The sequence below is a fragment of the Naasia sp. genome, assembly GCF_025465545.1.
GTDB lineage: Bacteria > Actinomycetota > Actinomycetes > Actinomycetales > Microbacteriaceae > Naasia.
This window is the reverse complement of the sequence record NZ_JAODMK010000010.1, coordinates 1-55566: the sequence shown is the minus strand read 5'-3', so window position 1 is coordinate 55566 and position 55566 is coordinate 1. Positions and strand designations below refer to the sequence as shown.

The following is a 55566-nucleotide window of genomic DNA, read 5'->3' as shown; positions in this document are numbered from 1 at the left end:
CAGCACGGAGCCGCCTTCTGGAGCGGGGACGAGCGGACGCAGTTCGCCAACGATCAGCTCAACCTGCTGGCGGTCGACGGGCCCACCAACTCCGCCAAGTCCGACTCCGGTCCGGCCGACTGGCTGCCGCCCGACGCGGACTACTCGTGCGAGTACGCGGAGCGGTTCACCGCGGTGCTCGTCACCTACGCCCTCGGCATCGATGACGCGGACCGCTCGGCCCTGTCCGCCGTCGCGGCGCAGTGTGGCTGAACGGGTCCTGACCGGCACCGACCGCATCGTCGGCGTGGATCTCGCCCGCGGGCTCGCCGTCCTGGGCATGTTCGTCGCGCATGTGCTCCCCGACGGAGGTTCGGAGAATATCGCCGACGGGAGATCGTCGGTGCTCTTCGCCACGCTGGCAGGGGTCTCGCTGGGACTTCTGACCGGTGGAGCGGAGCCGGCCCCCCGCGGCCGCCGGGCGGCCCTCGTCCGCGCCGTCGCGCTGCGGGGGATCTTCCTCGCGGTGCTGGGGCTGCTGCTCTGGAGGCTGGACAGCGGCATCGCGGTGGTCCTCGACTACTACGGCATCTTCTTCCTGGTGCTCCTGCCCGTGCTGTTCCTGCCGCGCCCGGCGCTCCTCGCCCTGGCGCTCGGCTTCGCGACCGTCGGAACCCTCGTGCTGGCTGCCGCACCGGACGACCCCCCGCGAGTGTTCGGCGGGCAGCCGCTCCTCTGGCTGCCGAGCGAGTGGTTCGTGACCGGGTACTACCCGGGGCTGCTCTGGCTGGGCTACTTCCTCGTGGGGCTCGCGGCGGGGCGCAGCGACCTGCGCCGACCGGGGACGCAGCTCGTGCTCGTGGTGGTCGGCGTGGCAGCCTCCGTCGCCGGCTACGGAGGGGCCCGCGTGCTCGCCGTCGATGCGTCCGCCCACTCGAGCACGGCGTGGGAGGCCTTAGGGGCGGGCGGCTTCGCGATCGCCGTCCTCGGACTGCTGCTCCTCGCGGGCAGCCGGAGCCCGGTCGCTCGATCGGTGCTGTTCCCGCTGGCCGCCGTCGGCGGCATGCCGCTCACGATCTACACCGCGCAGATCCTCGCCATCACCGCCTTCCGCGCGGCGCAGCCCGTCGGCGGGGCGAGCGACACCGCCCGGTGGGGCCTGCTCGCCGCCCTCGTGCTCGGCAGCCTCCTCGTCGCCGCGCTCTGGCGCAGCCGGCTGGGAAAGGGACCGCTGGAGCGGCTGCTCGCCCGCGTGTCCGGGCTGCGCTGACCGCGCTCGGCGCCAGCGCAGCGCCGGAGCGCATCAGCCCTCGGCCTGCGACGGCTTGCCCTCGATCTCCTGCACCTCGACGTCGGGGGCGTCGTCGGGGTCCGCGCCTTCCGCCTGTGACGGCTTGTTTCCGTTCATGGTTCCCTCCTCCTGATCGTGCACCGGCGCTGCCCGCGTCGATCGCACTCGTCGCTCCCCACGCTAGCCTCGCGACCGCGGAAGCCCCTGGTCGGGTCGGCGAGGTTGTGCCAGGCACCCGGGAGCGGTAGGCCATCCGCCGTTCCACTCGCCGCTTCGATGCGGCACGCTGGACGGGTGAGCAGCACAGAGACGCGGACCACGCACGCCGGCACCGTCGGGAACGCCGAGGGGACCCCGGCGTGGGGCCTGCTGCCGGCGATCGGCGTGGTCGCGTCCGCAGTGCTCCTCTTCGGGTTCGAGGCCCCACTGGCCGGCTACCCGCTGCTCTGGGCGAGCGTCGCCTGCGCCCTCCTCGTGAGTCGTGCGCTCGCGCGGGACCTCCTGCTCATCGCAGTCGGCCTCAGCATCGTGAGCACCATCTCGGTCGCGGCGGACATCAGCTATCCGAACATCATCCGGATGGGCATCGTGCTGTCCCTCACGGTCGCCGTGCCGTGGGCTCTTGAGCGGTTCGTGTTCCGGCGGGACGCCATCCGCTTCCCCGTCCGCACCGGGCGGCGGTGGCTCCCTGTCGAGCGGGCCTACCTCGCCGCGGTGGTGCCCCTCGGGTGGCTGATCCTGCCGGGCTATTTCGTCGGCTCGGGCGCGTACCGGAACTGGCCGGCGGTCGACGAGCCCGACGAGATCTGGCGCCTCTTCCTCGGGGTGAACGGCGTCGGCATCTGGGACGAGCTGTTCTTCATCTGCACGGTGTTCTCGCTGCTGCTGCGCCACTTCCCGATGTGGCAGGCGAACCTGCTGCAGGCGGGGATCTTCGTCTCCTTCCTCTGGGAGCTCGGCTACCGGGAGTGGGGTCCGGCGATGACCGTGCTGTTCGCCCTCGCCCAGGGGTACCTGTTCACCCGCACGCGGAACCTCGTCTACGTGGTGTGCGTGCACCTGCTGTTCGACCTGATGGTCTTCCTGGTGATCGTGCACGCTCACAATCCGGGGCTGCTCCGGATCTTCTGGCTCTAGCCGCGGCCGCCACAGGCGCAACCGAGCGGCCAACCCGCAACGGCGTACCGCTGCGGGTTGGCCACTCCGTTGCGTTTGTCGGACCTGGTCGCGCCTCTCAGCCGCCGGTGGGCGCCTCGGTGCCCCAGCGGAGCAGCCCGGCCACGCCGGAGCGGTCGGGCAGGAGGGTGCCCGGAACCAGCCGAACGGAGGCGTCGGTGAGGATCGCGGCGCGGATCAGCGCCTCCGCGGCCGGCACATCGCCGAGGATCGGGGCCGGGTCGGCCTCCTCGGGCGCCGTGGCCACCCACGGCTCGGCGCCGAGGGCGAGCAGCGTCCGCTCTCCGAGCTGGTCGGGGTCGAGCAGCAGCACGTCCACCTGTGCCTGACGGAGACAGTGCACGGTCCAGCCGACGCCGCGCTCGGCGGCCCCGCCGTCCCGCCCGAGCTCCTGCGCCAGCCGCTCCATGTCCGCGTTCTGGGCAGACCGGGCGATCTCGTCCAGCAGGTTCTCGACGGTGGCATCGAGTGCCTCGCTCGACGCCCCGGCCGCCCGGGTGTTCGCGTCCACCTGGGTCACGAGATCCCTGCTCCGCTGCGGAAGCTGGTCGACGAGGAGCTGGCGCGCGCGGACGTCTCCGGCCACGGCGATGAACCGCGGATTCAGCTCGAGCACGAGCCGATCCACCACCGCCCCGAGTTCCGCCTCGGTCTGGCGCCAGATCTCCTCGGTGTGGTGCTGGAATCGCAGGTGGGCCCAGCCGCCTCCCTTGAACTTCTTGAGGGTGTCCGTGCGCCCCTGCACCGCCTCGGTCTGCTCGGGAGTCTCACCGGTCGACCGGTAGACGGCGACCTCGCCGCCGTCGCGGCCCGCCTCGACCACCAGGTACACGATCTCGTCCTCCTGGTGCCGCAGGAGCGGGACGAGCAGCGGCACCGGTCCGGCCTCGGTGACCTCGGTACCGACGGGTGGGCCGGGCAGGAGCCGGTTCATCACGATCTCCCCGTCGCGGAGCAGCAGGTACCGGGTCGCGGGGCTGGGCACCCCGTCGGTGCCGTCGATGGCGTCCGAGACGACGCTGAGCTGGTCTTCCGGAAGCCCACGCTGCTCGAGCGTGTCGCGCACCGCGCGACGTCGGGCCGCGGCCACCCCCTGTGGATCGCCGGTGTCCATCGAGGCGTCGGCGTAGACGGTGACCCACCAGCCTCCTGCGCGCAGCGCGTCGGAGAAGCTGCGGTCGAGGACCGTGTCAGATCCGAGAGTCATGGCTGTCCTTCCTGTCGTGTCGGCGATATCGGGAGCGGTCAGGACCGCTCTTCCGCCTCGACGACGCCGCCACCTGCCACGTCGTCGGATGCTCCCTTGAGCCGGCCGTCGATGCCGGACGCATCCTGCACCTCCTGGCTGTCGGTGTCGTCCGGATAGCCGACGCTCTGCCGCCACTCCTCGACGTGCGACGGCCCGTGGCCCTGCACGATCGGCTGCGCCTCGTGCTTCATCTCGTCGTCGAGGAGCTCGCTGTGCTTGCTGCTTCCCTGTGAGGACATGTCGTTTCCCTTTCTGGTCGGCTCGACCTCAACGCTAGGTCGGCGGGGGAGGCCCCGCGAGGCATTCCCCCCGACCGCGCAGATTCGTAGAATGCCGCCCCCGGGCGTGCTCCTGCGTCGAGTACGGCAACTCCTCGGCATCGGCCCGGGCACAGAGAAGGCCACCGTCTCCGGTGGCCTTCTCCGAGAGTTCGCCTGCGGCTACTTGAACGCGTCCTTGACGTTCTCGCCCGCCTGCTTGAGGCTGCCGGAGACCTGGTCGCCCTTGCCCTCGGCCTGAAGATCCCGGTCGCCGGTGCGCTCACCGACCTCTTCCTTCGCCTTGCCGCCCGCCTTCTGGGCGGCGTTCTCGATCTTGTCTCCGATGCCCATGATTCCTCCTTGGGGTGGTGCTTCGGTGGTGCCTTTCGTTCGACAGTGGCCCCCATTCCTGAAAGTGCGCTGTAAACGACTCGCGGCGCGCAGGTGGCGCCGGCCGCTACCCGGAGGCGCCCGCGCACCCGAGCTGCTCGCCGAGCTGCGCGGGTCAGCCACGCTCGAGCTGAGTGCCGATGAACCGGCTGCGCTGTCCTCGATCACGGCCCCGTTCCCGCCTGACCCGCGCATGGAGAGGGGCGAGGGGGCAGCCGCCCCCACGCCCCCTCGCTGGGTTCCCGGCGGTCAGGCCTTCGAATACCTTCGGGCGATGGTCGACAGGGCCACGGCGAGCACGAGGATCCCGCCCTTGAAGATGTACTGCCAGAACGTGGGAGTGCCGAGCAGGCTCAGGCCGTTGAAGCCCACGCTCACCACGAGCACGCCGATGAGGGTGCCGAGGATGTGGAACTCGCCGTCCCTGAGGGTGGCCGAGCCGAGGAAGACGGCCGCGAACGAGTCCATCAGGTAGCCGTCCGCGGCGCTCACCGTGCCGCTGCCGAGCAGCGAGGCGAGCAGGATGCCGGTGATGGCGGCACAGACGCCGGCGATCACGAACGCGGTGATCTTCGACCGGTCGGTCCGGATCCCCGCGAGCCTGGCAGCGCTCCTGTTCGCGCCGACCGCCTGGATGCGCTGTCCGGTGGCAGTGCGATTGAGGATCACCCAGAGCAGGGCGACGATGATCGCCATGAACCAGATCGGGTTCTGGATGCCGAGGAAGCGCGCCAGCGTGAGGTAGGTGAACTCCTTCGGCACCTGCACGATCGGGGAGCCGGCGGTGTAGCCGAACGCGAGCCCGGTGAGGATGGTGCCCACGCCGAGGGTGGCGACCACCGCGTTCACCCTGGCCTTGGTGACGAGCACCCCGTTGATCCCGCCGATCCCGCCGCCGATGAGGATGGTGACGACCACCGCGAGGATCAGCGGAAGGCCCTGATTGGCCACGAGGCCGGTGACGAGCACGCCGGCAAGGCTCGCCGCGTAGCCGACGCTGAGGTCGAACTCGCCGACCACGAGCACCATCGTCAGGCCGCAGGCGATGATCGCGGTGAGCGCGGACTGGTTGACGATGCTCAGCAGGTTCGTGCCGCTGAGGAACGCGCCGTTGGGCACCGCGAAGCCGAAGATGACGAGCATGATCGCCATCGCGATCAGCGTCCCGTACTTGGAGACGATCTTGAGGGCGATGTTGCCGCCGCGTGACCTGGCGCGGAGGGCACCGCCGGCCGGGGGAGTCGGATCGGTGCTGACCGGCTCGGGCAGGGTGGTGGTCGTCATGCTGCGTCCTTTTCGTTTCCACGGTCGAAGCTGAGGGAGAGGAGATGGTCCGCGGTGATGTCGGTGCCGGTCAGCTCGCCGGTCACCCGGCCCTCGGCCATCACGACGACCCGGTCGCAGAGTGCCACGAGCTCCTCGTTGTCGGAGGAGATCGCCAGCACCGCCGTCCCTCGGGCGGCGAGCTCACGGATCACGCGGTGCACCTCGGCGCGGGCGCCCACGTCCACGCCGCGGGAGGGCTCGTCGAGGAGGAGCAGCTTGGGGGTGTCCACCAGCCAGCGGGCGATCGCCACCTTCTGCTGGTTGCCGCCGGAGAGGGATCCGACGATCGCGCCGGCGTCCTTCGCCTTCACGGTCACCGCCTTCGCGATGGCCTCGGCACGCCGCCGCCCCTCGCGGAACCGCAGGAGCGGCCAGGCGAGCGAGGGCCGCAGGGACGACAGGGTCGCGATGTTGATGTTGAAGTCGATGGTGCGCTCGAGGAAGAGGCCCTCCGACCGGCGCTCCTCGGGCACCAGCCCGATCCCGGCGCGCACGGCGTCGGCCGGTTCTCGGAAGTCGATCGGCCTGCCCTCGAGCAGCACGGTGCCGCCGGTGCGCCTGCCCGCCCCGTAGACGATCTTCGCCACCTCGGTGCGGCCGGCGCCGACGAGTCCCGCGAGCCCGAGTATCTCGCCGGCGTGCACGGTGAGCGACACGTCACGGACCAGTCGGGCATCGCTCACGCCGCGCACCTCGAGCACCGGCCTGCCGGTGACGGCAGGGGCATCGTGTCCGTGCTCGGGGATCACGAGGTCGCGCCCGACGATCGCCGATACCAGCTCGGCCTTGCTCACGCGGGAGGCGACCGTGCGCTTGGTGACCACGCCGTCCTTGAAGACAGTGATGTCCTCGCAGAGCTCGCTCACCTCGTCGAGGCGGTGCGACACGAAGATCACGGCGGTGCCCGAGGCCGCGAGCTCGCGGATGATCCGGTGCAGCCGGGTCGCCTCTGCGGCGGAGAGCGAAGCGGTGGGCTCGTCCATCGCGATGAGCCGGGCGTCCCGCATGAGCGCGCGAGCGATGAGGACGAGCCACTGGTCCGCCGTGGAGAGGTCGTCCACGTTGGTGGCCAGGGAGAAGCCGATGCCGAGCCGGTCGGCCACGACCTTGGCCCGCTTGCGGGCGGGTCGCCAGTCGATCACGCCGAGGCGGGTCGGCGGCTTCTGCCCGAGCAGCATGTTGCGCAGCACGTTCCAGCCGGGGATGAGACTCATCTCCTGGTGGATGAAGGCCAGGCCGAGGGCGGCCGCGGCGTCCGGGTCCGCGACCGAGACGGAAGCCCCGTCGACGCGGATCACGCCCGAATCGGGCTGCTCGATGCCGGCGAGGACCTTGATGAGGGTGGACTTGCCTGCGCCGTTCGCGCCGATGAGTCCGTGGACGACTCCTGGCCGGATGCTCAGCGACACCCCGCGGAGCGCGTGAGCGCCGCCGAAGGACTTGCTGACATCGGTGACCTCGAGGAGCGGGGCTGCGGCATCGGAGGGTGCCGCTGTCGCCCTGGGGGAGTCGTCCACGGTGCTCATTGTCGTCGTCCTACTGGAGTGCTTCGGGGTGATCGGTCAGGAACTGGTCGATGTTGTCCGCGGTGACGAGCACTCCGGGGACATCGATCGTCTGCTGCTCGCCTGCGCCGTTCTCGATGGCGGCCAGGGTGGTCGAGAACATCGTCTCGCCCTCCTTCACGCCGTCCTCGTACACCGTGGCGGTCAGCGAGCCGTCCTGCACCGCCTTGATCGCGGTGCTGGAGCCGTTGATGCCGTAGGTCAGCACGTCGGTGCGCTGCGCCTGCTTCAGGGCGGAGATGGCGCCGAGGGTCGGGTCCTCCCAGCAGCCCCAGACGGCGAGCTTGCCGCCCTCGGGGTTCGCGGCGAGCCAGGCGGTCGCGTAGTCGGCGCCGTCCTGCAGGAACCCGGGGATGGAGACCTCGTTCTTCGTGACCTTGATGCCCGGGTGGTCCTTGAGCATGGCGTCGAAGATCCCTTCGCGGTCACGGCACACCTGTCCGGTGCGGTAGGTGAGGGCGAGCACGCTGCCCTTGTCGCCCAAGGCGTCGAGCATGGCCTGCGTCGCCGGCTCGGCGAAGGGAGCGCCGGCCCCGGTCGTCATCACCACGCCGGTGCCGAGCCCGCCGCCCCAGGTGGCGACCGGGATGTTCGCCCCCTGCGCGGCGGCCAGACCGGCTCCGAGGGAGCTCGTCGGGAAGACGAGGTCGAAGATCATCCCCGCGCCCTTGTTGACGAAGTTGGTGATGGCGCTGTTGGCCTGGTCGGCGTTGCCTGCTGCGTCGACGACCTCGACGGTCCAGCCCGCCGCCTCGGCGGCATCGGTCGCTCCCTTGATGACGCGGGCGTTGTTCGCGTCGGTCGCGCTGATGGTGACGATGCCGAGCAGGGTGTTCTTGGGCGTGCTGCCGCCGGCTGCTCCTGAGCTTGCCGGCGTGCTGTCCGGCACGCTGCAGCCGGTGAATGTGATGAGGGCGGCGCTGGCGAGTGCCAGTGCGAGAACCACTCTGTTCTTTCGCATTTCTGTTCTCCTTCTGAGAGCTAGAGGGTGGTTGCGAGGGGCTGGGGGATGGTGATGCGGGACGGCTCGCCGGGGGCGAGCAGAAGCTCTGCCACCGAGAGGTTGTCGTCGTACTTGCGTGAGGGGTGCCGGCGGAAGGTGTCGTACTCGTGCACGATCACGAGGCGGTTGGTGTCTCCCGCCGTGCGGGCCATCTCGTCGATGATCTGCAGGCCGCGCCAGCCGCTGCCGCCGCCGAAGCCGATGTTGACCATCTCGCCGGAGCCGCCGATGCCTTCCGCATTCTCGTAGCTGTAGAGGGCATCGCCGGTGACGACCCAGCTCTCGCCGCCGTTCTCGACGACCACGTATTGCCCGCCCATGGTGTGGGTGTCATACGCCGTGCGGATGTGCAGGCCGGGGAAGAGGTCCTCGACGGGACCGTCGAGGAGCCGCAGGCGGCCCGACTCGGCGAGGTCCTCGAGCATCGTGACGTCCTCGGGGTCGAGGGCACCGATGATCGAGCTGTAGAGGTGCTTGTTGTCGAGCGCCCAGCGGGAGCTCTCGAGCTCCACCTTCTGCAGATAGAAGGTCGCGTTCGGGAAGTGCCGGGCGGCACCGGCGTGGTCGTAGTGGGCGTGGGTGAGGATGACCGTGTCGATGTCCTCCGGCGAGACCCCCACCTTGGCGAGCACTGCGGCCGGCGGCTGCCAGTCCTCGATGGCGTTGATGTCGTTGTAGTGCTTGTTCGACGAGTCGTTGTCGTGGCCGATGTCGACGAGGATGCGGTGCCCGCCGCCCTCGAGATAGGCGTAGCCGTACGCGAACATGCGGCTGCCCGCGTTCCACTGGCCGTAGAAGATGCAGCCCATCGGCTGGGCCATGCAGTGCGAGTACTCGAGCATCCAGATGGAGTACGACGTCATCGTTGTCTCTTTCGGTGGGCGGCAGCGCCCGTCGGCATTCGGTTTCTGCAGGCTATTGAGCGGCGTGCCGGCGGCGCAAAGCCGCAAGAGCGGCATCCGCCCTGTACCGATACCAGCGACACGGAGAGGCATGGATGCCCGCAGAACCGTGCGATCAGAGACGGTTAGTATCGGTTAGCCCCACATCCAGAGACGCGTGCAGGGAGATGAGCCATGGCGTCCGAACTCGCCTGGCCCGCCGTCGCCTACGAGCAGCGCACCTGGGAGCCCGCGCTCGACGTGCGCGACTCCTTCTCGCCGCTCAATGCGGAGTCGGGCCCCTACCGCGCCGTGGTGCCCCCGCTGATCGCCGAACTCGACCTGGCGCCCCGACCCGATGCGCTGAGTCACGCATCCCAGGCGACGGCGGAACTGATCCGCTTCGACGCCGAGTTCGGCTACCGGGATGAGGCGATCGCGGCGCTCCTGATGCGGGCCGAGAGCGCCGCCAGCTCGGCCATCGAGCGCGTGACCAGCCCCGCCCTCGCGGTCGCCCTCGCCGAGTTCGGGGAGTCCCACGATCCGACCGCGAATCAGATCGTGAGCCACCTGCGGGCCATCGAGGCGGCGCGGGACCGAGCCGGGTCGATCGACGAGGACATGATCGTGCACCTCCAGCGCACGCTGATGGCCTCCAGCCGGCCGGAGCGACGCGGCCGCTGGCGCGACCAGCAGGTCTGGATCGGCGGAGGCACGCTCGGCCCCGGCCGAGCATCCTTCGTGCCCCCGCACCACAGCCGGGTCCCCGAGCTCATGTCGGACCTGGTGCGCTTCATCCGCCAGCCGCAGCTCCCCGCACTGGCCCAGATCGCGGTCGCGCACGCCCAGTACGAGACGATCCATCCGTTCCTCGAGGTGAACGGCCGCACCGGGCGGGCGCTCATGCAGGCGATGTTCCGCAAGGCGGATCTCACCCGCGCCCTCGTGGTCCCGCTGTCCTCCGGCCTGCTGCAGGACACCGCCGGCTACTTCGACGCCCTCACCAAGTACCGCTCCGGGCGGATCGACCCCATCGTCGAGGTCTTCGCCACGGCGGCGGAGGACGCCGTGGCGAATGCGCGGGAGCTCGTCGACGACCTGACCGCCCTCCGCCGGCGCTGGGCGGAGCGCACCACCGCCCGGCAGGGGTCGGGGGCGCGCCGGCTGCTGCCGCTGCTCGAGAGCCGGCCGGTGATCACCTCCGGCACCGCCACGTCCTTCCTCGACGTGACGCCGCCCAACGCCGGTCTCGCGATAGACCGGCTCGCCTCCGACGGCATCCTCAGCCAGGTCGGGGGAGCCCGCCGCAACCGCACCTGGGCCGCCCTGGACGTGCTGGCCGTGCTCGACGCCTTCTCCGAGCGAACGCGGCGCCAGCGCTGAGCCCTCGCCCTCCGTCGCGTCGGCACGGGTCCTGTCCGGCCCGGTGAGATCCGGCCCCGCGGTGGCGTCTTCCCCGTGCCGTACGCGGTGCGCAACCCCCTCTCGGTGTTCGTGGCCCGCGCCTAGCGTGGGGGCACCGCCGCAAGGAGTACCCGGACATGCTGATCAGCCAGTCGACCACCACCCGAAAGGGTGCGACCTTCACCCGAAACGTGGCACCCGGGGTGCACCGGCTCGCGCACGCCTACGTCAACTGCTACCTGGTGGAGGAGGGCGACGAGGTCACGATCGTCGACGCAGCTCTGCCCGCGACGTGGCCGCTGCTCGAGCAGGCGTTGCGGGCCATCGACGTCCGGCCGGCGCAGGTGCGTGCGATCGTGCTGACGCACGCGCACTTCGACCACCTGGGCTTCGCCCGCAGGGCTCGGCGGGAGTGGGAGATCCCGGTGTGGGGACACCCGTACGAGGCATACATCGCCCGGCACCCGTATCGGTATGCGCACGAGAATCCGCGCGCGCTGTACCCGCTCCGGCATCCCCGGGGAGCCCCGATCCTCGCCGCGATGGCACGAGCAGGGGCGTTCGCGGTGCGCGGGGTCGAGGACCTCGCGTTCTACACGGACGGCGAGACGATCGACGTTCCCGGACATCCTCGCGTGGTCTTCTGCCCCGGTCACACCTTCGGGCACTCGGCGCTGCTCCTGCCCGACCGTGACGCGATCCTGGTCGGCGACGCTCTGGTCACCCTCGACCCGTACACGGGCGCAACGGGCCCGCAGATCGTGTCCGGCGCCGCGACGGCGGACAGCATCCAGGCGCTCGCCTCCCTCGAGGCGCTGGCCCAGACGGGGGCGCAGATCGTGCTGCCCGGGCACGGAGAGCCCTGGAAGGACGGCATCCGCTCCGCCGTCGGCCTCGCCATGCGGGCCGGCGCGTCCTGACGCTGTCCCCGCAGCCGGGGCTCCGGCCGGCGCTCCGGGGAGCGGCTCAGGCCTCCCTGCTGTCGGCCGCGTCCGTCTGTGCCGCCCCGAGTGCCTCGTCGGAGTCCTCGCCGGCGGGCTGCTCGTCGGGAGCGAGGTCCGCGTCGCTCTGCTCCTCGCTGTCGCCGGGGTCGGTGCCGAGGTCGGCCGTGTCCACGTTCACCCCGACCGGGCGGTCCGGGTGGCTGGGCCTCGCGGCCTCGAGGTCGTCGGAGGTGGAGGTGACCGTGGCGAGCGACGCGACGGTGGGACGCCGGCCGCTCCCGTCGGGCTGATCGCGGGTCGAGTCGCTCATGCGCAGATCCTTCCAGGATGGGGACTCCAGCCAAGCCGGGCCCGGGCGGCGGGACAAGGGGTTGCGAAGCGTCCAGCGCCACGCCCTATCGCTGCCGGGGTCCCGAGGTCTAGCCTGTGTGCACCCGGCACCCGCTCCGCAGCCGCCCGACCCGCTCGGCTGAGCACGAGTGCAGTCGTCTGCTGCAAAGGAGCGGCCGATGAGAGTCCTCCGCCTCGCCTCCGCCCTCACGCTCGCCGCCGGGATGGTCGCGGTCATCGCCGTCGCCGCCGCGCCGGTTTCGCGAGCTGCCGGGGATACGCGGTCGGTCCACTTCACGGCGTCCGGCGACTTCACGGCCAACGCCAACGCACGGGCGGTGTTCGCGGACATCGGAGCGATCGGCCCCGACCTCCATCTCGCGCTCGGCGACCTCTCCTACGGCAGCGCGGGCCAGGAGCAGGCATGGTGCGATGCGGTGACGGCCGGGGTCGGGGCGGGCTTCCCGTTCGAGCTCATCTCGGGCAATCACGAGAGCAACGGACTGAACGGCAACATCAACGACTTCGCGTCGTGCCTGCCCAACCAGCTGCCCGGCGTCATCGGCACCTACGGGCGTCAGTATTACGTCGACGTTCCAGCCGTGAATCCGCTCGTCCGGTTCGTCATGATCTCCCCGGCGCTCGCATTTCCCGACAGCACCTGGAGCTATGCGGCGGGCACCCCCCGGTATGCCTGGACCTCGGCCGCGATCGATGGTGCGCGTAGCGCGAACATCCCCTGGGTGGTCGTGGGCATGCACAAGCCGTGCCTCTCGCTCGGTGAGTACAGCTGCGATCCCGGCGTGGACATCATGAACCTGCTGCTCAGCAAGAAGGTGGACCTCGTGCTGAACGGCCACGAGCACCTGTATCAGCGGACCGACCAGCTCACGCTGCGCTCGGGGTGCCCGAGCATGACCCCCGGCACCTTCACGGCGGCCTGCGTGGTCGACACGGACGCGTCGATGGTTCAGGGGGTCGGAACCGTCATCGACACCGTCGGAACCGGCGGGCAGGCGATGCGCCCCATCGACTCCACCGATCCGGAAGCGCCCTACTTCGCGGCGACCGCCGGCTCGACGACCAACCCCACCTGGGGATCTCTCGACGTCACCGTGACGGCCGACGCCCTGAACGCGTCGTTCAACCGGGCGACGGGCGGCACGTTCACCGACAGCTTCACGATCACCCGCGGCACCCCGCCGGCCAACTCTCCGCCGACCGCGACGTTCACCAGCGCGTGCACCGACTTGAGCTGCCGATTCGACGCGTCCTCGTCATCCGACTCGGACGGAACGATCTCGTCCTATGCGTGGACCTTCGGGGACGGCAGCACCGGGACCGGACCCACTCCCAGCCACCCCTACGGCGCCGCCGGCAGCTACCCGGTCACGCTGAAGGTCACCGACAATGGCGGCGCAACCGACACAGCCAGTTCGTCGGTGAGCCCCACTGCGCCGCCGGCGACGTCGGTCCTGGCGGAAGACGCCTTCGGCCGCACCGTCTCCTCCGGCTGGGGCTCGGCGACCACCGGCGGCCCCTGGACTCTGACCGGCACGGCGACTCGATTCGCCGTCGGGGGAGGCGTGGGCACCGTATCGCTGACCGCAGGCAGCACCCTGCGGATGAACCTCCAATCCGTCTCCTCGGCCGACACCGACCTGCGCGTTGACTACGCGGTGGACAAGCTGCCCGCGGGCGGCAGCGTCTACGTTTCCGAGGCGGCACGCCGCATCGGGTCCGTCGGCGCCTACCAGGCGAAGGTGGTCCTCTCCAGCGCAGGCAAGGCGACGGTGGCTCTCGTCCGGCTGGATGGGTCGGCGGAGACGTCGCTTCAGGCAGGCGTCGCTGTGCCCGGCACCTACCCGGCCGGCTCTCAGTTCTCCCTGCGAGTCCGGGCGACCGGGACCAGTCCGACCCTCGTGCAGGCGAAGATGTGGCCGACCGGGTCCGCAGAGCCCGCCGCGTGGCAGCGCAGCGTCACCGACTCGACGGCCGCCCTGCAGACGACGGGAAGCGTCGGCATCACGACCTACCTCTCCGGTGGCGTCACCAACGGGCCCATCCAGCTGCGCGTGGATGACCTCCTGGCCGTACACCCCTGATCCGGCGGGCGAGCGGTCAGCGTTCCGCGTCTGTCTGCGTGAGCCGGATGAACGCGCTGAGCTCGCCGAGCGCCTCCGCGGTGTGCGGCAGATAGTCGCGCAGGGCGGGGGAGTGCACGAGGTAGGCCGCCCACTTGGCCCGCGAGATCGCGACGTTCAGGCGGTTGCGCAGCAGCAGGAAGGCGATGCCCCGCGGAACGTCATCGGCGCTCGATGCGGTCAGCGAGACGATCGCGACCGCAGCCTCCTGCCCCTGGAACTTGTCGACCGTGCCGACCGGGGTGTCCCGGAAGCCCGCCTGGTCGAGTTCGCGCCGGATCAGGTCGACCTGGGCGTTGTACGGCGCGACCACGATCAGGTCGGACGGGCGCAAGGGGTCGGCCACGCGACCGAGCTCCTCGTCGGTCCACGGCAGCCCCACGTGCGCACGCACGAGTTCGACCACCCGGGCCGCCTCCTCCGGCGATGCCATCGAGTTGCCTGCCGCCTCCACCGCTGAGGAGTGCAGCCCCGGGGCCACCCCGTCGAGGAGCCGGTCCGTGGTCTCCGGCACCCGGGAGGTGAGCCGGCCCTCGTAGGAGAGGTCGGAGACGGCCGAGCAGAGCACGGGATGCATGCGCCAGCTCTGGTCGAGGAAGTAGCCGAGCCCGGCGGGCAGCACGTCGTGCCCGGCGGAGAGCCAGCCGAGCGCCGACTGGTCCACCGGCTCGGGATGCAGGCCCTGGCTCACCTGCGGCAGCTGCTGCGGGTCGCCGAGGAGCAGCACATTGCGCGTGCTGGTGGCGACCGCGATCGTGTTGGCGAGCGAGAACTGGCCCGCCTCATCGATCACGAGGAGGTCGAGGGAGTTGCGCGGGACCTTGGTGGCGTTGGCGAAGTCCCAGGCGGTGCCGCCGAGCACGAAGCCGCGGCGGCGCTCGGCGAGGACGAAGTTCATCACCTGCTTGTTGTCGGTGAGGACCGTCCATTCCGGCGGCGTCTCGTACCCCCGGCTCGGGGCCTTCTTGGCGACGCGGGCCGGGTCGACGCCGAGAGCGACCACGCGGCGGAGCACGTTCTCCACCACCTCGTGGGACTGGGCGACCACGCCGATCCGCCGCCCGTCGGCGAGCAGTCGGGCGATGACGCCGGCGCCCACGAAGGTCTTGCCGGAGCCGGGAGGGCCCTGCACGGCGAGGTAGGAGCGGTCGAGCCGGTCGATGCTCCGCACGATGGCGTCGACGGTGCCCGCGTGGCGGACCGGCTCGAGCTCCCCGCCATCCGCGAAGCGAGGGGCTCCACGGCGCAGCAGGTCGAGTGCTGCGCCGGGCACGAGTCGGGGCAGGGCGCCGGCCAGCTCGTCGCCCCACTCGAGGATCGCCGCGCGCTGCGCGGCGGTGGGGATCGGCCGGGCCGGCGTGAGCGCGAACGGCAGCTCCGCCCAGCCGTCGACGCCCTCGCCCGAGGTCTCCTCGAGGAGCACCTCGGCGCCTGCCGGGGTCTCCGAGACGGACAGCACCTCGGTGCTGTCGTGCTCTCCGCGCTGGCCCTCGGGGACGGGCGGGCAGCCCAGAGGGACGGGGGAGCAGTACATCGCGTGCGGCTGCCCGCCGACCTCGATGCGGCTGGCGGGGGCGAGCCGCCCGCGCAGGCGCACGATTCGGCTGTCCGACTTCTTCCGGCCCCGCAGCTCCCAGTCGGATACGACCTCCGCCGAGTCCACCACGAACACGTCGCGGGTGTCGGCCCACTCCTCGAGCGGCGTGATCTCGCGGTTGAAGTGCTCCCACCACCAGGTCTTGTCCTCGCGGCGGTGGTACTCGATGGCCGCGGCAGCGAGGGCCACCGCCTGCTGGTCGGGCGTGCGATCGATGGCCGGGATGCCCGCGATCGTCCCCAGGAGGCGGTCGCGCACCCGGTCCTCCCGGCGTCCGATCCGGGTGTCGCGCGGCTCATCCACCATGGGCACCCGGCGCCGCCCGACGCCGGCCTCGTCGGCGCGATCGAGCAGCCAGTCCCGGAGACGGAGGGTCGAGACGCAGTCGTAGCGGTTGTACTCCTCGATCTCCGCCAGTTGCGCCTCCGCCTCCTCCGTCCGGCCGGAGTCGCGGAGGACCGTGTAGTCGACATAGGCGACGATCGAGTCCGCCGCGTTCGTGACGTCGCTGCGGCGGAGCTCGTCGCCCATGTAGAGCGGCTCCAGCTTCTTCAGGCTGTAGGAGCGCTCCGAGATGCGGACGCTGTGCATCACCACCGGGTAGAGGTCCACGAACACGTGCTCGCGCAGCAGATCGTCGAGCATCACCTCGCCCACCCCGTGCCGGGCGCAGAGCTGCTGCAGGTGACTGCGCTCGTAGTCCGCGTAGTGGTAGATGTGCATGCCGGGAAAGCGGGACCGCCGCTCGGTCACATAGCCGAGGAAGTCGAGCAGGGCCTGCTTCTCCTCCGCCCGGTCGTGGGCCCAGAACGGCCGGAAGTGCTCACGCTCGCCGTCATGATCGATCACCCCGAAGAGGTACTCGAGCCCCCAGAACCGGGTGTCGCCGTCCGTCCAGAGCGGGTCGCCCTCGAAGTCGAAGAAGATGTCTCCGGCGTCGGGCATGGGCAGCGCGGCGAGACCGGCCGTGTCGTGCACCCGGTAGGCGACCTCGGGCCGGCCTCCTGGCCCGTGCGGCGGTGCGGAGAGCTGCATGCGGGCCTGATCCCGCAGCTTCTCGAGCGTCGCCGCGCCGACACCGGGCACGTCGCCGGTGCTCTCCGCCAGCTGCTCGATCGTGGTGATGCCCGCGTCGGCCAGCCGGCGCCGCTGGTTCGCGGTGAGGCGCGCGACGAGCAGCACGTCTCGGCTCGCCTCCACCTGCTCGGTGCAGGCCGCGCAGCGCCCGCACGCGGTGTAGCCGTCGATGCCCCAGGGCAGCGGCTGCGGATCCGCGACGCGCGCATCGATCATCGTGAGGAGGCGGGCGAGCCGGTCCTCGTAGACGGGCAGGATGTCGGCCAGGCGGTGGGTGGAGGTGCTGCCGTCGCCGAGCAGCAGGTGCACCTGCGGGCCGACCGGGATGCCGAGCGCCTTCAGCTGCAGTGCGTACGCCGCGAGCTGCAGGAGGGCGGAGATCTTGGCCCGGCGAGCCAGCTTGGTGTCGTACACCTCGTATTCGCCGGACTCCGCATCGGTGAGCACGAGGAAGTCGGCGAAGCCGACGAACCGGCCGTCGAAGAAGGTGCCCTGGAAGACGACGTCCGCTCGCTCGAGCATCGCCTGCACCGTCGCCGCCATCGCCCCGCGCAGTGCCGCGGCGTCGGTGGACGGCTCGGGCCGCTCGATCTCGGCGACTCCGCCGGGCGCTCCGGGGGAGTGCGGGCCGAACGACTCGCGATAGCGCTCCAGGGTGCGCTCCTCATGGGTGCCGCCGAGCGCGCTGGCGCGCAGCAGCATCGCGTCCTCAGGCTCCTCCACGGCGGCGATGCGGCCGAGCTTGGCGTCGAGGCGGCGCATCAGGGCCCACTCGCAGGTGACGGCGGCGGTCAGGTCGCTGGCGCTGTAGTGCACCGTTCCCTCGCGTACGAACATGGTCCCTCCCTTCCTTCGGGCTCCAGGAACGTATCAAGCGCCGCCGACAGAGGACGCCGGCATGCCCGTCGCGGGCAGGCCGAGACGCCCCGACGCTGAGGAGGGAGCGTCGCCCGAGACGGGCCGGAACGGTCGAGGCGTGCCGATCAGTAGCGCCCGGGGTGGGCGGCGAAGCCGCCCGGCATCCCGCCGTCGTGGCCGCCCTCGGTGCCGCTCTCGCCTCTCCTCCCGCCGAGCAGCGCCCGGGTGAGGTCGTCCCGGGTGGAGAGCAGGTCGTCGAGGGTTGCCGTGAGGAGTTCGTCGGTGACCGGCGCGGCGGCCTCCGCTGCGCCGAGGACCACTCGCCGCATCAGCTCCTTGGCGAAGGACGCCGTGGCTCCCGCCGATCGGTCCGCCGCGGCATCGAGCGCCGCCGGGGAGAGCGCGAGGCCCTCCCCGTAGTGGGCGAAGAGCCGGCGTTGCACGACCGGGTCGGGCAGCGGGATCTCCACGGCGAGGTCGACGCGGCCCGGTCGCTCGACGAGCGCCCGCTCGAGCAGCTCGACCCGATTGGTGGTGAGCAGGAACGTGACATCGGCGTCGCCGTCGAGACCGTCCAGGGCATCGAGCACGGCGAACAGCAGCGGCTGCGGCCCGTACATGTCGCGTTCCATCGCCACGAGGTCGACGTCCTCGAGCACCACGATCGAGGGCTGGAGGACGCGCGCCAGCTCCGTCGCCGCCGAGATGTGGGCGACGGCCGGACCGGTGAGCAGCACGCCCGTGACCCCCGCGGTGCGGCCGAGCAGGTGGCGCACGGTGAGGGTCTTGCCGGTTCCCGGCGGCCCGTAGAGCAGCACTCCCCGCTTGAGGTGCCGCCCGGCGTCCTGCAGCTCGGCTCGATGCTCGCCGATGCCCACGACGTGCCGAGTGATGCGCTCAAGCACCCCCTCGGGCAGGATCAGCGCGTCAGCGGGGACCTCCGGACGCGGGAGGAAGTTGGCGCCCGGCGCCCCCGAGCCGTACATCGTCGACGGCGGGCAGGGTGTACCGGGTCCACGGATGACTGAGCAGCTCGGGCAGGCTCTCCTTGACCCGCTCATGCCGCCCCGTCACGCCGAGGGGCGCGACGCCGCCGCTGAGCTCGGCCATGGCCACGTCCGCGTCGACGAGGCGCAGGGGAGCGAGGTCCTCTGTGACGAGCGGAACCGTCGTGACGTCCACTCCCATGTGCCGCTCGACCACCTCGCCGAGCGGCGTGAGCCGTGGCGGACTGGCCGGCAGCCGGTTGATGCGATCCAGGAACTGCCGAAAGCTCTCGACGAAGGCGCTCTGGTCAGGGTCCATCCCGTGATTCTCGGGGACGGACGCCCCCGTTCGCTCGTCTTTCTGCGACACCACGCCCCCCGTTGCCTGAAAGCCGGCTCGGAACCGGAAGAATGGGTGGCTCGTGAAGGGGGAATCGTGGCAGACGCGCAGGACAAGGCACCCAGGGGGATCGTCGGCACGCTGAAGGCGGCGTTCGGACGCATCGGCGGCCGGGGCGAGAAGAGCGCCGGCGCTCCGGCTCCCGCAGCGCAGAAGCCGCCGGCGGCGCCCGCTGCACCGGCGGCAGGCACGGCGACCGCACCTGCGGCAGCGCCGTCCGGCGTGACCGGGGAGCCGGACGAGCTGGAGACCGCGGTAACCGAGGCACCGGTGCAGCCGGAGGACGTTCCCGTCTTCGGCGCCGAGGCCGTGTCCGCCGCGGACTCCGCTGAGGAGACGCCGTTCCTCGAGCCGGCGGGCGACGACACGCGCGAGTCGGACCCCGACAGCACCTGGACGGTCGCCCAGCTCCGGACGCTGGCCCGGGAGCGCGGCGTGCGGGGCTACTCGTCGATGTCGAAGGCGGCGCTGCTCGCGGCGCTCACCGGGCCGCAGGCCTGACGCGGGAATAGCGGGCGGCCTCGGGGCGCTCCCTCTGCCATGACGAAGCGGATCGGATTCCTCTCCTTCGGCCACTGGCAGCCGGTGCGCGGCTCGGAGGTGCGGACGGCCGCCGACGCCTACCTGCAGGCGGTCGAGCTCGCGGTCGCGGCTGAGGAACTGGGCCTCGACGGGGCGTACGTGCGGGTGCACCACTTCGCGCCGCAGTACGCGTCGCCGTTTCCGCTGCTCGCGGCGATGGGGGCCCGCACCAGCCGGATCGAGCTCGGCACCGGGGTCATCGACATGCGCTACGAGAACCCGCTGCATATGGCCGAGGAGGCGGCGATCGCGGACCTGCTCAGCGGCGGCCGCCTGCAGCTCGGCATCAGCAGGGGATCGCCCGAGACGGCGCTGCGCGGCAGCGAGTCGTTCGGCTACCTCCCCGCGGACGGCGAGACGGACGCGGACCTCGCCCGCCGGCACACCGAACTCTTCCGTGCCGCCATCGCCGGCGCCGGCGTGGCGACCGCGAACCCGCAGATGACGGGACGCTCCGGATCGCTCGCGATCCAGCCCCAGTCGCCGGGGCTCACCGACCGCATCTGGTGGGGTTCTGGCACGCGCGGCACCGCCACATGGACGGCAGAGCAGGGCATGAACCTGATGAGCAGCACCCTGCTCACAGAGGACACCGGGGTGCCGTTCGCCGAGCTGCAGGCCGAGCAGATCCGGATCTTCCGCGACGCCTGGACCGCAGCGGGCTGGGAGCGCGAACCGCGGGTGTCGGTGAGCCGCAGCATCCTGCCGATCGCCAACGACCTCGACCGCATGTACTTCGGTGGCATGGCGGAGCAGAGCGGGGAGGACCAGGTGGGCTGGCTCGACGGCGGTCTCGCCCGGTTCGGCAAGTCCTACGTGGGCGACCCGGCGGTGATCGCTGAGCAGCTCGCGAACGACCAGGCCGTGCGGGCGGCGGACACCCTGCTGGTGACCGTGCCGAACCAGCTGGGCGTGGACTACAACGCGCACCTGCTCGAGACGATCGTCAAGCACATCGCCCCGGCCCTCTCCTGACCACCAGAGACTCCTCGAGTGCCCGTTCCGGCGGGAAGTGCCCGCTATAGCGGGCACTTCCCGCCGGAACGGGCACTTGTCGGGGGTCAGTCGGCGCTGTGGCCCAGGCCGAGCTCGCGGAGGGCCCGGTCGACGTGCGCCCAGGCCTCGGTGCCGCGGACGTCCTCGCCAGCGGCACGGTCGAGGGCGAGCAGCTCCTGGCGCAGGGTGAGCTCGTCAGCGTCGAGGCCGTCCTCGAAGCCTTCCGCGAGCAGGAACGGATGTCGATCCGTCGCGAGCGCCATGACGGCGTCGAGGAATATCTCGATCGCCCGGGATGAGGAGCGCGGCGAGTCCTCCGTGGCGACGGCCGCTCGCACGAAGGTGAGCTCCTCGGACCAGATCGTCATCGCCAGGGGGTCGTCGCGCAGGGTCAGCACCGTGCCGAGGGTCGCCGACTGCCTCGTGGTGCGGCGAACGTCGTGCACGATCTCGTGGAAGTGGTCGTCGGCCAGACCGAAGCCGACGAACAGCAGGTGCCTCGTCATCATCGTGGCGGCGACGAGGGCGCTGTATGCGGCGCGCTCCACGTGGAAGCCGAGGTAGTCGTCGCGGGTGAGCACGATGCTGCCCGGCACGGCGACCGAGCCGTGCAGCTTGAGCAGCCACCGCGACGTGACGCGCTCGTCGCCTGGGATGACGGACCTGGGCTGCCCCGCGTCGCACGCCGCCCGCTCGAAGAGCTCGTCATAGTTGAGGGTGATCGCCTGCTCCGCCCGCAGGGAGGCGAGGAGCGCCGGCGCCAGCCCGTAGCGCGGGACGTCGACGATCGCGATCACCGCGGCCGCGAATCCTCCGTCCGGCTCCTCCTCCGACGCGTTCCGCAGGAACGCGGCGCGGAGGAACGCCGCCTGATCTCGAGCGTCCCGGCCCGTGCGGAGCAGGCTCGCCCTCTCCTCGTCGTCGAGGCCGGCGGCGTCCGCCAGACCCTCGATGAGCCCCGGCCAGTCCGGGGCGCCGCCGGTCACGCTCACGCCGGCTCCCATGAACGGGACGAGGCGATTGGCGCGAGCCTCGATGGCCAGTCGCTCCGCCTCGCCGAGGAGGTCGGCGGAGAGCTCCCGCCACGCGTCGCCGCGCACCCTCCGCAGCTGCTGGGCGAGCGCGTATGCCGGTTCATCCGACAGCACCAGGGCCACGTCGACGCCGAGGCGGGTCCCCGCAATGGCGGCCTCGTCGAGCAGCGTGGTGAGCAGTGACCCCTGGGTGAGCCGCCCGCCGCCGCCTCGCGAGCCGAAGAAGGGGAGGGCGAGGAGCGGCACGGACCGGAAGGCGGCGGTGCCGAGGCCCTGAGCGCGTGTCTCCTCCGCCAGGCGCACGCCGAGCTCCAGGAAGGCGCGGACGGCGGGCCGCAGCTCGTCGGCCGTGCGGAGACCCTGGAGAGGCCCGACCGTGAGCACGGGAACAGGATCGCCGAGCCGGGTCGCGAGGGGCGCCGCGAGCACCTCGCCCCGCGTCAGCCCGTCGAGGGGCGTCCGCGCGAGGCGGTCGGCGAGGTCCGGCACCGCCCGGCGCCAGGCCTCGGTGAGTTCGAGTCGCGCGTCGGTGGGCAGCAGCCACGCGTCGCAGGCGAGGGCCGCGATGTTGGCCCGCACGACGAACAGATGCGACGAGGTCGCGCTCATGGTTCCTATTCTTCCCGCGTGCCCGTCCGCCCGCGCGGGCTTGCGCCTGCCCGCGGACGCGGGTAGCGGGGGCGGAAGCGGGTAGCGGGGGCGGAGGGGAGGCGCCGCCTCTAGGCTGACCGCGCACATCACGGGAGGCGGCTCATGGAGTACACGAAGCTCGGCGGCTCAGGCCTCGAGGTGTCGCGGATCATCCTCGGCTGCATGAGCTACGGCGCGTCGGATAAGGGCAGCCACGCGTGGAGCCTGGGCATCGAGGAGACCCGCGGGTTCCTCCGTGCCGCGGTCGAGTCGGGCATCACCACCTTCGACACCGCCAACGTCTACTCGGCGGGCAGCAGCGAGGACTTTCTCGGGCGGCTGCTTCCCGAGTTCGCCCGACGGGACGAGCTGGTGATCGCGACGAAGGTGCACGGACGGATGGGATCGGGCCCCAACGGCGCAGGCCTGTCGCGCGGCGCGATCCTCACCCAGGTCGACGAGAGCCTCCGGCGCCTCCGGACCGACTACCTCGACCTCTACCAGATCCACCGGTACGACCCCACGGTGCCGATCGAGGAGACCATGGAGGCGCTGCACGACCTGGTCCGAGCCGGGAAGGTGCGCTATCTCGGCGCCTCCTCCATGCCCGCGTGGCGATTCGTGCAGGCGCAGTACGTGGCCCACCTCGGCGGGTGGACCCGCTTCATCTCGATGCAGCCCCAGTACAACCTGGTGATGCGCGAGGAGGAGCGGGAGATGCTGCCGTACTGCCTCGACTCCGGCGTCGGCGTCATCCCCTGGAGCCCGCTCGCGCGCGGCCGGCTCACGCGGGACTGGGACGAGGAGACCGCCCGCACCTCCTCCGACGACTTCGGCCGGACGCTCTACACGCAGGCCGAGGAGTCCGACCGGCGGGTCGCCTCGGCGGTGGCCGCGGTGGCCGCCGAACGCGGCATCCCGCGTGCCCAGGTCGCCCTCGCCTGGCTGCTTTCCCGGCCCGCCGTCACCGCGCCCATCGTGGGGGCCACGAAGCCCGCTCACCTCGCGGACGCCGTGGCGGCGGTCGACGTGCAGCTCACGGAGGACGAGGTGCGGCGACTCGAGGAGAGCTACGTGCCGCACCGTCCCGTCGGCTTCTAGCGGGCGCCGGGCGCGCCGCCGTCCGGCGGAGCTCTGCAGCGCCGCCGTCAACCCCGGCGCCTCCGGTTCGGCTCCCGCCGGCGCCGCGCATAGTGTCGATGGGGGCCGCTCCGGCCTGCACACGACGAGGAGCTCGACATGCAGCAGCGCACCATCGGCCACCGCTCGGTCAGCGCGATCGGGCTCGGCGGGATGCCGATGTCGATCGAGGGTCGTCCCGACTCCTCGCAGTCGCTCGCCACCATCCACGCCGCACTCGAGGCGGGGGTGACGCTCATCGACACCGCCGACGCGTACTGCCTCGGTCCCGAGGAGGTCGGGCACAACGAGCTCCTGATCGCGCGCGCCCTGGCCTCCTCCGGCGGAGACACCTCACGCGTCCTGGTCGCCACCAAGGGTGGGCACCTCCGCCCCGGCGGCGGAGCCTGGACGGTCGACGGGCGTCCCGGCTACCTCAAGGAGGCGGCGCGCGCCTCGCTCGCGCGGCTCGGCGGCGACGCCATCGGCCTCTACCAGTTCCATCGGCCGGACCCCGCCGTGCCCTACGCCGACTCGGTCGGCGCGCTGGCCGACCTCCTCGATGAGGGCATCATCGAGATGGCCGGCATCTCCAACGCGAACCCTGAGCAGATCCGGCTGGCGCAGCAGGTGCTCGGCGGCCGGCTGGCGTCGGTGCAGAACCAGTTCTCGCCCGCCTTCCAGAGCAGCCGCCCCGAGCTCGACCTCTGCGCCGAGCTCGGCATCGCGTTCCTGCCCTGGAGTCCGCTCGGGGGCATCGGGAGGGCGGCCCGCGTCGGCAGCCACGGCGGCTTCCAGGTTCTCGCCGACACCTATGGCGTCAGCCCGCAGCAGGCCACCCTGGCGTGGGAGCTCGCGCTGGCGCCCGTCGTGATCCCCATCCCCGGCGCTTCCCGGCCGTCGAGCATCCAGGACTCGGCTCGGGCAGTGGAACTCGCGCTGTCGCCGGACGAGGTCGTGCAGCTCACCCAGGAGCGCTCCGAGACCCCGTAGCGGCGGGGCGGGCGCCTAGGCGAGCGAGAGCCCGCTCTCGGTCGCCACGAAGCGGCCGGACTCCACTCCGGATTCGAGGGCCACGGTCATCCACGGCAGCATCGGCCCCGGAATCCGGGCGTACCCGAGCAGCGTCGCCGTCTCGGTCAGAAGCCGATCGCGCGGGATCACCTCCACGTCGCCCAGCACGAACTCCATCGCGTTCTGGAGCTCCTCGCGGCTGATGTCGGTGATGCGACGGTCGTTCGGGTCGCCCACGCGACGCGCTCCCCGCCACGTTCTGGGCTTCATCCCGTTCGGCCAGGCGAAGTCGTCGATCAGGCGGAACTGCGGGCCGACGACCCGGGTGAGGTGGTGGCGGCGCTGCGGGTCCAGGCGGGGGATGCCGAACCTCCGCGCCAGCAGAGTGACGAGCCGCTGCAGGGGCATCGGGCCCTCGATGTCGAGGATCTCGTTGGCGGTCCGAACCACCCCGGGCGCGGCCATGCGGAGGTTGCGGAGGATCTCCGGCGAGCTGACCTGCTCATCGGAAGCGGCCCGGTAGGGGCTCAGGGTGATTCCCGTGCGCGACCGCGTCGAGGGCGGCCTCTGCACTCGTGCCCGAGCCCAGTAGAGGGGACCGGTGACGGTCGGATCGTCCTCGGCCGCCGCCCCGAGGTCCGGGTCGGCGAGATCGTCGGGAACCATCGGAGAGACGGCTCCGGCGCCCGTCGCGCGGGCCGCCTGCCAGAACGGGGTCGCCCGAGGCGTCAGGTACCCGGGATCGGCGGTGCTGCGCGGATCGAAGGGCATACCAAGAGACTAGAAGTGAGGAGCAGTGCAGCTCCGCAGGCGCGGCGGGTGTCGGCGCGGAATTCCGGGGATTTCCACGTTTCAGACCCGTATTCGTTCGTCCGAGCGGCTCGCTCGGCTCGGCAGGACTCTACCCGGCGAGGATCGTGCGCTCCAGATACTCGTTCCGGAACACGCCGCGGGGATCCAGCCGCTCGACCAGAGCGACGAAGTCGGGCAACCGGGGGTAGAGCTCCCGCAGGCGGTCGGCGCTCGTCGTGAAGACCTTGCCCCAGTGCGGGCGCGCGTCGAAGGGGGCGAGTGCGGCCTCGAGGGCGGGCAGAACCTCGCGCACGGCGGCGCCATCCGGCACCCAGGTGAAGTGCAGCGCCACCGCGTCCGCCCCGGACGACATGCTCAGCCACAGATCGTCGGCCGCGATGGTGCGGACCTCGGACACCTGCAGGAGGGGGGCCAGCCGGTCGGCGAGTCCGGCCACCGCGGTGAGGGCGTCCGCGGCATGCCGTCGGGGGAGCAGGTACTCGGTCTGCAGCTCGTCCCCGGCACTCGGCGTGAACTCGAGCCGGAAGTGGGGGAGCCGGTCCAGCCACGGGCCGGGACGCCCGAGCTGCGGAGTGCTGTTGAGCGCGGGCATGCTCTTGATCGGGTGGCGGTCGACCTCTGCCGGCAGCGCGCCGAACAGGTCGGGCGGCGGTGCGGGCTGATCGGTGCGCCGCTTCACCCAGATCTGCTCGATCTCCGGGCGCGCCCAGGTGGTGAACATGCTGACGCTGTACGCCGCGCCCATCACCTCGTCGAAGTGCTCGAGCGCGACGGCGAGCGGCATCGCCTCGAACACGTGCTGAGCCACCTCGAACGTCGGCTCGACCGCCAGCTCCACCCGCGTGACGATGCCCAGCGCGCCGAGGGACACGACTGTGCCGGGGAAATCCCGGTCCTCGGCGGAGAACCGCCGGAGCGCTCCCGTCCCGTCCACCAGCTCGAGCGCGGTGACGGCGGCCGCGAGGCTCCGGTTCCGGACGCCGGACCCGTGGGTTCCTGTGGCGATCGCGCCGGCCACCGAGATGTGGGGAAGCGACGCCAGATTCGGGAGCGCGTAGCCCTGCCGCTGCAGCTCCGTGCCGAGGATCCCGTACGGAGTGCCGGCGCTGACCATCGCGACACCCCGTGCGGCATCGACGGAGACCTCGACGGGCAGCTCCTCCACGCTGAGCAGGTCGCCTGCGGAGTCCGCGAGATCGTTGAAGCAGTGGCGGGTGCCGAGGGCGCGGAGCCGATCCGCGCCGCCCACCAGCTCCTGGACCTCGTCCACGGTGCGGGGACGGAGCACCCGTGCCGCCCGAAAGGCGTAGTTGCCCGCCCAGTTCGTTCCCGCGCTCATGCCGCTCCTCGCTCCGGTCGCCCCGCGACGTCACCGGGCTCGACCATCGTCCTACGGTTTGGACCCCAGCCAAACCGGCGGATCGCGCCCGTCCGGGCAGACATGGGCGGATGCACCGAGACCGCCGACCGCGCAAGGGGTTCCCGGACGCCCTCCGCGGGAGTTCACTGTGCTGTGCAGGGACGAGGCGATCGAGGCCGGCCGGGGTCTCACCGAGCGCCTTGGCGGGCGGCACATCGTGGAAGACGCCGACCCGACCGGTGGAATCACCGATCCGGTCCAGGACTGAACGAGGAGACCCGACATGCCCGACAAGGAGCCCGACCTGCCGTCGACGATCGAGCGGTCGCCGAAGCACGCGCAGGACATCTATCGCGAGACCCTGGAGTCGGCGATCGGCGAATACGGCGACGGCGAGCGCGCACATCGCACCGCGTTCGCGTCCCTCAAGCATTCCTTCGAGAAGGTCGGCGACCACTGGGAGGAGAAGGACGAGAAGGGCCCCTCCGACGCGAAGGCCGAAGGCGGCCGCAGCTCTCCTGGCCAGACGCACGGCGGCGTGGATGCGAACGCGTCGAAGGCGCATCTGATGGACGTGGCCAAGCGGCTCGATATCGGCGGGCGCTCCTCCATGACCAAGGACCAGCTGGTGGACGCCATCCAGAAGGCCAACGCGCGCGAGACGCGCAGGGCGCGCGACTGAGATGCCCCGCAGCGTGCGGATCGCGGCCGTGCAGGCGCCGCCGGTGCCGAGCGGCACGGCGCTCGCCTCCTTCGCGGACGACCTGCGCCGGGTCCTCGACGCGGAGCAGGAGGTCGACTGCGTCGTCTACCCCGAGCTGCACCTGTTCGGGTCCGAGGAGGAGCGCGCGGACGGCAGGGACGAGCTGCTCGAGGCGGCGGTCCCGCTCGACGGGGAGCTGGTGAGAGACCTCGGACGCGTCGCGGAGGCGGCCGGGGTCTGGCTCGTCCCGGGCAGCATCTGGGAGCGGGGCCCCGGCGACGAGCTCTTCAACACCGCCCTGGCCTTCTCCCCGCAGGGCGAACTCGTGGCGAGCTATCGCAAGATCTTCCCCTGGCGGCCGTTCGAGCCCGCCACGCCCGGGGACCGCTTCGTGGTGTTCGACATGACGGGCGTCGGCCGGGTGGGCCTCTCCATCTGCTACGACGCCTGGTTCCCCGAGGTCACCCGCCACCTGGCCTGGATGGGCGCCGAGGTGGTGCTCAACGTGGTCAAGACCACCACCCCGGACCGCGCGCAGGAGGTGATCCTCGCCCAGGCCAACTCGATCGTCAACCAGACCTTCACGGTCAGCGTCAACTGCGCCGGACCCATCGGCGAGGGACGCAGCCTCCTGGTGGATCCGGAGGGCGTCGTGCTCGAGGAGTCCGCGGGGGCGGAGCCGGCTGTCCTCGTGCACACCCTCGACCTCGACGAGGTGACCCGCGTGCGGGCTGCAGGAACCGCCGGGACCAACCGGATGTGGGCGCAGTTCCTGCCTGACGACAAGGTGCTCGAGCTGCCGCTCTACGACGGGCGCATCTCCCCGCAGCGGTGGATGCCCCACTCGCGAGCGACGGCGGACGGGCGCTGACGCGCGGAGAGGGACGCAGGTGCCACAGCTGACGTGCCCGGGCCCCGGAAGCGCCAGCTGCTGGCACGTCGGCACGCTTCCCGGGAGGTGACCGGCGAGGGCGGGAGCGATGCGTCACGCGCGCCGCGAGCCGCTTCTCCGCCAGGATGGGGCAGTGGTCGCCTTCCTCGGTCTGACGAGCGCGATCATCTACGGCGCATCGGACTTCCTCGGCGGCCTGGCATCGCGCCGGATCTCGTCGCTGCTCGTCAGCTTCCTCAGCACGGGGGTCGCCATGGTCCTCGTGGTCCTCGTCGTGCTGGTCGAGCGGCCCGTCTGGTCGATGGCTGCGGTCCTGCTCGGCGCCCTCGGTGGCGTACTCGGTGCGATCGGCACGTGGGCGTTCTACGCCAGCCTGGCCCTGGGCCCGATGAGCATCCTCTCTCCCGGGGTCGCCGCGATCTACGCGCTGCTGCCGGCCATCGTCGGAATCTCCCTCGGTGAGCGATTCTCGACGCTCGGCTGGATCGCCCTGGCCGCGGTGATCGGGGCGGCGGTGCTGCTCGGAGTGCGCCGCCAGGGCGACGCGCTGCGGGTATCGGGGCGGGCGGCCCTGCTGGCTGTGGTCGCCGGCGTCGGCTACGCCGGCTACATCATCGCCATCCATGCGACGCCCCCCGAGTCGGGCCTCGCGCCCCTCGCGGTCGACCTCCTCGTCGCGACCGCGCTGTTCGGCCTGCTGCTCCTCGGCGGGCGCCTCCGTCGCGGCTCCGCCGAGCTGGCCGGGCTCCGCGACGGTCGGGCGCTCAACCAGTCGCTGCTCACCGGAGTGGCGTTGGCCGTCGGCAACATCCTGCTCGTGATCGGGCTGCATCTCGGCGACCTGGCGGTGATGGGGGTGCTCAGCTCGCTCTATCCGCTCGGCACCGTGCTCCTGGCGTTCCTCGTGCTGCGCGAGCGCCTCAGCTGGGTGCAGGGCGCGGGCATCGTGCTCGCCCTGGCCGGGTCCGTGCTCCTCGCCTCCGGGTGACCCGCAACTCAGCCGGTCGGTTGATGCCCGGGGAATGGGGCCGCCGATACCTTCTGACCATGATCTCCCCGCTGCCCGCCGCCGCTCCGCTCCTGGACCTGCGCCAGGTGCGCTGGCACCGCCCGCTGCTGGCCCTCGCCGTCGCGATGGCGGCGCTGACGGTCTTCTGTGCGGTCGCCCTCCTGGTCGACCCGCGTCAGGTGACCGGACTCGACGTGTGGGCGAAGCCGCTCAAGTTCGCCCTGTCCACGGGCGTCTACGCGGTCTCGCTGTCCGTCCTGATCGGGCTGCTCACCAGGTTCCGCCGGACCGCGAGCGTCGCAGGCACCATCGTGACCGTCGGGCTGGCGATCGAGCTGCTCCTCATCGTCTGGGCGGCGGCGGCGGGCACCACAAGCCACTTCAACGTGTCCAGCGCGCTCTCCACGACCGTCTTCGCCGTGATGGGCGGCACCATCGCGGTGGTGTGGCTGATGGCACTCCTCGTCGCGGTGCTGCTCTTCCGCAACCGCCTCGGCGACCCCGCCCGCGCCCTCGCGATCCGGGCCGGCGCGGTTATCGGCGCGATCGGCATGGCGCTGGCCTTCCTGATGACCTCTCCCACCGCCGCGCAGCTCGCCGACTTCGGCGGGATCGCGGGAGCGCACACCGTCGGCCTCGCCGACGGCGGACCGGGGCTGCCGATCCTCGGCTGGAGCACCGTCGCCGGCGATCTGCGGATTCCGCACTTCGTGGGCATGCACGCGCTGCAGCTGCTGCCGATCGCGGCGATCCTGCTCGAGGTGCTCGCCCGGCGGATCCCGCTGCTGTCCGACCCGGCGCTGCGGCTCCGCCTCGTTGCGGTGCTGACCGTCACCTACGCGGCCACGGTCGCGGTCGTGACCTGGCAGGCCCTGTCCGGCCAGTCGATCGTCTCGCCGGCCGGAGCGGTGCTCCTGGCAGGCAGCGCCATCGGGCTCGCCTGCGGCGTCTCGATCGCGGCGCTCCTCGGCACGGCCCTGCTGTCGCGACGGCGAGCGGCGGCAGCACGGCCGCCGGTCGAGAACCGCGTGCCGACCGCCGTGTAGAAGCGGCTACTGCGTCAGCGTCAGCGCGGCCATCGCGGAGGGCACGGCGATCATGCCGCACCAGACCGCCGCACCGACGATTCCGACGGTCCAGAGCCGGCGGACCACGGAAGCGGCGCGCACCTGCGCATCCAGCTGCCCGAAGCGGACACCGGCGTGAGCGACGTGCGGACGGGTGTCCGCCCACAGGTCGGCTCGGGAGAGCCGGCGGACGAGCTCCTGCACGGCCTCCGCCTCGAGCCGCTGCGGCTGCGAGGCGAGCCAGGAGAGCAGACGCCGGGCCTCGAGCACGGGAACGTCGGGCTGGCTCCGGACGGTGAGCGACGCGACGCCGACGAGCACGATGATCGGCTCCACGGGGATGCCGAACGCTCCGGCCGAGGCGAGGGTCTCCGTCACGCGGTCCGCCTCGCGGCCCGCCTTGCCCATGTAGGGAAGTCGGCGGCCGGAGACGAGGAAGCCGTGACCGGCCACCCACACCTTCTTGCCCGGGTGATGCTTGGTGCTGACCACGAAGACGCCGCCCGGCCCGATCACGATGTGGTCGATATCGGCCGCGTGGCCGATCGGCAGCGAGTGCAGAACGGCCCACCCCTGGGGGAGCCGACTGAGGACGGCGCCGACCACCCGTTCGCCCTTGGCTCCGAGATACCAGGGCAGATCCCGCTCCGCTATGGGCGAGTGGCCCAGCACGCGATCGAGGAGGGTGCGCTCGGGCTGGCGTTCGAGCCGGCGCAGGACTTCGTCGATGAGGAGCTGCCCGGCCAGGCCGGTGCTCGTCGCAGAGGAAGTGAGGGTCATCGGTCCGTCTTTCGCTTGGTGCGCCGACGCTATTCCCATCGCCACCAGGGACGACACTCCCAGAAGGGGCGGCCCCAGAACGGGCGGCGGCTATTGCGCGCCGCCCGGCTGAGCCTCGGACCCCGACGGACAGCTCGTCGACCTGATCGGTGGGGTGCCCGGCCCGATCGTCGATTCGCATCCCGTCGACGGCCCCGTCGACAGGAGCGCAGTCCGGCCCGTGCCCCTACCGGACCAGGGCGATCTTGCCGCCCGGATGCTCCGACTTGAGCAGCTGGAGCGCGGCGGGAGCCTCGTCGAACGGGAACGTCCGTGCCATCGGCACCACCAGCTCGCCCGCTTCCGCCAGCCGGACGAGCTCGGCTCGCACCTCGTCCCGGTACCTGGCGCTCTCCGGCATCATGCCGCCGATCAGCCGGATGCCGTCACGCTGCGCGCGGCCGAAGGCGGCGATGGTGACGATCCGCGAGCGGTCCGCCAGCAGCGACAGCGAGACGTCGACCGCCTCGTCGGTGCCGACCGTGTCGAGGGACGCGTCCAATCCTTCCGGGGCGAGCCGAGTCAGGCGGGACTCGAGCCCGGCACCGTAGGCGACCGGCTCGGCCCCGAAGCGGCGGATCACGTCGAAGTTCCGCTCGCTCGCCGTGCCGATCACCCGGGCGCCGAGCCGGCGCGCCTGCTGAAGCACGCTCACGCCGACCGCTCCCGAGGCGCCATGCACGACGATCGTCTCGCCCGCGGCGACTGCGGTGACGTGCAGCATCTCGGAGGCCGTGGCACCGGCGAGCAGCAGGTTGGCCGCCTCGGGGAACTGGAGGGCGGCGGGCTTGGCGAAGACGTCCCTCGCGGGCACCGTGATCGATGTCGCGCAGGCGCCCTTCACCCGGTAGGCGAGCACCTCGTCGCCGACCGCGCCGCCGCCGCTCGCGAGCTCGGTGCCGGGCCCGATGGCCGAGATCACCCCGGCCACCTCATGGCCGATCCGGATCGGCAGGGTGCTCGGATCGGAGTTGTTGCGGCCGCTGAACGCCTTGAAGTCGGTGGGGTTGAGCCCCACCGCCCGCACGTCGATGGTGACCTCGCCGCGCTGCGGCTCGGGAACCTCGATCTCCGTGAGCTCGAGAACCTCGGGTCCGCCGAATGCCGTCGCCTGCCATGCCTGTGCCATGGGGCAAGCCAACACCGCTTCCCGGAGAGGAGGAAGCCCCAGTAGGGAAGACTGGTTCCTCGATGCCCCTCCTCGACCGGATGCCGACCACCGACGATCCGGATGCCGCCTACGCTGCCTTCGCCGACTGGGCCGCGGAGCAGGGACTGCAGCTGTACCCGGCGCAGGACGAGGCGCTGCTCGAGATCGTCACGGGCTCGCATGTGATCCTGGCCACGCCCACCGGCAGCGGCAAGTCCCTCGTCGCGGTCGCTGCGCACGCGACCGCCGTGGCGCAGGGCAAGCGCAGCTACTACACCGCGCCGATCAAAGCGCTGGTCAGCGAGAAGTTCTTCGCCCTCGTCGACATCTTCGGCGCGGCGAACGTGGGAATGGTGACCGGCGACTCCTCGGTGAACCCGGACGCGCCGATCCTCTGCTGCACCGCCGAGATCCTCGCCAACCTCGCGCTCCGCCGCGGCGCCGATGCCCCGGTCGATCAGGTCGTGATGGACGAGTTCCACTTCTACTCCGACCCGGACCGCGGGTGGGCATGGCAGGTGCCGCTGCTCACCCTGCCGCGCGTGCAGTTCGTGCTGATGTCGGCCACCCTCGGCGACGTCTCCGCGATCGCCGAAGACCTGAGCAGGCGGACCGGCCGCCCCACCGCGCGGGTGACGAGTGTGGAGCGGCCCGTTCCGCTGCACTTCTACTACGCGGGCACGCAGGTGCAGGAGACGGTGGAGGAGCTGCTGCACAGCGGACAGGCGCCGGTCTACATCGTCCACTTCTCCCAGGCGGCCGCCATGGAGCGAGCGCAGGCGCTCAGCAGCATCCGGGTCATCGACCGGGACGCCCGCGACCGGATCGCCGACGAGATCGGCGGCTTCCGGTTCACCACCGGCTTCGGCCGCACCCTCAGCCGCCTCGTGCGGAGCGGCATCGGCGTGCACCACGCGGGCATGCTGCCCAAGTACCGCCGGCTGGTGGAGCAGCTGGCGCAGCGCGGCCTGCTCAAGATCATCTGCGGCACGGACACCCTCGGCGTCGGCATCAACGTGCCGATCCGCACCGTGCTGCTCACCGCCCTCACCAAGTACGACGGCACCCGGACCCGGCAGCTGACGGCCCGCGAGTTCCACCAGATCGCCGGTCGAGCCGGACGCGCGGGCTACGACACCGCCGGCACGGTGATCGTGGAGGCGCCGGAGCACGAGATCGAGAACGCGAAGTCGATCGCCAAGGCCGGCGACGACGTGAAGAAGCGCCGCAAGATCATCCGGAAGAAGGCGCCGGAGGGCTTCGTCTCCTGGGGCGAGCCGAGCTTCCGCAAGCTGGTCGATGCGGAGCCCGAGCCGCTGGCGAGCAGCATGCAGCTGACCGCCGCGATGCTCATCAACGTGATCGCCCGCGGGGGAGACGTGCTGCACAACGTGCGCAGCCTGGTGTTCGACAACCACGAGCCCCGAGCCCGGCAGTTCGAGCTGGCCCGGCGGGCCATCGGGATCTACCGGACCCTCGTCGCCGCGGAGGTCGTCGAGGTGGTCGGCGGGCAGATCCGGCTGATGGTCGACCTGCCGCCCAACTTCGCCCTCAACCAGCCGCTCTCGCCGTTCGCCCTCGCGGCGTTCGAGCTGCTCGATCCCGATTCCCCCACCCACGCCCTCGACGTGATCAGTGTGATCGAGTCCACCCTGGACAACCCGCGGCCGGTGCTCTCCCAGCAGGAGTTCAAGGCGCGCGGCGAGGCGGTCGCCGCCATGAAGGCGGAGGGCATCGAGTACGACCAGAGGATGGAGCTGCTCGAGGGCATCAGCTACCCGCGCCCCCTCGCCGACCTGCTCGAGCAGTCGTTCGAGACGTTCGCGTCCAGCCAGCCGTGGGTGCGCGACTTCGAGCTGCGCCCCAAGTCGGTGGTGCGCGACATGTTCGAGCGGGCCATGACGTTCGGCGAGTACGTGTCCTTCTATGCGCTGGGCCGCAGCGAGGGCCTGGTGCTCCGCTACCTCAGCGACGCCTACCGGGCCATCCGGCAGACCGTGCCCGAGGAGTCGAAGGGGGAGGAGCTCCTCGACCTGATCGAGTGGCTCGGCGAGCTGGTGCGGCAGGTCGACTCCAGCCTGGTGGACGAGTGGGAGCAGCTGGTCAACCCCGCCCTCGATCCGGAGGCCCCCGTGGTGCCGCCGGCCCCGCCGAGCGTGCTCACCAACCGTCGCGCCTTCCTGGTTCTGGTGCGCAACGAGCTGTTCCGCCGCGTGCAGCTGGCGGCCCTGGACCGGCCCGACGACCTCGGCGCGCTCGACGCGGAGTCCGGAATGGACGGCGACGCCTGGGCGGCCGCGCTCGACGCGTACTACGGGGAGCACGACACGATCGGCACAGGGCCGGCCGCCCGCAGCTCGACGATGCTCCTGGTCACCGAGGAGCCAGGGGTCTGGAAGGTGCGGCAGATCCTCGACGATCCGTCGGGCGACCACGACTGGGGCCTCCGCGCCGAAGTGGATCTGGTCGCCTCCGAGGAGGAGGGCATCGCGGTGGTCCGCATCCTGGGCCTCGACCGCCTCTGACTGATCGCACTCGGGCATGCCAGGCTGAAGACCGGACAGACACGAGGGGCGGAATCCATGGCGCGGTTCGAGGGCAAGGTCGTGATCGTGACAGGCGCGGGCTCGGGCATCGGTGCAGCCACGGCTCGAGCGTTCGGCCGGGAGGGCGCCCACGTCGTCCTGGTCGACCAGAACGAGGAGGGACTGAATTCGGTCGCCGCCGACCTGCCGGCGGGCACGGCGACGGTCAGGGTCGCCGACGTGTCGAACGAGCAGCAGATCACCGACCTCATCGACGAGACCGCCGACTCCTTCGGCTCGCTCGACGTGCTGGTGAACAACGCAGGCGTCGTCGTGATGGCGGACGTGCCGGGGACGAGCACCGAGGACTGGCGCAAGATCATGAGCGTCGACGTCGACGGGGTCTTCTTCGGCTGCCGGGCCGCGCTGCCCCACCTCGTGAGGTCGAAGGGCAACATCGTCAACATGTCCAGCGTCTCGGGGCTCGCGGCCGACTGGCGCCAGGCGGCCTACAACGCGGCGAAGGGTGCGGTGAGCAACCTGACCCGGGCGATGGCCCTCGACTCGGGCAAGGACGGCGTGAGGGTCAACGCGGTGGCGCCGACCCTGATCCGGTCGGCGATGACCGAGGACATGATCGGCGACCCCCAGATCCTCGCCGCCTTCCAGGAGCGGATCCCGCTCGGCCGCTTCGGCGAGCCGGAGGAGGTCGCCGACGCGATCCTCTTCCTCGCCAGCGACGACGCACGCTTCCTCACCGGCGTGATCCTCCCGGTCGACGGGGGAGTGACGGCCTCGAACGGCCAGCCGCCGAATTAGCGGTCTTCAGGTCTCCACTAGCGCTTCTTCAGTCGTGCGGCAACCTCACAGGAAGCGGTTGCACCCGGCGCCCTGCTCGCGGTAGGACGGAACCGAGCATAACCGGCTCCTGACTAGGGAGATTGTCATGACCGCAGAGGAATTTCCGCCGCTGACCCACGACGAGTTGGAGGCGCAGACCGTCATTGCGCTGCCCGACAAGGAAGTCGCCTCGATCCTCGATCTCAACGCCGACCTTGATCTGAACCTCGATGTGGCCGCCCCCATCGACCTCGCGGTCGCCGCGAACGCGAACGTCGCCGCCCCCATCGATGCGGCCGTCGGGGCCAACATCCTCTCCTCGGGCTCCAGCGCCCAAGCCCTGGCCGACCAGGGCACCCTCATCGACCAGGGCATCGCCGCTGACGCCACCGCGACCAGCGGCCAGGACAGCGTGATCACCCAGGACGGGAGCGCCGCGCCCGATGCCACCGCGGCGGACCCGACCGCGGCACCGGACGCCGCGGCGGCGGACGCCCAGGGGATCCCCGTCGACGGTGCGCTTCCCGACGCGGGCGCGGCACTGCCCGGCGGTTCCCTGCCCGATGCCGGCACGAGCGCCGTGGGCGACGCCGCGTCGGCCCTGGACGGCGACCTGCTCAACGTGGACGTCAACCTCGCCGCCGACGCCGACCTGGCCGCACCCATCAACGGCGCCGTCGCCGCCAACGCGAACGTCGCCGCGCCCATCGATGCCGCCGTCGCCGCCAACATCGGCTCGGTGGACAGCGATGCCGTCGCGATCGCGCAGCAGGACGCCATCATCAATCAGCAGATCGACGGATCGGCCACGGCGAACGCCGACCAGACGTCAGATCTGCAGCAGTAGTCGCCGATGTCCATCGAGGCCGGTGGGCCGCCGGGTGCGGACGGCCCACCGGCTCAGGCAGCGCCGCCCGGACGCAGCGTGCCGACGCACGCCGCGGGCGTGCAGCTGCTCGGCGAGCTCGCGGGCTCCGGGTATCGGGAACCCCCGTCCCTGGTACGCCGCGGCGATGGCCAGACCCTTCAGCTGACGCCGCTGCTCTACCAGGTGATGGAGGCGATCGACGGCGTCCGCACGACCGACGAGATCGCCGGGACCGTCAGCAGCGCGACCTCCCGATCCGTGACGGGCGCGGACATCGAGAAGCTGATCGCCGCCCAGCTGCTCCCGCTCGGCCTGCTGCAGCGCCCGGACGGCACCGAACCGGAGGTGAAGCGCGCCAACCCCCTGCTGCGGATGCGGTTCCGCATCGCGGTCACCGACCCCGAGCGCACCCGCCGCCTCACCGCGCCCTTCGCCCGACTCTTCACGCCGTTCGTCGCAGTGCCGGTGCTGCTCGCGTTCCTCGCGATCTGCTGGTGGCTGCTCTTCGACAAGGGCCTCGGCTCCGCAACCCATCAGGCGTTCGAGAAGCCCGGCCTGCTCCTGCTGGTGTTCCTCGTCACCCTCCTGTCGGCAGGATTCCACGAGTTCGGCCATGCCGCCGCCTCCACCCGAGGGGGAGCGGCGCCCGGGACCATGGGCGCCGGCCTCTACCTCGTCTGGCCGGCCTTCTACACGGACGTGACCGACTCCTACCGCTTGGGACGCGTCGGCCGCCTCCGCACCGACGCGGGCGGCCTCTACTTCAACGCCATCGTCTCGGTCGTCATCGTCCTGCTCTGGCTCGCCACCCGGTACGACGCACTCCTCCTGATCGTCGCCACGCAGATCCTGCAGATGCTGCGCCAGCTGACTCCCATCGTGCGCTTCGACGGCTACCACCTGCTGGCCGACGCCACCGGCGTCCCCGACCTCTTCCAGCGCATCCGGCCGACTCTGCGGGGCCTGCTGCCCTGGCACTGGGGCGACCAGGAGTCGAAGGTCCTCAAGCCCGGCGCGCGCGCGGTGATCTCTCTCTGGGTCCTGCTCGTCGTGCCGATGCTGCTGGGTTCGCTTCTGCTGATGGTCCTCGCCTTCCCCCGCGTGCTGGGCACCGCATGGGCGAGCATCGTGGAGCAGCAGCAGCACCTGAGCACGGCGTGGAGCACCGGGGACGTCGGCGGGGTCGCGGCGCGGGCCTTGGGCATCGTCGCCATCGCCATCCCCGTCGCGGGGCTCGTCTACATCCTGCTCCGGGTGCTGCGCCAGACGGTCACGAGCGCCTGGCAGTCGACCCGCGACCGGCCGGTGCGACGGGGGCTTGCCGGGGGAGCGGCTGTCGCGGTCCTCGCGGCACTCGCGTTCGTCTGGTGGCCGGACGGCCAGGCCTATCGGCCCGTTCAGGCCTACGAGTCCGGCACCGTGCTCGACGCCGTCCGCGCCGTCGCCCCCATGGCTGGGCAGCTGCGGGCGGGCGCCCAGGACGACACCGTGGTGCTCTGGCCCGCCGACGCCGCTCTGCCGACCGCCGACAGCCCGGCCCTGTCGCTGCTGCTCGTTCCCCGGAACCCTGGCGCCGCTCCGGCGCCGGTCGGCAGGCCCAGCCCGGCCGCCGGCGAAGACACCGGCTCGGGGACCGACCCTCCGGCCTGGGTCTTCCCCTTCGACCGGCCGAACGCTCCGGATGGCGATGGCAGCCAGGCGCTCGCGGTCAACACCACCGACGGGTCGGTCGTCTACGACGTCGCCTTCGCCCTGGTCTGGGCCGACGGCGGAACGGTCGACACGACCAACGAGGCTTACGCCTTCGCGAGCTGCTCCGGCTGCGCGGCGGTCGCCGTCGGCTTCCAGGTGGTCCTCGTCGTGGGGCAGGCGGATGTCGTCGTGCCGCAGAACCTGGCCGAGGCCGTCAACTACAACTGCGTGGACTGCGTCGCGTTCGCGCTGGCCCAGCAGCTGGTGCTCACGGTGACGGGTCCGCTGAGCGAGGGAAGCATGACGGACCTCGCCGGGCTGTTCGAGGAGCTCGCGGAGTTCGGCAGGAACATCCGGGACGTGCCCCTGTCCGAGATCCAGGCCCGGCTCAGTGACATCCGGGACCGGATGGCAGCCGTCATCCAAGCGGACCCGGCAGCCGTGCCCGCAGTGGACCCTGCGGCCACGCCCACCCCGGTCCCGTCCGTCGCCGGCTCTTCGACGCCGGGGCCTTCTCCCGCCGCGCCCGGCAGCGCCACTCCGGATCCCGCAGGGACACCCGATCCGAACGGCTCGCAGCCCGCCGGTCCGGATCCCGCGGAGCCGTCGGTTCCGGTGACGCCGGCCGCCTCGCCGCCCGCCACTCCCGTGCCGTCGCCGACGCCGTCCGCCGTCGCACCGCCGACGCCGACTCCCTCAGCGACTTCCGCGCCCTGAGGTCTGCGACCCGGCGTGCCCGCAGGGAGGGGCGCCGGCGGGCCGCGGCGCCCGTCGCCCGAGGCGTGGTCTGCGCGCCGCCGGCGGATCACTCCGGTGACCGGCGTCCGGACGGCGCGTCCCCGGCTCGGGGCGGCCACAGCCCCCCAGGGGGCACACGGTTGAACGGGGACGCGAGGGGCAGGACTCGCCTCACTCGAAGCGCACGACCTGATCCGGCTGGACGGCAGCCGCAGAGGGGACCGCGCGGAAGGGGCGACGGCCGGCCTTGTGGCCGACTGCGTCTAGGAGTTGCGCTTCTTCACCTTGGACACGGCATCGGTGTTCTCGGTCCGCTCGTTCGCGGCCTTCTTGTCGTGCTTCGCGTTCCGCTTCTCCTTGAGCGTCTTCGCGGCCGCCGTCTTGTTGCCGCTTCCGCGAACGATCTTCTCGCCCATTGCAGTCCCCGTCCTCCGCAGCCACGATGACTCCGTCGGCCTGAGATTACGCTGATTCCCTGACGACCATCGAGGGGAATCGCATGGAACGGGTCACTGGCATCGGCGGATTCTTCTTCCCGGCACGGGATCCGAAGAGCCTGAGCGAGTGGTATGCCGAGCACCTCGGAGTGTCGGCGCCGCCGACCGGCGAGGGTGAGGCGCCGCGCGACCCGGTCAGCTACTCCTTCGGCAGCCTCGCCACGCTGCACGACCCGGAAGGCAACCGGATCGAACTCCGGCAGCCCGCCTAGGCCGAGTCGAACCCGCCTTCGCCCGGGCCGAGCACGCTTAGCGAGCGTGGCCCAGCTGTGAGACGCCGTCATGCGGTTGCCGGGCGCGCGAACCGCCGGACAGAATCAGGGTCTGGACCGATCGAAGGAGATCGCATGTTCCGCAGCCCGTTCCCCGACGTCGAGATCCCGGCAGTCAGCGTGTACGACTTCCTTTTCCGCGACCTCGACGCGGAGGATCTCGACCGCATCGCCCTGGTCGATGGCACGTCCGGGGCCGAGACCACCTACCGGCAGCTGGTGAGCCAGGTCAACCTGCTCGCCGGCGCACTGGCGTCCAGGGGAGTGGGCGTCGGCACGGTCGTCGGCCTGCACTGCCCCAACGTCCCCGCGTTCGCCACGGTCTTCCACGGCATCCTCCGTGCCGGTGCCACGGCCACCACCGTCAATTCGCTGTCGACCGGGGAGGAGATGGCGGGCCAGCTCACCGACGCGAAGGCCACCTGGCTGTTCACCGTATCGCCGCTGCTGGCCGGCGCCGAGGAGGCCGCCGGCCGCATCGGCCTGGCCGCCGATCACGTGATCGTCCTCGACGGGGCCGACGGCCACGCCTCGCTGCGGGACCTGCTCGGCGAGGGCAGGGCCGCCCCCGACGTCGCCTTCGATCCCGCCACCCAGGTAGCCGTCCTGCCGTACTCGTCGGGCACGACCGGCACACCGAAGGGCGTGCAGCTCAGCCACCGCAACCTGGTCGCCAACGTGCTGCAGTGCGGCCCGGTCCTCGACGTGGAGGCGGAGGACCGGGTGCTCGCGCTCCTGCCGTTCTTCCACATCTACGGCATGACGGTGCTGCTCAACATCGCCCTCGAGCGCCGGGCACGGCTCGTGACCATGCCGAGGTTCGACCTCGCCGAATTCCTGCGCATCGTCAGCGAGCACGGCTGCACCTACCTGTTCATCGCGCCACCCATCGGCGTCGCCCTCGCGAAGCATCCGATGGTGGACCGGTACGACCTGTCGTCCGTGCGGGCGATCCTCTCCGGCGCGGCCCCCTTCGACGAGGCCCTCGGCCGGGCTCTCGCGCAGCGGCTCGACGCGCGGGTGCGCCAGGGCTACGGCATGACGGAGTTGAGTCCCGTGTCGCACGTGATCCCGCCCGACCGGGATGACATCTCCCTCGGTTCGATCGGCGTGCCGGTCGCCAACGTCGAGAGCAAGCTGATCGACACCGAGACGGGCGAGGAGATCGATCTCCCGGCCGAGGGACGCAGCCGGCCCGGCGAGCTGCTGGTGCGCGGGCCGAACGTGATGATCGGCTACCTCGACCGCGACGAGGCGACCCATCAGACCATCGACGCGGACGGCTTCCTGCACACCGGCGACGTCGCCTCCGTCGACTCGGACGGCGTGCTCTACATCGTCGACCGGCTCAAGGAGCTGATCAAGTACAAGGGCTACCAGGTGGCGCCCGCCGAGCTCGAAGCGCTCCTGCTCACCCATCCTGGCATCGCCGATGCGGCGGTGATCGGGATCCCGCACGAAGAGAGCGGCGAGGCGCCCAAGGCGTTCGTGGTCCGCTCGCCGGGGTCGGCGGTGACCGAGGACGAGGTGATGGCATTCGTCTCCGAGCATGTGGCCCCGTACAAGAAGGTGCGCTCGGTCGAGTTCGTCGAGGCGGTGCCCAAGTCGAGCTCGGGAAAGATCCTGCGGAAGGATCTCAAGGCGCGGGAGGCGGCCGCCGCGCCAGGCTGAGCGCGGCGGGCGGCCGACCCGCTTGTGTCGGCGACCGAATGTCGCAACCGTCGGCGTGCCGACGGCCTGACCGGCGCGGCGGGAGAACACTGTCCAGCACAGCACTTCTCGACGAAAGGACCCTTCCGTGAACGACACCACCGCCACCGTGATCGACTTCCAGACGGACTTCGTCGACGAGTCGTACGCCTCCCTGGTCTCGGCCACCCGCCTCGCCCGGGCCGCGGACTGACGCCGACGGCGAGGCGGCCGCCAGGCCGCACCGCCAGCTCCTCCCGCCGCAGCAGGACCCGCGGCGTCCGACTCGGCCGTTGAATGCAGCTCCCGCACATCCACCCGGTCACGATGCACGGCACTGTCCGGGTCGCCGGGGACCGACCCTCCCTCTGCGCGATCCGAGGACCTCGCGCCGACGCTCGGCCACCTGGCAGGTGCGGCAGTTCAGCGCGCGTGCCTGCGCAGGGCCTCGATGTCGGGCACGTCGATGCGACCTCGGCTCACGGTGAGCAGACGCTGATCGGCAAGCGCCCCGAGCACCTGGTTGATGGTGGGGCGGGTCGCGCCGACCACACCGGCGAGGTCCTCCTGGGTCAGGGGGATTGACGCGGACGTGCCGCCCGGGGCGGCGAACGACTCGGCGAGCTCCACGAGCCGGTGCTCGCAGCGGCGCTGAACGGTCTCATAGGAGGCCTCGGCCAGTCGCGCGCTGAGGTCGTCCAGCCGCGCCGCCATGGATCGGAGGAGAGCACGGTCGATCTCGGGCTCGCGGTGGCGCACGTCGTCGAACGCGGAGCCGGGGAGCACGCGGACGGTCACGTCGGTGAGTGCGACGACGGTCGCCGTCCTGCCGTGCCGGGTGACGGCCGCGATCTCGCCGAAGCTGGCGTGCGGGCCGAGCACCGTCGCGGTGACGGACTCGCCGCGCGGGGTCGCCACCTTCACCGCCACGTGGCCCGCGTCGAGGATGCAGACGCTGGCGCTGTCGTCCCCCTGGAAGACGATGGTGTCTCCCCGCTTGAACGTGCGCTTGAGAAAGCGCGGCTCGATCAGGGCGCGCTCCACGCCGGACAGGTCGTCGAACCAGCTCATGGGTTCCTGCTCTCGGGTCTTCCGCCCTCCCGTGGGGGCGCGATGGACCCAGCATGGCGCGTCGCGCCTCGCGCCGCTACGGACTCCTCGTCCACGCGCGTCCCGCTGAGCGACCGCCCCGCCGCGGCCGTCGCGGAAGAAGCGGGGCCTGCCCGGGACGCGCGGCCCGCCTCAGGGAATGTTGAGCGGTCTTCGACTGTTCACTGAATCACCACTGCGCGCTCGAAGGGCGAGCGACCAGCATGAGGGCACGAGGCCGATCCGGCGTCGGAACTCGACGAGATGGGGCTCTGATGGACGACTTCGGCTTCTCCGCGTTCGCTCACGACGACCGCTGCGCGCGCACGGGCGACGGCCCGTCGCTCCTGGACGACGGCTTCGACGACCCGTCCTGGTATCTCACCGACTGACGCCCCTGCCGGAACAGCCCCCGCTCATCCCGCCGGTGGCCGGTTCGCCCAGCCGGGGAACGGCTGGGCGGGACGCCGGGCTGGCCGGGTCAGCTCGCACAGTCCAGCGTCGCGGAGAACAGCCCCTCGTGGTCGTGCCGCGCCTCCGCCATCGCCTCCTGCACCTCGGCCAGGTACTTGACGTTGTCCCCATACGAGACCGCCTTGCCGAGCCCGCGACGGGCGAGCTCCACGCTCACGTTCCTGCCGTCCGGCGTGAAGACCGCCGCCAGCGTGCGGTCGTACGGATCGGTGCGCACCACGTCGTACTCCAGGCTCACCTCGGTTCCCTCGGGCAGCAGTTCCTTGGTGAACGCGGACGCCTCCGGACCCATGCACTCCACGGGCCTGTCCTCCGCCACGGTCTCGGGGGTGTCGACGTTGAGCAGGCGGACGCGGGTCCGCTCCCCGTCCAGGTCGACGACGATCGTGTCGCCATCCACCACCCGCTCCACAACAGCCGTCGAGCCGCCGCCCGACTTCGGAGTGGCGGTCGACGACGCCGGCGATGCGCCGGTCGGGTCGTTCCGGGACGTGCCGCCCGGAACTCCGACGAACAGCCACACGAGCAGCCCGCCCACGCACGCGGCGACGAGCAGGAGCGGGAGCTGCCGCCGGAGGGCAGGTGATGTCATGACGGGCCTCGCGTGGGTTGGCCGCGTCGCCCGAGTCTGATCACGGGGAAACGGTAGCGAGCGGGAATCGGCGGACCTGGGGCCGCCGCGCATCGGTGCGACATGTCATCCTGCGGGACCTGGGGAGGACGAGGACCCTGCTCAGCGCCGTCGGCGAGTGCCGAAGATGCCCTCGACCACACCGGTGAGGATCCTCTTCGTGACGGCCGAGCCGAGGACCTCCTCGAGCGGCGACTTCGGCGTGCGCGACCGGGACCGTGGGGCCGGAGTCCTGTGGCGCGACCGGTTGAGCTCCCGGTCGTACTCAGCCTGCGCGGCACGCTCCTCCTTCGCCCGCTGCTTCGCGATGGACTCCTGCTGCTTCGCGTACTCGGCGTCCGCCTTGGCCCGATCGGCACGCGCCTGCTCGGCTACCGCCGCGGCGTGCGCGGCCTCCAGCTTCCGGCCGAGGATCTCGCGGGCGGACTCCCGATCGAGCGCCGTCCCGTAGCGGGAGAGGAGGGGGGAGCCGGCCACGGCGGCGCTCATCTCCGCCTGCGGTGTTGGCGCCATCGACCCCTGGGGTGCGCGAAGTCGCGTCCACGCCACCGGGCTGGGCGCGCCGCGCTCGTTCATGACCGTGACGATCGCCTCGCCGGTGCCGAGGGTGGTCAGCACCTCCTCCAGGTCGTAGCCGGAGGAGGGGAACGTCGACACGCTCGCTCTGAGCGCCTTGGCGTCCTCGGGTGTGAAGGCCCGCAGCTGGTGCTGCACCCGGGAGCCGAGCTGCCCGAGAACATCCCGCGGCACATCCTTGGGCGTCTGGGTGACGAAGAAGATGCCGACGCCCTTCGAGCGGATCAGCCGCACGGTCTGCGTGATGGCGGTGAGGAACGCCTTGGACGCGTCGGCGAAGAGCAGGTGGGCCTCGTCGAAGAAGAACACCAGCTTGGGCTTGTCGAGGTCGCCCACCTCGGGCAGGTCGTTGAAGAGGTCGGCGAGCAGCCACATCAGGAAGGTCGAGTAGAGCGCAGGCTGGTTCTGCACCCCCGGCACTTCGAGCAGGCTGATGATGCCCTTCCCGTCCACGGTGGTGCGGAGGAACTCGGCAGTGTCGATCTCGGGCTCGCCGAAGAACACGTCCGCGCCCTGATCGGCGAACGCCACCAGCTTGCGCAGGATCACCCCGACGGTGGCGCCGGACAGCCCACCCAGGGAGGCGAGCTCCCCCTTCCCCTCGTCGCTGACCAGGTAGCTGAGCACCGCGCGGAGGTCCTCGAGGTCGAGCAGGGGCAGCTTCGCGTTCTCGGCGTAGTGGAACACGAGCCCGAGGCTCGACTCCTGCGTGTCGTTGAGGCCCAGGACCTTGCTGAGCAGGATCGGCCCGAACCCCGACACGGTCGCCCGGATGGGGATGCCCGTCCCCTGGCCGCCGAGCGAGAAGTACTCCGTGGGGAAGGAGTCGGGCGTCCAGTCCTGCCCGATGCCGCCCGTGCGCTCGAGGAGCTTCTCGCTGCTGGCACCGGGTGTCGCGACTCCCGAGAGGTCACCCTTGATGTCGGCAGCGAAGACCGGGACGCCGTACTGCGACAGCTGCTCGGCCAGCACCTGCAGGGTGCGCGTCTTGCCGGTTCCGGTAGCGCCGGCGACCAGGCCGTGCCGGTTCGTCATGGCGAGCGGGATCCGGATCGGCACGCCGGCCTGGGCGTCGCCGTTCACGAGGGCGCCCATCTCCAGTGCGGGACCGTCGAAGGCGTACCCGGTGCGGATCGCGTCGATCTGCTCGGGGGAGAGGGGGCCGAGGGTTGAGGCGGCGGGGGCCGGCGCGGGAGCGGCGGCTGCGGGATCGGGAGCCGCGGCGGGCGCTGCGGCAGCGGCCGCGAGATCCTGCGCACGCCGCACCGCGACCTCAGCGTCGGCCTGCGCCTGCTGTGCGGCCGCGATGGCGGCATCGGCTGCGGCTTGCGCCGCGCGAACGGGATCGACGGCGTTCGGGTCGCTCATGGTGTGGATCCTATGGTCCCGATCCGCCCCCGCACCTGGCGGGAGGAGACCCTTGACCTCGCGGTCAACCGCGGTCCCTGACTCGGCTGACCGGCCGGGCTCGCTCTCAGCCGCGTGGTGAGCAGGCGGGCGCGACCCCAGGCTGAGCAATACTCGCCGGTTCATTGCCAGAGACCGCGGCGCAGGAGTAGCTTGCGCGCATGAGCACGCTGACGTGCGCTGTCCTGACCTCGCGGGGCGCGGATCGGTAACGCGATGCCTCCCGACGCAGTGGTCATCGAGAACCCGCCTCCGGCGGAGGGATCACCGGCGGCGGGCAGCCGAGCGCCTCAGCGCCCGCGCAGATCTCCGCTGCTCGGCATCCTCGCCCTTCTCCTTGCGGCGGCCGCGCTCCTCAACCTGTTTCTCCCCCTCCTCGGCCCCGTCGTGGTGGTCCTCGCGCTCACTCTGGGCGTGGTGGCCATCGTCGGCCGTCAGGGGCGCTGGTGGGGAGTCGGCGCCATCGCGCTGAGCCTCGTTCTCGTCGGCGCGACGGTCGCCTCGCTCTTCTTCGGCACCACCATCAACGTCCGCGAGCAGGCGCTGATCGACCGGGCCACGTCGATGCCGCCGCCCGCCGGATTCGAGCTGGCGGACGCGCCCACCGGAACGGGGTTCTGCGGCTATCTGCAGGTCACCTGTGCGAAGGCCGAAGTGCTCTGGTCCTACCGGGCCACCCAGGAGGGCAGCGACCCGACGGCCATGTGCGCGCCATTCCTCGCCTGGGCGGCGGACGAGGGGATCACCGAGGTGTTCCTCGTCTCGGACCTCGAATGGGACACCTGGTACGTGCAGGAGATCGTCGACGGCCTGAAAGCGGGCGGACGGCAGGTCTACCCCGTCGACTCGGCCGAGGCGGCCGACGCGTGCGCCACGATGGTCTCGAGTCCGAGGTCGGCGGACGGTGTTCTGGCGGATGCGCAGAATCTGATCGGAGCCACGCGCAACGACGGCACCGGGGGCGAGGTGCTGGTCGCCCGCATCGGAGAGGCCCGGAGCCTTCCCGACGGCAACCCGCTCGAGGACGGCACCCGGCCGTTCGAGATCCTCGGCGCCCTGATCTCGGTCTGATTCGGCCCCGGCGCTGTCAAGCTCCGGGATCCGCGCCGCCCGTCGGCGCTAGCCTGACGCCATGCCAGAGCTCTCCCCGGTCGGCCCCGACTTCCGGCTCGCCGATGTCGACCCGCAGTCCACGCCGAGCTTTCCCGGAAAGAAGAAGGCGGGGGAGAAGGAGCTCGACAAGAACGCCGGCGAGCTCTCGGCCTTGCAGGAGCGGCTCTTCGCCGCCAGCCGGTTCGGCGACACCCGCCGGGTGCTGCTCGTGCTGCAGGCGATGGACACCGCGGGCAAGGGCGGCATCGTCGCGCACGTGGTCGGCGCGGTGGACCCGCAGGGCGTCAAGCTGCACGCGTTCAAGGCGCCCACCGACGAGGAGAAGGCGCACGACTTCCTCTGGCGGGTGCGCCGCGAGCTGCCCGGCCCCGGCATGATCGGCGTCTTCGACCGCTCCCACTACGAGGACGTGCTGATCGCCCGGGTCCGCGGCTTCGCGACGCCGGAGGTGATCGAGCAGCGCTACCAGGACATCGTCGACTTCGAGCGGGAGCTGGTCGAGGGCGGCACCTCGGTGATCAAGGTGATGCTGCACATCTCTCCCGACGAGCAGAAGGCCCGCCTGCAGGCGCGGCTGGACCGCCCGGAGAAGAACTGGAAGTACAACCCGGGCGACGTCGACGAGCGCGAGCTCTGGCCCGCCTACATGGAGGCGTACGAGCTGGCTCTCCGCCGCACCTCCACCCGCGAGGCGCCCTGGTACGTGGTTCCCGCGAACCGCAAGTGGTACGCCCGGCTAGCGGTGCAGCGCCTCCTGTTCGACGCCCTCCGCGACATCAACCCGAAGTGGCCGACCCCGCCCTTCGACATCGCCCACGAGAAGTCCCGCCTGGCGGCCAGCTGAGCTCCACCCGGTGCGGAGGACCCCGCTCAGCGGATGCCCCGAAACACCCCGACCGGGCGCTCCCCGGTAGCGTCTCCCCATGACCCTCCCCGCGTTCCTCGACCTCAGCGGCCACACCGCACTCGTCACCGGGGCAGGCAGCGCCCTGGGCATCGGCTTCGCCTCCGCCCGCGCCCTCGGCCAGCTGGGCGCGATGGTCGTGATCACCTCGACCACGGACCGGATCCAGGAGCGGGTCGCCGAGCTGAGCGCTGAGGGCATCCCCGCCCACGGATTCGCGGGCCGCCTGGAGACAGAAGCCGGCGCCACCGCCCTCGCCGACGCCATCTCCGCGGCCGGCCTGCAGCCGGACATCGTCGTCAACAACGCGGGCATGATCGCGGTCTCCGACGAGGAGGGCATGGCGGGCGGCGACATCACCATGCCGGCCGACACCTGGGACCGCGGCCTGGCCATGAACCTGACGAGCGCGTTCCTGGTCAGCCGCGCCTTCGTCCCCGGCATGCGCGAGCGGGGCTGGGGCCGCATCGTCAACATGTCCAGCGACTCCGGACCCATCACCGCCCTCCGCGGCGACGTCGTCTACTCGGCCGCGAAGGCGGGCATGGTCGGCCTCACCAAGGCGCTGGCGGTGGACGAGGCGGAGAACGGCATCACTGCGAACGCGATCGCCCCAGGATGGATCGCGACCGCCTCCCAGCTCGACACCGAGATCACCGAGGGCGGCCTGGTCCCGGCCGGCCGCAGCGGCACCCCGGACGAGGTCGCCTCAGCCGTCGCCTGGCTGTGCACTCCGGGCGCCGCCTACATCACCGGCCAGGTGCTGGTGGTCGACGGGGGAGCGTCGGTCACGTCGGAGCGCCGTCCCGGCGTGTTCGGGGCCGACGTCGTCGCGGCGCGGAACGCTCCGCGGGGCTAGTTCGCCGCACCTCGCGGCGAACGGCAGAATGAGCCCGTGGACTATCAGCCGGTGGACGACATCGACCGCAAGCTGATCGATCAGCTGCGCATCGACGGGCGGCGCTCCTTCGGCGAGATCGGGCGGTACGTCGGCTTGAGCGAGGCCAGCGCCCGCCAGCGCTACAACCGCCTCGTCGACCTCGGCATCGTGCGGGTCATCGGCATGTCGGACGCGCAGAAGGTCGGCGACGTGGAGGCGCACCTCTCCCTCCGGGTGCGGGGCGTGCCGCTCGACACCGTCGCCCAGAACCTCGCGGCTCATCCCGAAGTGAGCTTCGTAGCCAGCGCCCTCGGCGCATACGACCTGAGCGTCGACGTGCGCTGCCGCGACAACGCGCACCTCTCCGAGTTCGTGCACGAGCGGCTGCGGAAGATCCGCGGCGTCTACAGCGTGGAGACCTCGGCCGTGCTCGAAGTGCTCAAGGAGACCTATCTGTGGGCGGGGTTCCGGGATCCCGTGACCCGGTACGTTCCGCAGAAGCACACGCGGCCCGTCGCACCGGCGCCGGAGGGCTGATCGGCGTAGGCGCGCCGTCTCCGCTACCGGGGCGTGCCGAGCACGGAGGTGCCGAGCCGCCCACGCTCGGCGACCGAGGAGTAGTCCTTGTACAGCTCGGTGAGGATGAACTGGTCGATCTCGTCGACGCCGGCGACGTGACGGATCTCGTCGACCAGATCGACGAGCTGTTCGAGGTCGCGGCAGGTCGCCTCCAGGTAGATGTCGCGTCCGCCGGTGATCAGCGCGATGTGGTTGACCATCCGGATCTGGGCCAGCGTCGATGCGACGGCCCTGACGCTGTAGTCGCGGACGGAGATGAGGAAGCGCACGGACTGGTGCCCGAGGGTGAGCGGGCTGCAGAGGGCGACGATGCGGAGCACTCCGGTGTCGTGAAGCTTCCCGACCCGGGTGCGGACCGTGGCCTCGCTCACCTCGAGCTGCGCGGCGATCGAGGTGTACGGGCGACGCCCGTCGGTGGCGAGGAGGCGGATGATGCCGTGATCGGTGCTGTCGAGCACTTCGCGTCCTCTCCTCGCCGGCCTAGGAGTCGAGCCTAGATCGTCGCGCCCACGCCCTGCCGGGCTGCGGCGCGAGCGCGGACCTCGCGGATCATCGCCGCATTGCCGGGGGCGGGTGAGCCGTCGGGCATCACGGTCACGTCCTCGAAGCCGATGCGGGTCTCGACACCATCCTCGATCGCGGCGTCCACGACCGGCCAGGCGGTCTGGTCATAGCCGTGATAGAGCAGCGACGCGGTGACGCCGGCGGCGCGCAGCGCCGCGGCGATCTCGCGGCACTCCGCCACCGCACGGTCCGGATCGGGCGTCTCCGGCTCGATCAGGATCCGCACGTTCCGCGCGAGCGTGGGCGAGGAGAGAAGCGCGGGGAGGTCCGCCATCGACCAGACCGCGCTCTCGAGGACCATTCCCCGGGCCAGCACCAGTTCGGCGGCCTCCGCGGCGCCCTCCTCGGAGAACGCCACCGACGCGAAGTCGGGGAGCGCGTCCACGGGCCAGGCGGCGAGGTGGCGCATGCGCTCCTGATGCCCGGCGCAGGTCCAGAGCCCGGTGGTGGTGCCGACCACGACAGACGGGTCGGCCGCCCGGATCGCACGCACCATGCGAGCGATGTCGTCCGGCGCGATCGTCTGCCCGCCGTCGGCGGTCCGTGCGTGAGCGTGCACGACGTCGGCACCGGCGGCGATGGCCCGGGAGGAGTCCTCCCCGATCTGCTCGGCACTGACAGGGACGGCGGGCGAGTCGGCGAACGTGCGACCGCCGTTGATTGCTGCTTTGAGGAACATGGTGCCTTGGGGAGTCGAGGGGAGTGTCGTCATTGCGCGGCGAGGGCCGTGATCGTGGCGGTGGCTCCGGTCTCGTCGCCCAGACGGGCGCCCGCGCGGAGGGCCTCGATCAGTTCGGGCTCCTCGGCGTCGTCCTGCAGAGCGAGATCGACGATGCCGGCGACCTGGACGGGGTCGCCGAAGTAGACGCCGTTGGCGTCGGCGAGCACGATGTCGCCGGCGTTGACGACGACCCCGCCGCAGGTGATCGGCAGGTTGAGCGAGCCCTCGTCGATCCCGTGCAGCTTGGTGGTGAGCATGCTCCGGCCGCGCGCGTAGACGGGAAGGTCGTACGCGGCCGCCTCATCGACGTCGGTCACGACGCCGTCGATGACGACCCCGGCGGCGCGACGGATGGCGGCCGCGGCGGTCAGCACGAGACCCACGGCGGCGTGCCGCAGGTCGCCCCCGGTGTCGAGCACGAGCACGTCGCCCGGCTCGAGGGTCCCGGCCGCGTGGTGGAGCATCGTCGAGTCAGTCGCCGTGATGCGCACCGTGATGGCCCGGCCCACGATGCGGCGCGTGCCCACCTGGCGGACGAGGCCCGGGTCGGCGAAGCCCTGCTCGAGGTAGTGCCCGAGAGTGGGGAAGGAGAGGCGGTCGAGCTTCTCGACGAGCTCCGGGTCGAGCGGCGCGGGCGGCGCTCCGATCTGGATCGGCATGTCAGTTCCTCACGGTGATGGCGAGATCGAGCCGGCGGTTGGCGAGGGCGGGAAGCTTGGCGCGGACGAACTCGGTCCGTTCGGCCGTGACATCGATCACGGCGACCGCCGACAGCTCGTCGCCGAGGGCGGCTCTCTCCACGCCGAGCGGATCGAGGATCACGCTGTCACCGATGCAGCCGGCCGAGATGCTGCCCGCGGCAGCCAGCCAGACGGTGTTCTCGATGGCGCGCGCCGAGAGCAGGGTGGACCAGTGCTCGGCCTTGCGCAGGCCGTCGACCCAGGCCGCGGACACGGTGAGCAGTTCGGCACCGGAGTCGATCAGGTGCCGGGCGAGCTCGGGGAAGCGGATGTCGTAGCAGTTGATGAGCCCGACCTTCAGCCCCGCCAGCTGCACGACCGGGGGCAGGTCCGCACCGGGCGTCACGTAGGCGGATTCCTGGTAGGAGAAGGCGTCGTAGAGATGCAGCTTGTGATAGCGCGCGGCGACCACGCCGCCGGCGTCGACCGCGAGCAGCGTGTTGTAGGGGCGCTCGCTGCTGCTCGGCTCGTAGCCGCCGGCGATGATCGCCACATCGTGCTCGACGGCAAGGGCGGTCAGCAGCTGCTCGAAGCGCGGCCACTGCACCGCGACCGCCCCGGCGATCGGCTCCCGAAGCGCCTCGGCGAGGACCATCGCTTCCTCCGGGAACACGACGAGGCGCGCCCCCTCGGCGACCGCACGGGCGGTGAGCGTGCGGATCTCGGCGTAGTTGGCGTCGAAGTCGGCGGTGGGCCCGAACTGGGCGATGGCGACCTTCACGGGAGTCCTTTCGGGGAGCAGGAGGGGGAGAGGGGGCGCGTCACTCGGTGAGGACGCGGGCGTGCTCGGGGCGCCAGGACAGCCAGACGGGTGCGCCGGGGGCGAGGGCGGCGAGCTCGGGGGACACCTCGGCGCTGTCGACCGAGGCGGTCACGGTCGCCTCGCCGAGGCGCACGACGTAGCGCCAGCGGTCGCCGATGTAGACGGCCTCGAGCAGGGTGCCCTGCGCGGCGCCCGGCGTGCGGACAGCGGAGGCGGCGACCCGCTCCGGGCGGACGGCGACCCAGACCTCGGCGCCGCTCAAGGCGGCATCTCCGCCGACGGCCGGCACGGGTCCGACTCCGGCGACGGTCACCGTGCCTGGCGCGCCCGTGTTGACGGCGGGGATGACGTTGCAGCTGCCGATGAAGGCAGCGACGAAGGTCGAGGCGGGACGGTCGTAGATGTCCTGGGGCGAGCCGACCTGCAGGAGGCGGCCCTGCGACATCACCGCGATGCGATCCGACATCGTGAGCGCCTCCTCCTGGTCGTGCGTCACGTAGATGAAGGTGATGCCGACCTCGCGCTGCATGCGCTTGAGCTCGATCTGCATCTCCTTGCGGAGCTGCTGGTCGAGGGCGCCGAGCGGCTCGTCGAGCAGCACGACCGCCGGGCGGGAGACGACGGCGCGAGCCAGCGCCACCCGCTGCCGCTGCCCGCCGGAGAGCTGGTCCGGCTTGCGATCGGCGAGGTGGCCCAGGCGCACCAGGTTGAGGGCCGCCTCGACGCGGCTGCGCAGCTCCCGCTTCGGGGCCTTGCGGACGCGCAGCTCGAAGGCCACGTTCTCGAAGACGGTGAGGTGGGGGAACAGCGCATAGCTCTGGAACAGCATGTTGAGGTCGCGCTTGCGGGTGGGTACTCCGTCGACGGAGGACCCCGCCAGCTCGATGCTGCCGTCGGTCGGCGTCTCGAAGCCGGTGATCATGCGCATCAGGGTCGTCTTGCCGCACCCGGAGGGGCCGAGGATCGAGAAGAACTCGTTCTGGCCGATCTCCAGGGTGACGGGGTGGACGGCCGTGGTGTCGCCGAACCGCTTCGTGATGCCGGCCAGTCGAACGGCGGGAGCCGCGACGGCAGCAGGAGCTGACGGGGTCATCTTCAGTCGCTTTCGAGAGAGGAGTGGATCAGGACGCCTTCACGCGGGTCCAGCCGTCCTGGTAGTAGGTCATCGCCTCTCCGGGGTCGACGATGAACTCGGACTTGGTGAGCATCTCGTCGGGGGCGAAGATCGCGGCGTTGCTGAGCAAGGCGTCGTCGGTGATCAGGGCGGCCGCGCCGGCATTCGCGGTGGCCATCGATCCCTCGTTCGTGGCGATGGCGGCCGTCTCGGGCTTCAGCGTGAAGTTCAGCCACTTGTAGGCCGCGTCCAGGTGGGGCGCGTCGTTGGCGATGGAGAAGCTGTCGGTCCAGATGGTGCCGCCCTCCTCGGGGAGGATGTAGTGCACGTTGGGGTTGTCGTTCACGACCTGCGCCACGGACGAGCCACCCCAGGCCTCGGCGATGCAGGCGTCGCCGGATGCGACGAGGTCGTAGTAGTCGGTCGAGTTGTACCCGGCGAGCATCGGCTTCTGGTCGATCAGGGTCTGCGTCGCCGTGGCGATGTCCTCCTTGTCGGTGGACGTGGCGGGCAGGCCGTTCACCTGCAGCCCCACGATGTAGGCGGCCAGCATGTTGTCGAGCATGTAGACCTTGCCGGCGTACTTCTCGTCGAACATCGAGCTCCAGCTCGTGATCTCGCCGCCGGTGCACTCCTCGTTGTAGAGCAGGCCGGTGGTGCCCCACACCCACGGGATGCTGTAGGCGTTGTCGGGGTCGTACTGGGGGTTCACGAACTTCTCGGTGAGGTTGTCCATGCCCTCGATCTGGTCATAGTCGATCTTCTGCACCAGTTTCTGGCCGACGAGCAGCTGGACCGCGTACTGGCTGGGCTCGACGATGTCGTAGCCGGAGCCGCCCGAGGCGAGCTTGGAGATCATCGTCTCGTTGCTGTCGAAGGTGTCGATGGTGACCTTGATGCCGGTCTCCTTCTCGAACGCCGCGACGACTGCGTCCGGGACTTCGCCGGCCCAGGCGTAGATGTTCAGCTCCGTCGAGTCGGCGGCCTTCGAGCCGGAGGCGGTGCCTCCGGCGCAGCCGGAGAGGAGGAGTGCGGAGGCCGCTGTGAGGGCCATCCATCCGTAGCGCTTCATGGTGTTCCTTTCAAGTGTTGGTGTGCTTGCAGAGGTGTTGCAGGGTGGGTCAGGGAGTCGGGGTGCTGCCGGCGAGGATGCGCCGCATCTGCCGCAGCCCGACGGCGGAGACGATCCCGATGGTGAGCAGGATGAGCAGCGCCCCGAGCGCGTTGATCTCCGGGGTGACCCCGGTCTTCAGCAGGCTGTAGACGCGCAGCGGAAGGGTCGTTGAGCCCACTCCACCGGTGAAGGTGGAGATCACGATGTTGCTGAATGAGGTGGTGAAGCTCAGCAGGAAAGCGGCGAGCAGCGCCGACCGGGTCAGCGGGAACAGCACGCGGGTGAAGGTCTGCCAGGGACTCGCGCCGAGGTCGGCGGCCGCCTCGGGCAGCGTCGGGTCGAGCGAGCTGAGCGCGCCCATCAGGATCAGCGTTGCCAGCGGAAGCGTGATGACGAGGTGCCCGAGCACCATCGTGAAGATGCTCAGTCTGATGTCCGCGAAGCTGAAGACCGAGAGCAGCGCCGCCCCGAGCACGATTTCGGGGACGATCAGCGGCAGCAGCACCGCGCCGAGGACGAAGCGGTGGCCGCGGAGCCGGTACCGGGACAGGCCGAGCGCGGCGAGGAACCCGATCAGGGTGGCGAGGAACGCCGCACTGATCCCCACGATCAGGCTCGTGCGCAGCGTCTGCAGCAGCGCCCCGTCACGGAACAGCTCGCCGTACCACTGGAGGCTCACGCCGCCCCAGGTCGACGTGCTCCGCGAGGCGTTGAAGGAGTAGACGATGACCGCGACGATCGGCACGTAGAGGAAGACGAAGACGAGGCGCGCGATCCAGGCGACGACGCGGTCCATCAGGCGGTCCTCCGCGCTCGGGTGCGCAGCACCACAGCCGCGACCAGGAGCGACAGCAGCATCAGGCCCAGCAGGATCATCGAGAGCGCGGCGCCCATCGGCTGGTTCCGGAACTCGGTGTAGAGGGTGACGATCAGGTTGCCGACCAGGAGATCCTTGCCGCCGCCGAGCAGAACGGGGATCACGAAGACGCCGAGCGAGGGGACGAAGGTGAGGAGGAAGGCGGCGATGATGCCGGGGAGGCTGAGCGGGGCGACGATGCGCAGGTGGGTCTGCCACCACCCGGCGCCGAGGTCCGATGCGGCCTCCCGCACTGACGGGTCGATTCCTCGCATCGCGGCGTAGATGGGGAACACCGCGGTGGGGAGGAACGAGTAGATCATCGCGAGCACGACGGCCGTCTGGCTGGGCACGAGCGAGTTCGCGTGCACACCGAACAGGTCGAGCAGCCCGAGCACCGGTCCGCCGCGCCCCAGCAGGGAGATCCAGGCGAAGGTGCGGACGAGGAAGTCGGTCCAGAACGGGATGATCAGGAGCAGCAGCAGGAGCGGTTGACGGTCGGCGGGGCGGCTCACGATGTAGTGGGAGACGGCGTAGCCGAGGATCAGGCAGAAGATCGAGGTGAGCGCGGCGAGACCGAGGCTGTAGCCGAGCGTCTTGCCGTAGACCGGGTCGATGAGCGCGACGTAGTTGTCCACGGTGAAGGCGCCCGTCACCCCGCCGAAGACGTCCGCCTTGGCCATGCTGATCCGGGCGATCACCAGGATCGGGGTGATCGCGAACAGCGCGACCGTGAGGAGCGCCGGGGAGAGCAGGAGCCAGCCGGCCAGGGTGCGCCTGCGCTCGCTCAGGGAGCGAATGGCCATGGCCGTCACCTCCTTCGTGGACTGATCCGGGCGGGATCCGATGGGTACATGCTTCGGCACCACGGG

The 55566-nt window shown here is 71.2% G+C and carries 52 protein-coding genes (1 of these 52 only partly in view); 24 read left to right on the top strand and 28 right to left on the bottom strand.

The window, feature by feature from the left end; all coding sequences use genetic code 11:
- From JWR33_RS02530 to JWR33_RS02520, 3 genes are all read left to right on the top strand, one after another.
- A protein-coding gene (locus JWR33_RS02530) for an HNH endonuclease family protein (protein ID WP_297409163.1) crosses the window boundary here: on the top strand, nt 1-252 show its 3' end. It extends 456 nt beyond the left edge of the window; the window shows 252 of its 708 coding nt (coding positions 457-708); its start codon lies off the left edge, out of view; the stop codon is at nt 250-252.
- On the top strand, nt 245-1249 hold the full coding sequence (locus JWR33_RS02525; protein WP_297409162.1) for a DUF418 domain-containing protein: 1005 nt from the start codon (nt 245-247) through the stop codon (nt 1247-1249). The genes JWR33_RS02530 and JWR33_RS02525 overlap by 8 nt, the downstream gene beginning before the upstream one ends.
- 315 nt (nt 1250-1564) lie before the next feature.
- Nucleotides 1565-2407, top strand: a complete 843-nt coding sequence (locus JWR33_RS02520) for a CPBP family intramembrane glutamic endopeptidase (RefSeq protein WP_297409160.1) — start codon at nt 1565-1567, stop codon at nt 2405-2407.
- A 97-nt stretch (nt 2408-2504) separates the two neighbouring features.
- On the opposite strand, the gene JWR33_RS02515 is transcribed toward JWR33_RS02520, so the two are convergent.
- The 7 genes from JWR33_RS02515 to JWR33_RS02485 form a co-directional block, all read right to left on the bottom strand.
- A complete protein-coding gene (locus JWR33_RS02515) occupies nt 2505-3653 on the bottom strand; it encodes a Vms1/Ankzf1 family peptidyl-tRNA hydrolase (RefSeq protein WP_297409157.1) in 1149 nt (382 codons plus the stop codon).
- Nucleotides 3654-3691: 38 nt separating this feature from the next.
- Nucleotides 3692-3934 (bottom strand): hypothetical protein, encoded by a 243-nt coding sequence (locus JWR33_RS02510; RefSeq protein WP_297409155.1) that lies wholly within the window; start codon nt 3932-3934, stop codon nt 3692-3694.
- Nucleotides 3935-4135: 201 nt separating this feature from the next.
- Nucleotides 4136-4306: a CsbD family protein gene (locus JWR33_RS02505; RefSeq protein ID WP_297409153.1), complete on the bottom strand. Its 171-nt coding sequence runs from the start codon at nt 4304-4306 to the stop codon at nt 4136-4138.
- Between the two features lie 288 nt (nt 4307-4594).
- The gene (locus JWR33_RS02500; protein ID WP_297409151.1) at nt 4595-5629 is read right to left on the bottom strand and encodes an ABC transporter permease; all 1035 of its coding nucleotides are present in this window, start codon (nt 5627-5629) and stop codon (nt 4595-4597) included.
- Nucleotides 5626-7197 (bottom strand): sugar ABC transporter ATP-binding protein, encoded by a 1572-nt coding sequence (locus JWR33_RS02495; RefSeq protein ID WP_297409148.1) that lies wholly within the window; start codon nt 7195-7197, stop codon nt 5626-5628. The genes JWR33_RS02500 and JWR33_RS02495 overlap by 4 nt, the downstream gene beginning before the upstream one ends.
- Nucleotides 7198-7207: 10 nt before the next feature.
- Nucleotides 7208-8197 (bottom strand): sugar ABC transporter substrate-binding protein, encoded by a 990-nt coding sequence (locus tag JWR33_RS02490; protein ID WP_297409146.1) that lies wholly within the window; start codon nt 8195-8197, stop codon nt 7208-7210.
- A gap of 20 nt (nt 8198-8217) precedes the next feature.
- Nucleotides 8218-9102, bottom strand: a complete 885-nt coding sequence (locus JWR33_RS02485) for an N-acyl homoserine lactonase family protein (protein ID WP_297409144.1) — start codon at nt 9100-9102, stop codon at nt 8218-8220.
- A 213-nt stretch (nt 9103-9315) separates the two neighbouring features.
- Between JWR33_RS02485 and JWR33_RS02480 the strand changes: the two genes are divergently transcribed.
- Together JWR33_RS02480 and JWR33_RS02475 are read left to right on the top strand one after the other, a co-directional pair.
- On the top strand, nt 9316-10503 hold the full coding sequence (locus tag JWR33_RS02480; protein ID WP_297409142.1) for a Fic family protein: 1188 nt from the start codon (nt 9316-9318) through the stop codon (nt 10501-10503).
- 158 nt (nt 10504-10661) lie between these two features.
- Complete coding sequence (locus JWR33_RS02475) at nt 10662-11444, top strand: MBL fold metallo-hydrolase (RefSeq protein ID WP_297409140.1); 783 nt, start codon at nt 10662-10664, stop codon at nt 11442-11444.
- A gap of 46 nt (nt 11445-11490) precedes the next feature.
- Here the strand turns inward: JWR33_RS02475 and JWR33_RS02470 are convergent, their stop codons facing one another.
- Nucleotides 11491-11778, bottom strand: coding sequence for a hypothetical protein (locus JWR33_RS02470; protein ID WP_297409138.1), 288 nt, complete (start codon nt 11776-11778; stop codon nt 11491-11493).
- A 199-nt stretch (nt 11779-11977) separates the two neighbouring features.
- Here JWR33_RS02470 and JWR33_RS02465 point away from each other — a divergent pair, with 199 nt between their 5' ends.
- A complete protein-coding gene (locus JWR33_RS02465; protein ID WP_297409136.1) occupies nt 11978-13903 on the top strand; it encodes a PKD domain-containing protein in 1926 nt (641 codons plus the stop codon).
- Nucleotides 13904-13919: 16 nt separating this feature from the next.
- Here JWR33_RS02465 and JWR33_RS02460 read toward each other — a convergent pair whose 3' ends face one another.
- The 3 genes from JWR33_RS02460 to JWR33_RS02450 form a co-directional block, all read right to left on the bottom strand.
- On the bottom strand, nt 13920-17453 hold the full coding sequence (locus tag JWR33_RS02460; RefSeq protein WP_297409134.1) for a bifunctional RecB family nuclease/DEAD/DEAH box helicase: 3534 nt from the start codon (nt 17451-17453) through the stop codon (nt 13920-13922).
- A gap of 146 nt (nt 17454-17599) precedes the next feature.
- A complete protein-coding gene (locus JWR33_RS02455) occupies nt 17600-18460 on the bottom strand; it encodes an ATP-binding protein (protein ID WP_297409132.1) in 861 nt (286 codons plus the stop codon).
- Nucleotides 18402-18779: a hypothetical protein gene (locus JWR33_RS02450; RefSeq protein WP_297409130.1), complete on the bottom strand. Its 378-nt coding sequence runs from the start codon at nt 18777-18779 to the stop codon at nt 18402-18404. The genes JWR33_RS02455 and JWR33_RS02450 overlap by 59 nt, the downstream gene beginning before the upstream one ends.
- Before the next feature lie 117 nt (nt 18780-18896).
- Here JWR33_RS02450 and JWR33_RS02445 point away from each other — a divergent pair, with 117 nt between their 5' ends.
- Together JWR33_RS02445 and JWR33_RS02440 are read left to right on the top strand one after the other, a co-directional pair.
- Nucleotides 18897-19361, top strand: a complete 465-nt coding sequence (locus JWR33_RS02445) for a Rho termination factor N-terminal domain-containing protein (protein WP_297409128.1) — start codon at nt 18897-18899, stop codon at nt 19359-19361.
- A 39-nt stretch (nt 19362-19400) separates the two neighbouring features.
- Nucleotides 19401-20417, top strand: a complete 1017-nt coding sequence (locus JWR33_RS02440) for an LLM class flavin-dependent oxidoreductase (protein WP_297409126.1) — start codon at nt 19401-19403, stop codon at nt 20415-20417.
- An 86-nt stretch (nt 20418-20503) separates the two neighbouring features.
- On the opposite strand, the gene JWR33_RS02435 is transcribed toward JWR33_RS02440, so the two are convergent.
- Nucleotides 20504-22081 (bottom strand): SIR2 family protein, encoded by a 1578-nt coding sequence (locus JWR33_RS02435; RefSeq protein ID WP_297409124.1) that lies wholly within the window; start codon nt 22079-22081, stop codon nt 20504-20506.
- A 144-nt stretch (nt 22082-22225) separates the two neighbouring features.
- Between JWR33_RS02435 and JWR33_RS02430 the strand changes: the two genes are divergently transcribed.
- Both JWR33_RS02430 and JWR33_RS02425 read left to right on the top strand, forming a co-directional pair.
- Nucleotides 22226-23203, top strand: a complete 978-nt coding sequence (locus JWR33_RS02430) for an aldo/keto reductase (RefSeq protein WP_297409122.1) — start codon at nt 22226-22228, stop codon at nt 23201-23203.
- A gap of 138 nt (nt 23204-23341) precedes the next feature.
- Entirely contained in the window at nt 23342-24214 is an 873-nt protein-coding gene (locus JWR33_RS02425; protein WP_297409119.1) for an aldo/keto reductase, read from the top strand.
- Between the two features lie 15 nt (nt 24215-24229).
- Here the strand turns inward: JWR33_RS02425 and JWR33_RS02420 are convergent, their stop codons facing one another.
- Both JWR33_RS02420 and JWR33_RS02415 read right to left on the bottom strand, forming a co-directional pair.
- Nucleotides 24230-25006 carry a hypothetical protein gene (locus tag JWR33_RS02420; RefSeq protein ID WP_297409117.1) on the bottom strand — a complete coding sequence of 259 codons (777 nt, stop codon included), beginning with the start codon at nt 25004-25006 and terminating at the stop codon, nt 24230-24232.
- Between the two features lie 130 nt (nt 25007-25136).
- The gene (locus JWR33_RS02415) at nt 25137-26387 is read right to left on the bottom strand and encodes a D-arabinono-1,4-lactone oxidase (RefSeq protein ID WP_297409115.1); all 1251 of its coding nucleotides are present in this window, start codon (nt 26385-26387) and stop codon (nt 25137-25139) included.
- A 304-nt stretch (nt 26388-26691) separates the two neighbouring features.
- On the opposite strand from JWR33_RS02415, the gene JWR33_RS02410 reads away from it, so the two are divergent.
- The 4 genes from JWR33_RS02410 to JWR33_RS02395 all read left to right on the top strand — a co-directional run bounded on the left by JWR33_RS02410 (nt 26692) and on the right by JWR33_RS02395 (nt 30058).
- The gene (locus tag JWR33_RS02410; RefSeq protein ID WP_297409113.1) at nt 26692-27090 is read left to right on the top strand and encodes a ChaB family protein; all 399 of its coding nucleotides are present in this window, start codon (nt 26692-26694) and stop codon (nt 27088-27090) included.
- 1 nt (nt 27091) lies between these two features.
- Nucleotides 27092-27982 carry a carbon-nitrogen hydrolase family protein gene (locus tag JWR33_RS02405; RefSeq protein ID WP_297409111.1) on the top strand — a complete coding sequence of 297 codons (891 nt, stop codon included), beginning with the start codon at nt 27092-27094 and terminating at the stop codon, nt 27980-27982.
- 154 nt (nt 27983-28136) lie between these two features.
- Nucleotides 28137-28991, top strand: coding sequence for a DMT family transporter (locus JWR33_RS02400; protein ID WP_297409109.1), 855 nt, complete (start codon nt 28137-28139; stop codon nt 28989-28991).
- A 59-nt stretch (nt 28992-29050) separates the two neighbouring features.
- Complete coding sequence (locus JWR33_RS02395; protein ID WP_297409107.1) at nt 29051-30058, top strand: hypothetical protein; 1008 nt, start codon at nt 29051-29053, stop codon at nt 30056-30058.
- Between the two features lie 6 nt (nt 30059-30064).
- Here the strand turns inward: JWR33_RS02395 and JWR33_RS02390 are convergent, their stop codons facing one another.
- Both JWR33_RS02390 and JWR33_RS02385 read right to left on the bottom strand, forming a co-directional pair.
- Nucleotides 30065-30859, bottom strand: a complete 795-nt coding sequence (locus tag JWR33_RS02390; RefSeq protein WP_297409105.1) for a nuclease-related domain-containing protein — start codon at nt 30857-30859, stop codon at nt 30065-30067.
- Nucleotides 30860-31085: 226 nt separating this feature from the next.
- Entirely contained in the window at nt 31086-32027 is a 942-nt protein-coding gene (locus tag JWR33_RS02385) for an NADP-dependent oxidoreductase (protein ID WP_297409103.1), read from the bottom strand.
- Between the two features lie 62 nt (nt 32028-32089).
- Between JWR33_RS02385 and JWR33_RS02380 the strand changes: the two genes are divergently transcribed.
- The 4 genes from JWR33_RS02380 to JWR33_RS02365 all read left to right on the top strand — a co-directional run bounded on the left by JWR33_RS02380 (nt 32090) and on the right by JWR33_RS02365 (nt 38690).
- The gene (locus JWR33_RS02380; RefSeq protein WP_297409101.1) at nt 32090-34573 is read left to right on the top strand and encodes a DEAD/DEAH box helicase; all 2484 of its coding nucleotides are present in this window, start codon (nt 32090-32092) and stop codon (nt 34571-34573) included.
- A gap of 57 nt (nt 34574-34630) precedes the next feature.
- Nucleotides 34631-35392, top strand: a complete 762-nt coding sequence (locus tag JWR33_RS02375) for an SDR family NAD(P)-dependent oxidoreductase (protein WP_297409099.1) — start codon at nt 34631-34633, stop codon at nt 35390-35392.
- A gap of 127 nt (nt 35393-35519) precedes the next feature.
- Nucleotides 35520-36260 carry a peptidoglycan-binding protein gene (locus JWR33_RS02370; protein WP_297409097.1) on the top strand — a complete coding sequence of 247 codons (741 nt, stop codon included), beginning with the start codon at nt 35520-35522 and terminating at the stop codon, nt 36258-36260.
- Between the two features lie 6 nt (nt 36261-36266).
- Nucleotides 36267-38690: a hypothetical protein gene (locus JWR33_RS02365; RefSeq protein WP_297409095.1), complete on the top strand. Its 2424-nt coding sequence runs from the start codon at nt 36267-36269 to the stop codon at nt 38688-38690.
- Between the two features lie 284 nt (nt 38691-38974).
- On the opposite strand, the gene JWR33_RS02360 is transcribed toward JWR33_RS02365, so the two are convergent.
- Nucleotides 38975-39127, bottom strand: coding sequence for a hypothetical protein (locus JWR33_RS02360; protein WP_297409094.1), 153 nt, complete (start codon nt 39125-39127; stop codon nt 38975-38977).
- A gap of 83 nt (nt 39128-39210) precedes the next feature.
- Here JWR33_RS02360 and JWR33_RS02355 point away from each other — a divergent pair, with 83 nt between their 5' ends.
- Nucleotides 39211-39420, top strand: coding sequence for a hypothetical protein (locus JWR33_RS02355; RefSeq protein ID WP_297409092.1), 210 nt, complete (start codon nt 39211-39213; stop codon nt 39418-39420).
- A 135-nt stretch (nt 39421-39555) separates the two neighbouring features.
- Complete coding sequence (locus tag JWR33_RS02350; protein ID WP_297409090.1) at nt 39556-41151, top strand: AMP-binding protein; 1596 nt, start codon at nt 39556-39558, stop codon at nt 41149-41151.
- Nucleotides 41152-41592: 441 nt separating this feature from the next.
- Here the strand turns inward: JWR33_RS02350 and JWR33_RS02345 are convergent, their stop codons facing one another.
- The 3 genes from JWR33_RS02345 to JWR33_RS02335 form a co-directional block, all read right to left on the bottom strand.
- Nucleotides 41593-42240, bottom strand: a complete 648-nt coding sequence (locus tag JWR33_RS02345; RefSeq protein ID WP_297409088.1) for a Crp/Fnr family transcriptional regulator — start codon at nt 42238-42240, stop codon at nt 41593-41595.
- A gap of 499 nt (nt 42241-42739) precedes the next feature.
- A complete protein-coding gene (locus JWR33_RS02340) occupies nt 42740-43324 on the bottom strand; it encodes a thermonuclease family protein (protein ID WP_297409086.1) in 585 nt (194 codons plus the stop codon).
- A 141-nt stretch (nt 43325-43465) separates the two neighbouring features.
- A complete protein-coding gene (locus JWR33_RS02335) occupies nt 43466-45307 on the bottom strand; it encodes a helicase HerA-like domain-containing protein (protein WP_297409083.1) in 1842 nt (613 codons plus the stop codon).
- 255 nt (nt 45308-45562) lie between these two features.
- Between JWR33_RS02335 and JWR33_RS02330 the strand changes: the two genes are divergently transcribed.
- The 4 genes from JWR33_RS02330 (at nt 45563) to JWR33_RS02315 (ending at nt 48780) form a co-directional block, all read left to right on the top strand.
- Entirely contained in the window at nt 45563-46417 is an 855-nt protein-coding gene (locus JWR33_RS02330) for a hypothetical protein (protein ID WP_297409081.1), read from the top strand.
- A 61-nt stretch (nt 46418-46478) separates the two neighbouring features.
- A complete protein-coding gene (locus tag JWR33_RS02325; protein ID WP_297409080.1) occupies nt 46479-47303 on the top strand; it encodes a polyphosphate kinase 2 family protein in 825 nt (274 codons plus the stop codon).
- 79 nt (nt 47304-47382) lie between these two features.
- Complete coding sequence (locus JWR33_RS02320; protein ID WP_297409078.1) at nt 47383-48222, top strand: SDR family NAD(P)-dependent oxidoreductase; 840 nt, start codon at nt 47383-47385, stop codon at nt 48220-48222.
- Between the two features lie 36 nt (nt 48223-48258).
- Nucleotides 48259-48780: an Lrp/AsnC family transcriptional regulator gene (locus tag JWR33_RS02315; protein ID WP_297409076.1), complete on the top strand. Its 522-nt coding sequence runs from the start codon at nt 48259-48261 to the stop codon at nt 48778-48780.
- 23 nt (nt 48781-48803) lie between these two features.
- On the opposite strand, the gene JWR33_RS02310 is transcribed toward JWR33_RS02315, so the two are convergent.
- Genes JWR33_RS02310 through JWR33_RS02275 form a run of 8 tightly spaced genes read right to left on the bottom strand, consistent with a single transcriptional unit; the run spans nt 48804 to nt 55500 of the window.
- Nucleotides 48804-49280 (bottom strand): Lrp/AsnC family transcriptional regulator, encoded by a 477-nt coding sequence (locus JWR33_RS02310; RefSeq protein ID WP_297409074.1) that lies wholly within the window; start codon nt 49278-49280, stop codon nt 48804-48806.
- A gap of 35 nt (nt 49281-49315) precedes the next feature.
- Nucleotides 49316-50065 (bottom strand): 3-keto-5-aminohexanoate cleavage protein, encoded by a 750-nt coding sequence (locus JWR33_RS02305; RefSeq protein ID WP_297409072.1) that lies wholly within the window; start codon nt 50063-50065, stop codon nt 49316-49318.
- 29 nt (nt 50066-50094) lie between these two features.
- Nucleotides 50095-50766: an RraA family protein gene (locus tag JWR33_RS02300; RefSeq protein ID WP_297409070.1), complete on the bottom strand. Its 672-nt coding sequence runs from the start codon at nt 50764-50766 to the stop codon at nt 50095-50097.
- A 1-nt stretch (nt 50767) separates the two neighbouring features.
- Entirely contained in the window at nt 50768-51568 is an 801-nt protein-coding gene (locus JWR33_RS02295; RefSeq protein ID WP_297409068.1) for a carbon-nitrogen hydrolase family protein, read from the bottom strand.
- 40 nt (nt 51569-51608) lie between these two features.
- Entirely contained in the window at nt 51609-52703 is a 1095-nt protein-coding gene (locus JWR33_RS02290; RefSeq protein WP_297409066.1) for an ABC transporter ATP-binding protein, read from the bottom strand.
- A 28-nt stretch (nt 52704-52731) separates the two neighbouring features.
- Entirely contained in the window at nt 52732-53796 is a 1065-nt protein-coding gene (locus JWR33_RS02285) for a spermidine/putrescine ABC transporter substrate-binding protein (RefSeq protein ID WP_297409064.1), read from the bottom strand.
- A 49-nt stretch (nt 53797-53845) separates the two neighbouring features.
- Complete coding sequence (locus JWR33_RS02280; protein WP_297409062.1) at nt 53846-54634, bottom strand: ABC transporter permease; 789 nt, start codon at nt 54632-54634, stop codon at nt 53846-53848.
- The gene (locus JWR33_RS02275) at nt 54634-55500 is read right to left on the bottom strand and encodes an ABC transporter permease (protein ID WP_297409060.1); all 867 of its coding nucleotides are present in this window, start codon (nt 55498-55500) and stop codon (nt 54634-54636) included. Before JWR33_RS02275 ends, JWR33_RS02280 begins: the two co-directional genes overlap by 1 nt.
- Nucleotides 55501-55566 lie beyond the last annotated feature (66 nt).

Excerpts from the sequence above, each read along its gene's own strand:
- JWR33_RS02515 (WP_297409157.1), bottom strand. The coding sequence starts at position 3,653 with ATGACTCTCGGATCTGACACGGTCCTCGACCGCAGCTTCTCCGACGCG.
- JWR33_RS02510 (WP_297409155.1), bottom strand. The coding sequence starts at position 3,934 with ATGTCCTCACAGGGAAGCAGCAAGCACAGCGAGCTCCTCGACGACGAG.
- JWR33_RS02505 (WP_297409153.1), bottom strand. The coding sequence starts at position 4,306 with ATGGGCATCGGAGACAAGATCGAGAACGCCGCCCAGAAGGCGGGCGGC.
- JWR33_RS02500 (WP_297409151.1), bottom strand. The coding sequence starts at position 5,629 with ATGACGACCACCACCCTGCCCGAGCCGGTCAGCACCGATCCGACTCCC.
- JWR33_RS02495 (WP_297409148.1), bottom strand. The coding sequence starts at position 7,197 with ATGAGCACCGTGGACGACTCCCCCAGGGCGACAGCGGCACCCTCCGAT.
- JWR33_RS02490 (WP_297409146.1), bottom strand. The coding sequence starts at position 8,197 with ATGCGAAAGAACAGAGTGGTTCTCGCACTGGCACTCGCCAGCGCCGCC.
- JWR33_RS02485 (WP_297409144.1), bottom strand. The coding sequence starts at position 9,102 with ATGACGTCGTACTCCATCTGGATGCTCGAGTACTCGCACTGCATGGCC.
- JWR33_RS02480 (WP_297409142.1), top strand. The coding sequence starts at position 9,316 with ATGGCGTCCGAACTCGCCTGGCCCGCCGTCGCCTACGAGCAGCGCACC.
- JWR33_RS02475 (WP_297409140.1), top strand. The coding sequence starts at position 10,662 with ATGCTGATCAGCCAGTCGACCACCACCCGAAAGGGTGCGACCTTCACC.
- JWR33_RS02470 (WP_297409138.1), bottom strand. The coding sequence starts at position 11,778 with ATGAGCGACTCGACCCGCGATCAGCCCGACGGGAGCGGCCGGCGTCCC.
- JWR33_RS02465 (WP_297409136.1), top strand. The coding sequence starts at position 11,978 with ATGAGAGTCCTCCGCCTCGCCTCCGCCCTCACGCTCGCCGCCGGGATG.
- JWR33_RS02460 (WP_297409134.1), bottom strand. The coding sequence starts at position 17,453 with ATGTTCGTACGCGAGGGAACGGTGCACTACAGCGCCAGCGACCTGACC.
- JWR33_RS02455 (WP_297409132.1), bottom strand. The coding sequence starts at position 18,460 with ATGTACGGCTCGGGGGCGCCGGGCGCCAACTTCCTCCCGCGTCCGGAG.
- JWR33_RS02450 (WP_297409130.1), bottom strand. The coding sequence starts at position 18,779 with ATGGACCCTGACCAGAGCGCCTTCGTCGAGAGCTTTCGGCAGTTCCTG.
- JWR33_RS02440 (WP_297409126.1), top strand. The coding sequence starts at position 19,401 with ATGACGAAGCGGATCGGATTCCTCTCCTTCGGCCACTGGCAGCCGGTG.
- JWR33_RS02435 (WP_297409124.1), bottom strand. The coding sequence starts at position 22,081 with ATGAGCGCGACCTCGTCGCATCTGTTCGTCGTGCGGGCCAACATCGCG.
- JWR33_RS02430 (WP_297409122.1), top strand. The coding sequence starts at position 22,226 with ATGGAGTACACGAAGCTCGGCGGCTCAGGCCTCGAGGTGTCGCGGATC.
- JWR33_RS02425 (WP_297409119.1), top strand. The coding sequence starts at position 23,342 with ATGCAGCAGCGCACCATCGGCCACCGCTCGGTCAGCGCGATCGGGCTC.
- JWR33_RS02420 (WP_297409117.1), bottom strand. The coding sequence starts at position 25,006 with ATGCCCTTCGATCCGCGCAGCACCGCCGATCCCGGGTACCTGACGCCT.
- JWR33_RS02415 (WP_297409115.1), bottom strand. The coding sequence starts at position 26,387 with ATGAGCGCGGGAACGAACTGGGCGGGCAACTACGCCTTTCGGGCGGCA.
- JWR33_RS02410 (WP_297409113.1), top strand. The coding sequence starts at position 26,692 with ATGCCCGACAAGGAGCCCGACCTGCCGTCGACGATCGAGCGGTCGCCG.
- JWR33_RS02405 (WP_297409111.1), top strand. The coding sequence starts at position 27,092 with ATGCCCCGCAGCGTGCGGATCGCGGCCGTGCAGGCGCCGCCGGTGCCG.
- JWR33_RS02395 (WP_297409107.1), top strand. The coding sequence starts at position 29,051 with ATGATCTCCCCGCTGCCCGCCGCCGCTCCGCTCCTGGACCTGCGCCAG.
- JWR33_RS02390 (WP_297409105.1), bottom strand. The coding sequence starts at position 30,859 with ATGACCCTCACTTCCTCTGCGACGAGCACCGGCCTGGCCGGGCAGCTC.
- JWR33_RS02385 (WP_297409103.1), bottom strand. The coding sequence starts at position 32,027 with ATGGCACAGGCATGGCAGGCGACGGCATTCGGCGGACCCGAGGTTCTC.
- JWR33_RS02380 (WP_297409101.1), top strand. The coding sequence starts at position 32,090 with ATGCCCCTCCTCGACCGGATGCCGACCACCGACGATCCGGATGCCGCC.
- JWR33_RS02375 (WP_297409099.1), top strand. The coding sequence starts at position 34,631 with ATGGCGCGGTTCGAGGGCAAGGTCGTGATCGTGACAGGCGCGGGCTCG.
- JWR33_RS02370 (WP_297409097.1), top strand. The coding sequence starts at position 35,520 with ATGACCGCAGAGGAATTTCCGCCGCTGACCCACGACGAGTTGGAGGCG.
- JWR33_RS02365 (WP_297409095.1), top strand. The coding sequence starts at position 36,267 with ATGTCCATCGAGGCCGGTGGGCCGCCGGGTGCGGACGGCCCACCGGCT.
- JWR33_RS02360 (WP_297409094.1), bottom strand. The coding sequence starts at position 39,127 with ATGGGCGAGAAGATCGTTCGCGGAAGCGGCAACAAGACGGCGGCCGCG.
- JWR33_RS02355 (WP_297409092.1), top strand. The coding sequence starts at position 39,211 with ATGGAACGGGTCACTGGCATCGGCGGATTCTTCTTCCCGGCACGGGAT.
- JWR33_RS02350 (WP_297409090.1), top strand. The coding sequence starts at position 39,556 with ATGTTCCGCAGCCCGTTCCCCGACGTCGAGATCCCGGCAGTCAGCGTG.
- JWR33_RS02345 (WP_297409088.1), bottom strand. The coding sequence starts at position 42,240 with ATGAGCTGGTTCGACGACCTGTCCGGCGTGGAGCGCGCCCTGATCGAG.
- JWR33_RS02340 (WP_297409086.1), bottom strand. The coding sequence starts at position 43,324 with ATGACATCACCTGCCCTCCGGCGGCAGCTCCCGCTCCTGCTCGTCGCC.
- JWR33_RS02335 (WP_297409083.1), bottom strand. The coding sequence starts at position 45,307 with ATGAGCGACCCGAACGCCGTCGATCCCGTTCGCGCGGCGCAAGCCGCA.
- JWR33_RS02330 (WP_297409081.1), top strand. The coding sequence starts at position 45,563 with ATGCCTCCCGACGCAGTGGTCATCGAGAACCCGCCTCCGGCGGAGGGA.
- JWR33_RS02325 (WP_297409080.1), top strand. The coding sequence starts at position 46,479 with ATGCCAGAGCTCTCCCCGGTCGGCCCCGACTTCCGGCTCGCCGATGTC.
- JWR33_RS02320 (WP_297409078.1), top strand. The coding sequence starts at position 47,383 with ATGACCCTCCCCGCGTTCCTCGACCTCAGCGGCCACACCGCACTCGTC.
- JWR33_RS02305 (WP_297409072.1), bottom strand. The coding sequence starts at position 50,065 with ATGTTCCTCAAAGCAGCAATCAACGGCGGTCGCACGTTCGCCGACTCG.
- JWR33_RS02300 (WP_297409070.1), bottom strand. The coding sequence starts at position 50,766 with ATGCCGATCCAGATCGGAGCGCCGCCCGCGCCGCTCGACCCGGAGCTC.
- JWR33_RS02290 (WP_297409066.1), bottom strand. The coding sequence starts at position 52,703 with ATGACCCCGTCAGCTCCTGCTGCCGTCGCGGCTCCCGCCGTTCGACTG.
- JWR33_RS02285 (WP_297409064.1), bottom strand. The coding sequence starts at position 53,796 with ATGAAGCGCTACGGATGGATGGCCCTCACAGCGGCCTCCGCACTCCTC.
- JWR33_RS02280 (WP_297409062.1), bottom strand. The coding sequence starts at position 54,634 with ATGGACCGCGTCGTCGCCTGGATCGCGCGCCTCGTCTTCGTCTTCCTC.
- JWR33_RS02275 (WP_297409060.1), bottom strand. The coding sequence starts at position 55,500 with ATGGCCATTCGCTCCCTGAGCGAGCGCAGGCGCACCCTGGCCGGCTGG.